Genomic DNA, 57,671 nt, shown 5'->3' on the forward strand with positions numbered 1-57,671 from the left:
AAAACAATCTTTTCTTCTATCATTGAAAAATCGAGATGGCCTTTCATCCGCAAGTATTTTTGGGACGTTAGCGACAATTGAAGCCTACAAAACTTGTGAAGAGTGGGTTGATGAATTGACCGAATATATTCATGATAATTTAAAAACAGTAGAAGATTTTATTAACGAACATCTTCCGAATCTTAAATTTACAGTGCCAGAATCAACATACCTTGCATGGATTGATATTACAGGGCTGCCTTTTTCTAGCGAACAATTGCAACATGCACTTGTTCATCATGCGAAAGTAGCCATCATGCCTGGAGAGACATATGGTGAGGCTGGAAAAGGATTTATCCGCATGAATATCGGCTGTCCAAAGTCTAAGATTATTGAGGGATTAAATCGGCTAAAAAATGCAATAGATTACTTAGAAACTAAGAAATAGTTAATTTAATAAACCTCTAAAAGTAGAAGATCAAAAAACTACTTTTAGAGGTTTATTCATTTGAAGAATATAGTTAAAGATTGCTTATTCAAATTTGTAAACAAGTAGTTATTAATTAGTGAAGTAACATATATTCTATTAAATCGCTTTTTTTAGAATATAAATTGGGGAAGTGTTAGAATGAAGTCCACTAAAGCTGTTAAGCTCTCATCAAACTGGTATGTCTTACTGTCATTTGCTGTACTTGCTGGTATTAGTCAAATGCTTTGGTTAAATTTTGCACCTCTAATTTCATATTTAAAATCACATTACGAAGTTTCTGAGTCAGATATTAATTGGTTATTAATTGTATTTCCATTAATCTATATTTTATTTTCAATTCACTCAGGTAAGGTAATTGACCGAGCTGGATATCGATTTAGTATTTTACTAGGTGGCATTTTCATGTCCGTTTTTTCTACTATTAGAATTTTCGATTCAAGCTTCTCATTTTTGCTAATTGGTCAAATAGGAATTGCGATTGGCCAGCCTTATATTTTAAATGCAATATCAAGTTTAGTAGTTGACTGGTTTCCTAAAAATAAACAAGCAACAGCCACTGGCATTGGCACAGTTGGTATGTTCATCGGTATGGCAGTAGCCTTAGCAGGGACGCCGCTTCTTGTAGATCATTTTGGATTCCAACCAACATTAATCATCATGGCAATTTTAACAATTTTTGCAACACTCCTCTTCTTCTTCATCGGTCACCATAACTCAAAATTAAAACGAAATTCTAGTACTTCAGGAAGTTTTAGCACTACATTTAAATTATTGAAAAACAAGAATCTTTTACTATTAAACATCGTTTCTTTTTTAGGTTTAGGAGTCTTTAATGGATTAACATCCTGGCTTGAACAAATCTTAAAACCGTACGGAATTTCATCAGAACAAGCCGGAATTGTAGGTGGCACTTTAATAATAGGCGGTATTATTGGTTCAATTGTGATCCCGGTGTTTTCAGATAAAGTTGGTAAAAGAAAGCCCTTTTTATTAGTCACGATTATCGGCTCACTTCTATTAATCTATCCTGTTTGTACTTCAGGTAATTTTGCTTTTCTAATTGTAATAGGTAGCGTCCTTGGATTCATATTTTTACCAGCCTTTGCTTTGCTGCTGTCAGCTACGGAAGAGCTAGTTGGTGAAAAAGTTTCCGGTGAAGCAACAGGACTACTTTTGATGGCAGGGAATTTAGGTGCTGTAATTGTCATTGGGGTGATGCAGCTAATTAAAGGCGAGCAGTCAACGTGGATTCATTCAGTTTATTTCGTGCTAATTTTAATGCTGATTGGTTTTTTCCTTATGATTTTATTTAAGGAAAGTGCTTGTATTGTAGTGGATAACAAGAAAAATAATAACGAATATAAGTAAAAAAAGCATTGGAATTTATAAATTCCAATGCTTTTTTTAAAGTTATGATTTAAATTCAATTTCCTCCAAATATAAACCACCAGGATCCGCAAGATTACTCACTTGAGCACGATCCTTTAATTCAATTATTTTCGATATATTTTCAGCGTGTAATCTACCTGCTCCAACTTCAATTAGTGTCCCAACGATTTTCCTAACCATATTGTAAAGGAAACCATTTCCTCTTATTCTTATTTGGATAAATCCGTCTTTCTCTTCGAAATCAATTGAATAAATTTCTCGTACCATTGATTTCTTCTTAGATTTTGCATTTGAGAATGCTGTAAAATCGTGTTCGCCTAAAAAGTACTCGGCTGCAGCCTTCATTTTTTTAAGATCTAGTTTCTCTTCTACATGCATACTGTATTTGCGCATAAATGGGTTCGTATATTCTTCATTCCAAATTTTATAGATGTACGTTTTAGCACTAGTATTATATCTTGAATGGAAACGGTCAGATTCAATTGAAACTTCCTTTATACTAATATCTTTAGGTAAATAACGATTTAAATAACTTTTAATTTCTATTTCAGGCATGTTCTCTTTTATTTTAAAATTAGCAACCTGTTCAAATGCATGTACACCTGCATCCGTTCGACTACTTCCAATAATTTCAATTTCTCTTCCTACCATTTCTGATATTACATTCTCGATTTTACCTTGAATTGTATTTTCACCATTACCAAGCCTTTGCCAGCCTTTATATCGGCCCCCATCATATTGAATGACTAATTTATAATTGTTCATCTCTTGCTCCTTATCTAACACTATGTATGTACTATATTTCCTCTTACGTTAAGATTTTAAAGTACTGATCTTTTTGTAATTCCTGCTCTTAACACTTTACCACTTTTTTATTACATATCCTATTTTTAGCCCATTCTAGATAAGTTCATAACTTTTTTCCTTTTTCACAAACTACTTTTAGTAGAAATGAGGCATTTTACATTATACTAATAGTAACAATTGTGATAGGAGTTTGCCATGGTACTTGATGAGTTGGCATTAAAGATCATTAATGAAGTTAGAAAGTTAATACAAGAGGATATCATTATTATTAATACAGATGGCATCATTATAGCAAGTACAGACCCAGCACGAACTGGTACATTTCATGAAGGCTCATTAATTGCAATTAATGAAAGAAAAACGCTTACGATCACATCAGACGATGAAAATCGTTTAAATGGTGTAAAGGCTGGAATTAATCTTCCTATTTATTTTCAAAATGAAATAGTTGGAGTAATTGGAATCACAGGAAATCCCGAGCAAATTTCCCCTTTTGGAGAAATGCTTCGTAGGATGACAGAATTATTAATTAGAGAAAACTATTATACTGATCAAATTGATTTGCAACAAAGAACTTTAGAAGCATTTGTATTTGATTGGATTCAAGATATTGAGTGGGATGATTATTTTTATGAACGTTCTACTATGCTAACTATTGATTTAAATTATATTAGGCAGGTTATTATTTTTGAATGGGAAAATACCAATATGGTCCCAATCGATACAAGGCAACTAATAAATGATTTAGCGAATCGAAATAAAGATGACGTATTTGTTCGTTGGGGCAATAATCGAATTGTATTTTTGATGAAAATTGATGATATGAATAAAGATATTCATCAACTACAAAGAATACATGATCTATATGAGATTATAAAAAGTCGATTAAACTCACCCATTGCTGCAGGCGTTGGGCAACAAATCACTCCAAAACAATTACATAAATCATATCATCAAGCGGCTCGCGCATTAAAAGTAGCATTAAAAACAAGTTCAATTATTTTTGATGAAGATTTAACAATTGATCTAATTCTGCAGGAACTTTCGCAAGAGATTAAGAAAACATTTATAGAACGGACTATTGCACCTATATTAAGTGAAGAGGATTTATTTATTACAATTAAAGAATATATAAATCAAAATCAATCCCTTAAAAATACCGCACAATCCTTACATATTCATATCAACACACTTCTATATCGCCTAGGTAAAATTACTGAATTAACGAAATTGAATCCGAAAGATATCCAAGATTTAGTTAAATTGTATATCGGAACATACCTACTAGATGATTCTACAAAAAAACACCGTTAATTGGTGTTTTTTCTGTATGTTCCTCTATAGTAAATTCATCTATTAACTCTTTATACTTGAATTAAGATAATGGGGGGAATTTATTTATGATTACAAATGACATTGCACAAAGTTTTATAGCAATTGTTGGAAAAGAAAATTATGATGATTCAAAAGTAGAGAGACTCGTATATTCTTATGACGCTACACCGAATTTGCAAGCTCTTCCGGATGCAGTCATTAGTCCTCGTTCGACTAAAGAAGTATCCGAAATCGTGAAAATCTGTAACGAAAATCACATTCCGATTGTCCCTAGAGGCTCTGGAACGAATTTATGCGGTGGTACTTGTCCAACAGATGGTGGTATCGTTATCTTATTTAAACACTTAAATAATATTCTTGAGATAGATGAAGAAAACTTAACTATTACAGTTCAGCCTGGTGTAGTCACTCTTGATATGATTAATACAATTGAAGAAAAAGGCTTATTTTATCCGCCAGATCCAAGCTCAATGAAAATTTCTACAATAGGTGGAAATATTAATGAAAATTCAGGTGGCTTACGTGGATTAAAATATGGTGTAACACGTGATTACGTCATTGCTCTTGAAATCGTATTAGCAAACGGAGACATTATTCGAACTGGTGGAAAGCTAGCAAAAGATGTTGCAGGATATGATTTTACACGTTTATTTGTTGGTTCTGAAGGAACTTTAGGTATTATTACCGAGGCTACATTAAAGCTTATTCCAATGCCAGAAACGAAAAAAACAATGCTTGCATTATATGATAGCTTGGAAGATGCAGCCAAAACGGTTTCTAAAATTATCGCTAATAAAATTATCCCTACTTCCCTTGAATTTATGGATCAACCTACTCTAGAAGTAGTTGAAAACTTTGCACAGATTGGGCTACCGACCGATGTAAAAGCCGTTTTATTAATTGAGCAAGATGGTCCTAAGGAAGTTGTAGACAGAGATATCGAATTAATAAAATCAATATGTCAGCAAGAAAAATGTATTTCAGTTAGTGTAGCTAAGTCTGAAGAAGAAGCAGTAGCATTACGAACGGCTAGACGCTCTGCTCTTTCAGCTCTTGCACAATTAAGACCAACAACAATTTTAGAGGATGCAACTGTCCCTCGTTCTAAAATTGCTGAAATGGTTTCTGCAATTAATGTGATTGCTGAAAAACATAATGTAAAAATTTGTACATTCGGTCATGCGGGCGATGGAAATCTACACCCTACTTGTCCTACCGATGCTCGTGATCACGAAGAAATGGAACGAGTAGAAATGGCATTTGCAGAGATATTTGAAAAAGCAATTGAACTAGGTGGCACGATTACAGGTGAACATGGTGTTGGAATTGTAAAAGCTCCTTACCTAGAATTAAAGCTTGGTAAAGAAGGCATTAACGCAATGCTCGCTGTCAAATCCGCTTTAGATCCGAATCATATTATGAACCCTGGAAAAGTCTTTGCAAAAGACAGTCGTAAAAGAATGGTGGTGTCAAAATGACAACACTTCAAGAACAACAAGCGATCGGTCAACAATTTAAAGAACGTATGAACGAAGACGAGCTTTTAAACTGTATGCGATGCGGTTTTTGTTTACCTAGCTGTCCAACTTATATTGAATCTGGTCAAAAAGAATCACACTCACCACGTGGGCGCATCGCTTTAATGAAAGCAGTAACGGACGGATTAATTGAACCAGATGAAGATGTGGAACGTACACTTGAGCTATGTCTTGGATGTCGTGCATGTGAGCCTGTTTGCCCTTCTGGTGTGAAATACGGTCATTTACTAGAAGAAGCTAGAGATATTATTGCTCAACACAAAAAACATTCACTTCCTGCACGAGCTGTTCGTAAAGTTGTATTTAAAGAACTTTTTCCTCATCAAAAACGTATGAGACTTGCAGTTGGTCTATTAGGTTTATATCAACGAACAGGCCTTCAAGTCGTTGCAAGAAAAGCTGGAATTATGAAGCTAATCCCAAACAATTTATCTGCAATGGAAAAGGTTTTACCAAAGGTCCCGACTATGAAACAAATGAAGTCACGCCCTGACTATTTGCCACCATTAAAAGAAAAAGTAAAGAAGGTTGCATTTTTCTCTGGATGCTTAATGGATACAATGTTCTTAGAAACAAACAATGCAACGATGAAGCTTTTACAATTGGCTGGTTGTGAAATTGTCATTCCAAAAGACCAGGCGTGCTGTGGTGCATTACATGGTCATAGTGGTGAAAAGTCGATTGCGAAAGATATGGCAAAGAAAAACATCGAAGCCTTCGAAAATCTCGGAGTAGATTATATTATTACAAATGCAGGTGGCTGTGGTGGTTTCCTAATTGACTATGACCACCTTCTTAAAGACGATCCAATTTGGAAAGATCGAGCTCTTTCGTTTAAAAATAAACTTAAAGATATATCAGAAATTCTAGTAGAGGTTGAGTTTCATAATAAAGTAAAATTAAGTTTACCAGAACAAATTATTACGTATCAGGATTCATGCCATTTAAGAAATGTTATGAAAACCGCTTCCGCTCCAAGAACATTATTGAAGTCAATACAAAATGTATACTATCACGAAATGAAAGATGCAGATCGTTGCTGCGGCTCAGCTGGTATTTATAATATCGTCGAATCCGAAATGTCGATGCAAATACTAGATTACAAGATGAAGCAAGCAACAAAAACACAAGCTACTACAATTGCAACAGCTAACCCTGGATGCTTATTACAAATGAAGCTAGGTGTAGATCGAGAGAATCAATCAGAACAAGTGGAAGTTGTACACATTGTTGATTTACTTTTAAAAGCTGCTGAATATAAAGCAAATTAATTCTAAAAAAACACAAGGAACCTAATCCTTGTGTTTTTTACTGCCCTACTATGCGTCATATAATTTACACAATAAAAAGGCCAAGGAATAAATCCTTGGCTCTCATGGAAATATTAATGTTTTACAACAGTATATGTTGCAGCAGCACTAGTATTTCCTGCTTTATCTTTTGCAGTTACAGAAATGACTGTTCCTTTTTTCTGTGCTTTGATACTAACTGAATAAACTCCACTAGTGTTAGTTGTTGCAGATCCTAATACCGTAGAACCTTTCTTAACCGTCACAATTGAACCTTTTTCAGCTTTTCCAGTTACTTTTAAATCATTGTCGTCTACTTTATTAATTGTTGGTTTTCCTGGAGGAATTACATCAACGACAGTTACAGTAGTTGCCACACTTGTATTTCCTGCAGCATCTTTAGCTGTTACTGTTAATTTAGTGCCAGCTACTTGAACAGCGATTTTCGCTGTATATGTTCCAGAAGTTGTAGCCTTTACAGTCACAAGTGTTGTTGTCCCTCTTTTAATCGCAACAGTAGAACCAGCTTCCGCTTTACCTGTTACAACTACATCGTTATTATCAACTCTGTTAACAATTGGCTTTGCAGGCGCAATAACATCAACAACTTTTGTTGTCCCAGCAACACTCGTATTCCCAGCTGCATCTTTAGCATAAACACTTAGAGTTACTCCAGCTTTTTGAACAGGAATCTTAACCGAATAAGTTCCAGTTGATGTTGCTTTTGTAGGAGTTCCTAATACCGTACTACCGTTTTTAACTGTTACAGTAGAATTGGCTTCAGCCTTTCCAGTAACGACTAGATCATTATTATCAACTTTATTTACTGAAGGTTTAATTGGTGCTACATTGTCCTCAAATCCAGTCGCGATCACATATTGGTCATCTTCTGTATTATTGTCAATGTCTTGTTCTTGATCATTATCGTAAACTTCTACATAATATGTACCAGCTTTTGCCTGATATACTTGGTATTCAATCCCGTCTTCTTCCCAATTATCTAAATATTGTAATCTATTACTTTCAACATAACCTTTTTCCCAAGCTAAAAATGATAGATCAATATTAGTAGAATCAGTATAACCAGCTACATATAATAGTCCATCATTTGGTACGACTACTTTATGTAAATCATAATCATAATACTCATCTGTTGAAAGTAACTGGCCAATTAACGGTTTTTTGAAGGAAGTATTATCTGCAGTTGCAAACTCTTCATTTGGCTCTGTCTCAAAAATAAAATCATCGTCTGAACTTGTGGAATTACTAAGAATACCCATTTTATTAATATTTTTTACTGAAAAAGACCTTGAGTATTTAATTTCGTTTCCAAGATGTTCAATCATATTCTTTGATAGATTGTCCCCGTTTCCTTCTGCATGAGCAGTTGTGAAAGATAATGGTGAAGCTAATAAACCTAAAGTTGCTAAAGATAAAATACCCTTTTTCATCATAATGTTCTTTCCCCTCTTTTTCCGTTCGTTATAGTGAATCCTTTATTAGTATCCTTCAATAATTAGCTATGTGCAATAAAAATTTTGCACTATACTATTAAAACTTTATGACCACTAAACAGTGCCCTGGCCAAAGTGATTGGACAACACCAATCACAATAGCATTTTCGTTATTTCTGCCTTCCCAAGCAGCTTTCTAATCCTCCTTTGTATTTTTGATGTTAACCATATTCTACCAACTTACCCTTTCATTTTTTTGAGCACCTAACTGCCCATCATAATAACTCTCTTTAAAATAAAAAGCACAAGAAATATTGATTTCCTTGTGCTTCTTATTAAATTGCCTATTCTCTGTTTTTTCCGTAAACCTACATTATTTACTTTTTTAAAGAAGAAATAGCCGTTCTTGTTTGATCGATATACTGAATTGTTTGATCGTACTCTTGTGTTGCGACAGCCATAAATAAAATATCGATGACATGTAGTTGAGCCATCCTTGATGACGTTGCTCCACTTCGAAATGTTGCTTCACGATGTGGAGAATTGAATAATTTAATGTCCGCTAAGTTTGATACAGAGTTCGAACCAAAGCCCGTGATACTAATAGTGTTAACACCGTTTTCCTTGGCAATTTGAACAGCTTTTTGAACCTCTAGTGTTTCTCCAGAAAATGAAATTCCTACTAAGACATCATTCTCCTCATGGTTCGCTATTTGAACAGCTAACAAATGCAAATCAGTAAATGCAGATGTATATTTTTTTATACGCAAGAACTTTTGTTGTGCATCTAAGGCAACTACCATTGAGCCACCTACTCCAAAGAAATATATATTTCTAGCTTTTGTTAAAGCTTGTACTGCTTCCTCTAAATCACTCACATTAATAATATCGCTAGTATCTTTAATTGCCTGAATATTGTTGTTCGTCATCTTTTTAATGATGGAAGCAGTTGATTCTCCTAAATTGATATCTCTTGACCCTACCTCTGTTGTCGTGATGATATCACCTGCAATTCGTAGCTTAAGTTCTTGAAAGCCTTTAAGGCCTAATGAGCGACATAATCTAATAATTGCAGAGTTACTTGTTTGACTTTTTTCTGCAAGTTCAAAAACTGTATATTGAATTGATTTTTCCGGGTTTTCAATTATATATTTAGCCGCCCTTCTCTCAGAAGGTGGAAGTTTATATAGCATTTCCTTTAACATGATTAAACCGCCATTTAGTGCATTCATTTAATCTACTCAACTCTCTCTTTATTAGTATAAAATGATGAATGATAAAAATCTTCAACCGGCATTTTTTTCTCTTTTAATCGTTTTCGCAATATGATTACAACCAAATTATAAAGTATAAAATAGAAAAGCAAAATCATATTTTAATATGAAATAGAAAAGCGACATCTAGTATCAAATGACTAGTTGTCGCCCTTTAATTAATTTTTTACTACTTTGGTAATAAAACCACTAGCTTTATTCAAACTGATTATTGCTTCATCATAATTCATTCCCGTTAATATCATAACAATTGCTATTTTTGTTTGATTATTTGCTTTTTGTAAGTAATTACTCGCTGTTTCATATTCACAGCCAGTCGCTTCAACAATTATCCTTTTCGCTCGATCAACTAGTTTACTATTCGTTAATTGCAGGTCTACCATGAGATTTTTATATACTTTTCCAATTCCAATCATTGAAGCCGTCGAAATCATATTACAAATTAACTTTTGAGATGTTCCAGCTTTTAATCTGGTAGAGCCTGTTAACACTTCTGGACCATTATCGACTTCAATTTTTTGGAAGGCAACCTCTCCAATTTTTGAACCTTTATTACATGCTACCGCTACAGTTTTTGCTCCAATCTCGTTTGCATACTTTAAAGCACCTATTACATAAGGCGTTCTACCCGATGCTGCAATACCGATCACGATATCATTTCTTGTAAGGGATATTCGTAATAAGTCTTCCTTACCTAGCTCTTCACTATCTTCGGCACCTTCAACAGCTTTAATAAAAGCTCTTTCACCGCCTGCAATTAATCCAATGACTTCACTAGGATTCGTTCCAAATGTAGGTGGGCATTCAACCGCATCCAGCAGACCAATTCTTCCGCTTGTACCAGCCCCTACATAAATTAAACGTCCTCCGTTTTGAAATGCTTCAACAACTAGTTGAACTACATTTGAAATCATCGGAATTTGTTCTCTAACTGCAAGAGCCACCTTTTGGTCCTCTTCATTCATTATATTTAAAAACTCATCGACGCTTAGTTGATCTAAGTTACTCGTACGTTTGTTTCTAATTTCGGTTGTTAAGTTCTCTAACATAATTTCACCTCGATCATTAGGCAGGATTTTTATTCTTTTGTTCTTCCTGCACTTCCTGTTTTTATCGCATTTAATTATTCCTTACGTGAATTTACTTCTTTCATAGCTAATAGATATCCTCCGAAGGTCGAAGAGATTTCGTCCGTATAAAATGTTACTTTTGGATAGTGCTCATGTATTGTTTGAATAAACGTTTTCTGAACGACTGGTATTCGACTTAGAATACTTCCTTTTGTTGCAACACGTGGCTCTTCTCGAAGATTTAACTTTTTTATGGCTTGGATCGTCGTTTTTCCAAGAAGTTGGCCAGCCCTATCTAGAACTGATAAGGCCATTAAATCACCCATATTGGCCATTTCAACTATAAATGGAACATGTGAAGCAATCTCGGCTTTTGTATTGTGATAAATGTATTTTTTAAGTTCTTCAGCTTCCTTTAAATGCAATTTTTCTAGCATTTTTAAAGATAAATAACTTAATGGAATACCTTCATCAGATTCCTGTGTAATCTTTTTAAAGATTTCCATGCAAATCCAATATCCGCTTCCTTCATCCCCTAGAAGATGACCCCATCCACCTGCCGTAACAGTCCGTTCTTTATGCATTCCGATACAAATTGAACCCGTACCAGCGATTGTTAAAACACCACTTTGTCCATTTAGTAATGCTGCATGTGCAATTTGTGCATCATTAACAATTTTAAAAGGGATACGAAAAGCACCATTTAGTGCCTTTTCTAAAGGACCTCGATCTTTCACTCCACCAATTCCAGCAATTCCTAAAAATAAGAACAGGCAATTTTCTTTTGATAAAGGGCTCAAGCAATTTTCAATTGCTTCTATAATATGATTAATTCCATCTTCTTCATTGATTAGTAAATTACTAAAACCAGAATATCCTTGACTAATAATTTCACCATCTAAATTATAAGCGATCGCCTCTGACTTAGTTCCTCCACCATCAAGACCTATAACATATTTCACTAAAACTGCCCCCTACCATCTTTCATCTATTCTATTACGATATGAACCGTATTATTTCTCGGCTAATTTTTTATGTAAACGAATGATATGCTCTATTAGCTTTTGTTCACTCATTGCAGTCATTAAATGATCTTGAGCATGGATCATTAATAGAGACTTTTCACATGGCTGACCATTTAATTCAGCTTGTATTAAAGTCGTTTGAGTTTTATGTGCATGACCAATTTCTTGGTGTGATTCTTCAATTAAGCGATCTGCTGTTTCAAAATCATTTTTTTCTGCAGCCTCTAATGCCTCGTAAGCTAGTGATCTTGCATTCCCACCATGTGATATAATTTCAAAAATTTCTTGCTCGTTAGTCATCATCATATTCATACTCCTTAAGTTTTGTTTTTCTATTTATCCTTATTGAATTACCAATTCTTCTTTATAAAATAATGGTAAGTATTCTTTATGAGCGTCTAAAAGTGCATCTAGTACATCCTTTGCAACTTCATCGCTTGGAACTAATGGATTAATTGTTAGTGCTAATAATGCCTTCTCATAAGATCCAGTAACAGCCGCCTCAGCTCCAACTCGTTCAAATGATTTAATCTGCTGAACTAATCCATTTATTTGAGGTGGTAATTCACCTACTGATATCGGAATTGGTCCTTGTTTTGTAACGATACAATTTACCTCTACAGCTGATTCATTCGGAATCCCTTGTATTGAACCATTATTTTGAACGTTTAATACTTGGATATCTTTTTTATCGTTATATATAGATGTAATTAAACTACAAGCAGCATCACTGTAATAAGCTCCACCTCGTTTTTCAAGTTGAGGTGGTTTAATAGCTAAATTCTCGTCTTTATATAATTCAAATAACTCATCTTCCAACTTCTTAACGACCTCTGCACGAGTAGTGCCCGTTTTAAAAGATTCTAATTCTTCATCTAATATATGTTTCGTTTTGTAATAGTAACGATGGTATGGACAAGGAAGTACACCTAATGACATAAGAAATTCTTTTTGCCATGGTAATGGTGCGATATTTTTCATAGTCATTTGTATTTCAGGATTCGCTAATAACTCTAATACATGTTCAGTCACTTCTTTTCCATCTACATAAACATGAAGTCCATATACCATATGGTTTAATCCTGCAAAATCAATATGTACACGACTTAGATCTACTTCTAACAATTTAGCAATCGTCATTGTCATATTAATTGGTACATTACAAACTCCAATCACCTTTTTATGTTTACTATATCGAAGCAATGCTTCTGTAACCATTCCAGCAGGATTTGTGAAGTTAATCAGCCATGCATCGGGGCATAGTTGCTGCATTTCTTCAGCAATTTCAAGTAATACGGGTATTGTTCTTAGACCTTTAAATAGCCCACCTGCACCGTTCGTTTCCTGACCAATCATCCCAAATTGCAAAGGGATACGTTCATCTTTAATTCGCGCCTCTAGTAATCCTACTCGCATTTGAGTCGTTACAAAATCAGCATCCTTTAGCGCTAACTTTCGGTCTAACGTTAAATGAATATCCATTGGTACTCCCGCTTCTTTAACCATTCGTTTAGCTAAGTTCCCAACGATTTCTAACTTTTCTTTGCCTGCTTCTATATCTACCAACCATAACTCACTCACTGGTAGCTCATTATATCTTTTAATAAAGCCTTCTACTAATTCAGGCGTATAACTAGATCCGCCGCCTATTGTTACGATTTTAATTCCTTCTTTACTCATGATTGTCTCACCTCATAATAGTATAAGTACCAAAAATAGTAGTGCATTTTTATAGTGGGAATAACAGAAAATAACTCATTAATGTGCAAACAGCGGTAGAAATTAAAATAAACTTTAGTGCTTGTCTTCTATTCTTGTATTTCCCTTCTAGCTTTAAGACGACAAAAGGTAAACCTATACTACAAGCAATACTATTCGCAATAAATAATGATGTTTGGTAGGCTAAGCCTATTTGTTGAATCAGAGGACAAAGTAATAAATTGATGATTATTACGAAGGAGAAAAAGATAATTGCGCTCTTATAATTAAACTTTATAAACCAACTAGATTCTTTCAATCTGATCACCCTTTAAATAAGTAATAAAGAAAGGTCGAACTGTTCTATAAAACAGTCAAACCTTTTCACTTTTATAAAGTAAGACTATTTTTTTCTGTTACAGTCGTTACATTTTCTTCTTGTGCAAGTTTATTGTCATAAACCTTAAAGAATGGTAAATACACAAAGAATGAAATTGCGATGTTAATAAACACCAGTACAATTGCTCTCCAGTCTCCACCAGTAGATAAATAAGCTCCAATTGGTGCAGGTAAAGTCCAAGGAACCATGATATAAGTAGGTCTTACAAAACCTGCAACTGTAGCAAAATATGATAATGTTGCTGTAATAAATGGTGTTAATACAAATGGAATAATTAAAATTGGATTTAATACGATTGGTGCACCGAAAATTACTGGTTCATTAATATTAAAGATACCAGGAATAATTGCTGATCTACCAACAGCTTTTGTATATTGTGACTTTGAGAAAAATAACATTGCTAATACTAGTCCAATTGTTGCTCCAGAGCCGCCAATCCAAATAAACCATTGAAAGAAAGTTTCAGGTGCTACGTGAGGAATAGTTTGTCCAGCTGCAACAGCTTCAGCATTTTTTGCTAAATATACTTCCCAAAGTGGTCTTGCCACTGTACCAACAATTGAGTCACCATGAATACCAAAAATCCAGAAAAATGTAATAAAGAATACCGGTACTAATACACCTCCAAGACTGTCTCCAGCACTAACTAAAGGAGAAATGGCTTTATCAACTAAACTATGTAAATCAATTTTAAACACAACAGTTACTAAAGTTAATACGAATACAACAAAAGCAACAGGAATTAATGATTCAAATGAACGTGCCACTGATGGTGGAACCGAATCTGGCATTCTAATTGTAATTTTCTTCTCTTTAAAGAATCTTAAAGATTCTACAGAAAAAATAGATGTACACATTGCTACGAATAATCCATGGCCACCCATATTGCCCATCGGTAATACCATTCCAACTTTATCAACTAGTTGAGGTGTTAAAGTTAAAAGGAATGCAGCAGCCGATAATTGAGCACCTGATAAAGGATCCATCTTGTAGTTTTTCGACAAGTTATATCCAATACCATAGGCTATATAGAGCGACATAATATACATAGTTAAACGATATGGAATTAAAATTTCAAAAACATGTTTTTTTGCCCAAAGTGAGATTGCCCACTTTTCTGGTAATGGAGGAAAAGCAATTATTAAGAATAGAGAACCAATAATAATAAAAGGTAGTGCAGAAATAACGCCATCACGAATTGAACGTAAATGTTTTTGTTCAGAAATCTTTGCCATTGGGCCAGAAAGCCTGTTTTCCATAAAATTAATAAAACTGTTCATAATTCTCCCCCTTTTTCATTTTAGATAACTATTAAAATTATTTTTTTGCAATCTCTTGTACTATTGTTAATAGTTTTGGTCCACCAAGTGGTGTATAAGCCATAGGAGGTATTACTTCACATGGAACATTTGCTACATCTGCTTCAGCTTTAAAGCTATCAAAACGATGACGAACTTGCGGTGCAACCATCGCTACGTCCCAACCGTTTTTAACTTCTTCACCAAACTCTTGAGTTCCCACTGCTTGTACTTCCATTTGGATACCGTTTTTTTCCGCTTCTTTTCTTAATGCATTCACAACAATCGCACTTGACATACCGCCTGCACATACAAATAATACCTTCATACTCTTATCCTCCTAATTTAAATTCGATAATATAAAAGATTCAAAAAACTGAAAACGTTTTCTATGAAGCTATTATATTCCCAATAAAATTAAATTTCAATTATTTGTTTAAAAAAATGAAATAAAATTTTAAAAAGATGTAAAAAAAAATTTCACATTTTTTTAAATAATCATCATTTAGTTTTCCTTAAACTGAAATTTACTCCAAGGATGTAAGAAATCTAGTAGGAAGATTTCTTCCTCTGCAATCCGTCCAACTACATTCGTTTTCCCTGAATTCTCCATATCCTGCAGTGCTATTTGCAATTCACCTTTATACTGTCCATACAATTCATTTTCTATTAAAAGATCTCCTCTACGAATATGTGGAGTATAAGTAGGTTCAAACTCTTCATCTCTATATTTAACGCGAGACTGAGTTGAACGTATTAAGTAATCCGATACATCCCCGCGGTAAAAATGAAACTCTTCTAAAACAATCTTTTTCTCTAAATCTGTAATTGAATCATGTAAATCAATATTTAGAGTAAATAAGTCTTTTCCGTTCTGATTTAGCTCTGCAAGTTGTTTGAACTCTTCTTCAGATGCATATGCATTTGCGATAATGACATCATCAATTAAGTCCGAATAAAATAAATGTTTCGCTTGGGTTACGACTGATAAATTACGGTGCATCTCTAAAGTACAAAGACCTTCTGATACAGGCCATGGTCCGTATGTTGCAGCTTGTGAATTAATAAATGCTGCTGTACGAATACCATGCTTTTTAAAAGCTTCACTACATTTTACAAAATGTGAATAGCTCAAACCTGCATAACGATGAGGATAAAAATTATGAGATCCGATTAAATTAGATTGATTTGGCTTATAGGCTAATATATTTTCTAGATATTTCGTAGCATTACTCATGTTAATTTCAATTTTTAAACCATATGGATTATAAGTCATAATGGACTCTTCATTCCCAGTAAATCCCATATCAAGTCTAATCCCATAAGCTCCTAAGTCAGCAAAAAATGATAAATCATTATATGAAATATTTAATGTGCCAAATACTCGAGGAGCAATATCAACAATTACTTCCATCTCTAAACTATTTGCATAATCAATTATTTCTTTAAACTCTTTTAATATCTGTTCCTTGTCACCATTAACCGATAATAAACAAGTAAAGATTCGTTTAAAACCATATTGATGAGCTAATTTAATATAAGCCTTATCTTTTTCAACAGTTGAATGCTCTGGATAAATTGAAATTCCTAATTTTTTCACGATTAATCCTCCTAGTATGGTATTGGTGTAATATTTCCTAAAACAACTAAACGATTTGCCTTTGTTGCTCCAGGTACATTACTTGGTAAACCGTTTAAAGTTTCATTTGCTAAAATCGCAAAGGCAATTGCTTCTTTTGCGTCCGAAGAAAAACCAATATCTTCTTGAACTGATACTTTTGAATCCACACCTAATAATTCTTGAAGCATGCGTAGTAGCGTCTTATTATGGCTACCTCCGCCACCTACAATTACTTCATCGATTGGATGGTCTGGTAAAATAAACTTTTTATAATTTTCAGCGATCGATTTTGCAGTAAACATCGTCATTGTAGTTACTAAATCAACCGGTGAAATATCACAAAACTCTTCCAAAATTTCATCAACAAACTGTGTACCAAATAACTCTCTTCCTGTTGTTTTAGGTATAGGTGCTAAAATATAAGGAATACTCATGCATCTTTCTAGTAATCTCTCATTTACATTACCTTTCGCAGCCAAATCTCCATTAACATCATATGGACTATTAAAATAACGCTTACAAATTTCATCAATAATCATATTACCTGGACCTGTATCAAAGGCTACCAAATCATCGATTGTAGAATTCCTTGGAATGATCGTAACATTACCGATCCCACCAATGTTTTGTAGTAAACGAGTTTTAGTCTTACTTTTATAAAGTAATAACTCTGAATGTGGAACTAAAGGCGCCCCATACCCGCCAGCTGCCATATCCATCACTCGAAAATTAGAAACAACTTTCGTGTTTGTTTCATATGCAATAACCGCTGGCTCCCCTAACTGCAATGTAGATTGAATGAAATTCCCAAGAGCTTCAGGCTGGTGATAAATCGTTTGACCATGCGACCCAATAAACTCAAGTTGATCTAATGAAAATTCGTTTTTACTACAAATTTCCTTTACTGCATCTGCAAAAGCATAGCCAAGCTTAAAGTTTAAACTACATAAATGCTGAGCGTTTGAAGAAACAAGTGTAATCGCATCTTGAATTTCTTTTAATAAACCTTCCTCAAGAGGAACTGTCATAAAATCAATCAATCTTACTTCTGTATCAGTTCCACATCCAGTGATTTCTACTAAAGCTGCATCGATTCCATCTAAAGATGTACCTGACATTAATCCAACTGCATATCCCAATTCATTCACTCCTTCATATTTTTATTACTAATACCTTAAAACAGAATTTCAATTTTGTAAAAGAAAACAATGAAAGTTTATTTAGAATTTTTCAAAAAGCAATCTTTGATGTTTTTAAGAAATCTGTGAATAGAAAGGGATTTTTATAGACTTATTTAAACACCACACATCCCCCCATGATTCATTTCTTATCTAGAATAACAAATTGCTCCAATATGAATTATTACTCATTTAATCCTCTCCCGTAAAAATTATACTTAATAAAAAATCCATACAATATAATTTCTAAAAACCCATTCATCGCGTTGATAAATTAGGCATAATTATCTGAGACAAATTAGTAACTAGTAAAAAAGTATTGAATGATCAACAGAATAATTATACAATTCTTTACATAATCAAACAAAAATTCTATATAACAATAAGGAGAATCTAAGATGAAGCATTTAGAGACACAAATAGATGAATTAGCAGATCAATATTTTACTAGATTAATAGAGATACGTAGACATTTACATATGTATCCTGAATTAAGTAATCAAGAATTTCAAACAACGAATTTTATCAATCAAGAATTAGAAAAAGCTAATATCAAAAAAATACAGTTGAATAGTCAAACAGGAACTGCAGCCGAGATAAGTGGCAATGCAGGGCAGATTGTTGCTCTCCGCGCTGATATTGATGCACTTCCAATTCAAGAAGAATCTGATTTACCATTTCGTTCAGTTGTTGATGGAATCGCTCATATGTGTGGACATGATGTTCATACTACTATTACCTTAGGAGTTGGATTTGTTTTACAGGAATTAAAACCCCTGATTCCTGGTACAGTTCGATTGATCTTTCAACCTGCTGAGGAATCTGAAGGTGGCGCTGAGGAAATGATCGCTGAAGGCTTACTTAACGATGTAAATGCAATTATCGGACTTCACAATATGCCGGATCTTCCAGTAGGTACGATTGGAATTAAAGAAGGCTTCCTAATGGCAAGTGTTGATGATTTTGCAATTACGATTAAAGGGAAAGGCGGACATGCAGCACTTCCTGAAAAAGCAATTGATCCGATTGTAATTGGCAGCGCAGTTGTCAACCTAATACAAACTCTAGTTAGCAGAACAATTTCTCCAAAAGAATCTGCTGTCATTACTGTTGGATCGTTTCAGTCTGGGAATACAAATAATGTGATCCCGGAATTTGCAGTTTTAAAAGGCACAGTTCGAACTTCAAATGAAACAATTCGAAAGCAAATTCAAGAAACCTTTCAAACACTAGTTCAAAACCTTGTACATTCACTTGGTGGAGAAGTAGAAATAGATTATCAAGTATTACTGCCAACAGTATTTAACCATTCGAAGGTTACTTCAGTAGTACGTGAAGCAGCAATCTCAACAGTCGGAGTAGAAAATGTTGTGACTGCAGAATCGACAATGGGCGGAGAAGATTTTTCATTCTATCAACAAAAAGTCCCTGGCTCTTATATATGGTTAGGCTCTGGAAATAAAGAAAAAGATATAACGTATGGATGGCATCACCCAAAATTTATGGTCGATGAAGACGCAATAAAAATTGGTGTAAAACTAATGGCCCGATCAGTATTAAAACTATTAACGGATACAACTCTTGATAATTAATAGACAAAAAGTGAACTCATTGATTAAACAATGTTTTCACTTTTTTTATTTTTAATATATTAGCTAAATTGATTAAAAAAGCTTTGAGGTAGGACCCAATTTACCCACTACCTTTTCCAACACTTCCTGCTAATATTTTAGGACACTTCTTAATATAATTACCTTGTATAGTTTATAGGGGGGATTTTATGCCGGATTTTGTACAAACTGCCAATTTTGAGCATTCATTTTGGTTGCATGTGTTAAGAGATCATTCTCAATTTATATTAGATGCTTTACCGTCTAAACAAGAGGAAGAAATTAAGATTGCAAAACAATTTTACGTAATTTTTAATAATTTATTTACTAGTGTAAATAACAATGAAAATATGAACGAAATTACAATTCAAGCTGAAAAAAGTGCTTTAGCACTACGCGATTTTAAACTTTCACTGCTAACGAAACATATTACAGACGCTAATTTTATGATTCACTTAACACCTACATTTTTAAACCATATGGTTAATGAATTGGAAGAATATTTATTAGTACTAACCTACTTAAAACAAAATCAAACCCCACCGATCTTCAATGAACTTCATCATCATTTATTATGGGTGCTAGATGCGGCAGGTCACGCAGATGCCATTTATACTAATCTCGATGGTACAGAAAACATGCTAAGAAAGAAAAGTCACGAATTTACAAAGCATTTTGAACACTTCTATCTGAAATCAGTAGAACTTACCGGATATTTACGTACTAAACTAAGTACATTTCCTGCATTAAAAAGAATGAATCAAGACGTTAAATTAGAAATCCAGCTATTTCAAATATTTCTAAAAGAAATTGAAGAATTAGATATTTCAAGCCAAATGTTGAGTAACTTTTCCGCTTTAATGGCAGATCATATGTACAGAGAAGAAATGTATTTCTTAAAAAAATTAGAAGAATCTTCATCCATAAATAATTAATTTTATAAAAATTAAAGCACTCTATTTAACACGCAAGAATGTGTGAAATAGAGTGCTCTTTTACTTTAAATTATTGTTTTATTGAAATCCAGTTATTTTTAATTACTTTTATGACTGCATTTAAGCGATCCGGAACGTCTAATTTCATTAAAATATTGGCAACGTGATTTTTGACCGTTTTATTCGAAATAAATAATTCCTTACCAATTTGGATATTCGAAAATCCCTTTACTAAAAGGTGAAGTATTTCGTATTCTCTATTTGTAAGTAACTCTTTTATATATGAATCATTGGGCGGCATAAAATGGATTGAATTATCCTTGAGAAACTTGTATTCTTTTATCAATTCATTTGTAAAGCGATTATCTACCATGAATTGTCCACCTTGTACTAGCTTAACAGTATTCACTAAATATGCCTCGTCAACATCTGTTAAACAAATACCTTTTACTCCTACATTCAATAAACGATCTATTTCATAAAAGTCTAAAGAGTTTTTAATGGTAATTATTTTCGAAGAATCATCATGTAACATAATACTTTTTGCATACTTTACCATTTCTTCTCCTGAAACTTGTGTTATAAGAATTGAATGACTTACTTCCTGGAAAGAAAAACTATCTTCTAAATTAATTTTAATAGCATTTATTTGATTAAATTCTAATATTGTACGAATACCCGCAACGAAAAGCGAATTTTCAACAAAAATAACAGTATTATTATTTCTTGGATGATTTTGAACTAATTTTGCTAACATTACTGCCACCTCCAATTTGCAATTTTTTTATAGCAACATTTGTATTGTACATATTTGAATTGATTAAATAAATTAAATATTTTTGAAATTAAAGTTAAGTACTTCTTAAACAAAAGATTATTATTATTAAAATTTAAACTAAATCGTTAAAATAAAGGTTTCAAAAACTTACGGTCTTATATTATGATATCTATGTACACATATTTTTTTATCACTATAATTTTCTCCAGGAAAAATTTTACTTTGCAACGTTTCAACTTCTTGCTTTTTTAGTAAAAAACGATTATTGAACAAAATACAAGAATTATTTTAATAATATAAATTTAACTATGTACAAGATTTTCCAGTAAAAAAGGTGTATTATTAAACTGTTTTCTTATCTTAACTGTTCCTTCATACCATATCCACAATATAATTTTATTAGCTCCTCTAAAATAATGAAATTACTAAATTTTAACCATCTATGTCCACTATCTTTTAAGTTTTTATGTTCTTAAGTTACTACATGTATTAGAATTTTTTATTATTAGGAGATTACTATGAATTTCGAACAATTAGAGTATATTGTTTATGTAGCAAGCGAAAAATCAATATCTAAAGCTGCCGAAAAGTTATATATCTCTACATCAGCTATAAGCCAGTCTATTTCACAACTAGAAAGAGAATTAAATATAACAATATTTAATCGTTCACGGATAGGCACTACACCTACACCTGAAGGAAATATTGTCATAATGAAAGCAATAAATATATTATCGAATATTAAGCAGTTAAATGAGGAACTTTTTAACTTAAATATAAAAAAAGAAAAACAGTTAAAGATCGTTGCAGCAACAGCATTTTTTGATATTTTTCAAGAAGCAGTGACAAACTTCAATTTAGAAAATCCTCAAATCTCAATTGACGTTGAAGAAATGCTTCAAGAACAGCTACTAAAAAGTTTTAATCCAGATCGTTATGATGTTGGTTTCCTACCAATAGAAAAAGAAGAATTAGATAAATATCCAAAATTGGGTAAAAAGTTAATCAGTAGAGCAAGAGTAGGTATTGTAGTTGGAAAGAATTCTAAATTATTCAATTATGAATATGTAACACCTGCAGATTTAAATAATGAGAAAATAGTAATATTAAAAAATACAAAAAATGGCATAGTAAAAAAGTTTTCAAAATGTATTACTAATCATGTGATCTTAACGACAAATAATCCTAGACTACTATTAAACGTCGTTAAGGAAAGTGCTGGTTTTTCTTTTATTCATGAGTTTACAGTAAAAAACTACCCAACGTTTCGTAATGATGAACTCAAGGTAATACCGATTACTTATACTGACGAAACGAATTACATATATCAAGATATATGGGCTATTTATTCGCAGGAACATGGATTATCAAGTTCATCTAGTGAGATGATTAAACACATATTATTTCAGTTAAATAAATAATGAAAAGGAATAGGAACAATCTCTATAAGGCTTTCTATTCCTTTTTCATATTATTCATAAGTAACAAATGCAATCCGAACAAATATAATTTATAATAAATAAAAAGTTTTTATGATTTCTTTAGGAGGTGATCTATTATGACAAGTACAGTTAGTTTGTCAGATAAATCAGCATCCCATGCAAAGCCTAGATTTAGAAAGGCGATACTTTGCATGGGTAGGTTTTACTAATCGCCCAAGTAAGCAGTTCTGATTCAACGGCTTTGCACCTTATTTACTAAATAAGAATAAGGGGCTGGCAAAGATGGCATATATAAAAGCAACTGCTATTTTACCTGAAAAGTTATTATTGGAAATACAAAAATACGTACAGGGAGAAACACTTTATATTCCAAAATCTGAAAAAGTTCACAAAAAATGGGGCTCACGTTCAGGTACAAGGAAGCTAATTGACAGCCGAAATAAAGCGATCAAAGAAGCATTTAAAAATGGTCAATCAATCGAGCAATTAGCAAAAGAATATTTCCTCTCCATCGAAACGATAAAAAAAATTGTATATACTAAATAAATAAAAAAAACACTGATAATGTAATCAGTGTTTTTTTATGGCAACTTTGTTTCTTACATAAACTCAACATATATAAATCCTCTATTTTGATGTAAATTAAAGATGTTGAGTTATAAATCGAACTTTCCTCTCAAATTAGGAGTGATATAAATGAAACCTTTTATTCGAACAGAACAATATAATTTTATTAAACATCAACTTCATGTCTTAACAAATGGACATTCTACTGTAAATGATAAAGCTGTTTTAAATGCATTACATTCACTAGTTAACGACAAAATACTAAGTTTATTTCCTGACCTTACTGAAGATCAGCATACACTCTTCAGTCCAATTAGCACAATTAAAAATTCCGATCAAGCGGATGTTTTACTGAACCGACTAAAGCCTTATATAATACCTTTTAAAGAAGTATCAGAACAATCCATCAAAAAGCTATTTCCTAAAGCAAAAAAATTAAAGTTGCCTTTATTACAAAATATTGATTTAGTTGAGACAACATATATTGGATGGGATGATTTAGGCTCTAATTCAAAGTTTATTGTCACATATTTAAATGACAAACTAATTGGCTTACAAGGTACTTTTAATCCTATGAAAAAAAGAGGCAACTGCACAATTTGTAATAAATACGGAGACTTAGGGTTATTCATGACAAAAACAAAAGGAAAAATTGAAGGTACTTTTACCCAAAGAGGAAATTACATTTGCAAGGATAGCCAAGTATGCAATCAAAATATTTTGTCGCTAGATAAACTGCATGATTTTATTATGTTAGTTAAACAGTGAACACTAAAAATCGCTTAGATCCTTAAACCTAAGCGATTTTTCTATTATTTTTCATTTATTCTACGTTTGTATCTGTTGATTTCTTTTTAGAGAGAAACCAGCCACCTAAAGCGATTAAAAGCATGACTGACCAGAAAATCGTATTCCAGATTGGTCCTTCAACGAAATGATGTGAAATAATGTGTAGAGAAGGATGTGCCAAAGTATGCATTAATAGTTTAACCCCTACCCAACCTACTAAAAGCATTGCTGCTGTTTCTAGACTTGGACGTGTTGTCAGCAATTTAACAAAAATACCTGCCGCAAAACGAATGACGATTAAACCTGCAATTGCTCCAATTACAATGATGATAAATTTAGCTCCATCCATGCCACCTATATTACCTATTTTTGAATTAGGCAGATCGATTACTAGCGCTACTGCTGCTAAAATAGAATCAATCGCAAATGCTATATCTGCTAATGATATTTGAGCAACTGTCATACCAAAGCTTTTTCCCTTTTTTCCTTTATCACCATCATGCTTTTTAAATAAATGCTTTAATGCTATGAAGATTAAATACGCCGCTCCGATTGCTTGAACCTGCCATACATTAAAAAGAAATGAAATAATAAAAATAGCACCGATTCGAAAAATAAAAGCTAAAAGTAAACCAATATTTATTGCTTTCTTTTGTTGTTCCTCTGGTAAATGTTTTGCCATAACAGCAAGCACTAGTGCATTATCGGCCGATAATAAACCCTCTAATAAAATTAGAATAATTAGTACCCACCCGTACTCTAGTAATAAAGATAGCTCCATATTTTCCCCCTATTTAATTTACTTTTAACCTTTTTTTAACCACTTTTTAATTATATTCTCTTTTTTATAAATTTCTTATCCAAATTTTTGAATATTCTAGTACAATTTTCACCATTTGTACTTTTATCACACTCAAGTTAGTTGACTTAGTCAACTATCTTAGTTTATATTATTAGTAATCTAAAATTTCAGAATATTGAAGGTGATAAAAATATGAATTATGTTGAAAAAATACGCAAATTTAACAGACATTATGCTAATGTATTGGGAAAAATTGATCAAGAAATCTATAATCACCCTTTTCCATTAACCGAAGCCAGAATCATTACAGAAATCAATGAAAACCACAGATGTACTGCCACAGATATTATTGAAAAACTCGGCATTGATCGTGGTTATTTAAGTCGCATTATTCAACGATTCGAAGACGACAACATCATTACAAAAATCAAATCTCCTGAAGATAAACGTCAATATACTCTTCATTTAACGGTAAAAGGAAACGAAATTTACAATAGATTGGTTAAAGATGCGAATATCGGAGTAGAAAGTATGATTCAAAGCCTTTCTACTACTGAAGTAAAAGAACTAGTAAAATCAATGGAAACAATTGAATCAATTTTCTCATTAAATCAGACACCTATTCCTGAAATTTCAATTCGACCATTTAAACCTGGCGATGTAGGTTATGTCGCTTATATTCATGGAAAGATTTATAGTACGACCTACCAATTTGGACATGTATTTGAATATTATGTAATGAAAGGGTTAAGTGAATTTTTAATGAATTCTAACGGAGGAGAACTTTGGGTCGCAGAAGTAAATGGAGAAATCGTCGGATCAATTGCTATAACGAAGGCAAATGAGTCAGTAGCACAGCTTAGATGGTTTGTATTAGATGAAAAATACCAAGGATTAGGTATCGGTAAAAAGCTAATCGAAACAGCGCTCAACTTTTGTAAAGAAAATGAATTCGAACATGTATTTTTATGGACTGTAAGCACATTAGAGACCGCACGTTATCTTTACAAAAAATATAACTTTACTTTAACTGAAGAGAAACCTAACTTCGAATGGACTGGATCTGAGTTAATTGAGGAAAGATGGGATTTAGTCCTATTATAAAAAATAGGTCCTTTTCTAGATTATGGGATAGCCCTTACTGGTATATGTAATAATTAATTTTATTTGCAGTCCTCTCTTCTTTTCTTACAATTCTTCCTATAAAACGAGGGTTCCCATATTGTAATATGTTTAGGAAACCCTCTACTAATTTTAACCATTTACTTTAATTTACTTAATTCATCAATAAATGCTGGTTTTTTAGCGTATTTTTGTTTAAAGTCACTAATCATATTCTGAGAGTACTCGCTACCAAAAATTTTATTAAATTCTACGATTGTTTTACAAACTTTTTTATACATTTTCCGTTCGGTTGCCTGTCCTGCTTCTACTTCAATTAGTTTTGCATAGATTTCCCTTGTTTCTTCCAAATATTCTTCTACTAAATGCGGATAAAGGTTTTTAATTGAAGAAATATGAGATTTACAATATTGAAGCAATTTATTACTCATTCTTTCCTCAACAAGTATTTCTACATATATATTTGGAATATAGCGTTGCTTTTCTAATTCAGCTAAAATCCCTTCTAAAACACTAATCCATTCACTAGGTTGATAAAGCTTTTTCAACTTTGAATAATACTCAAAATGGTTATCATGAATAAATTCTAAAAGCAACTCAGATTGTTTATTTTTATCTTCAAGCTTTTCGTAGGCAACTAATTGATATTGTTTCCATTTCTTAACCTGTCCACGATATTTTTGATCTTCAATAATTCCATCCTCGCAAAGTCTCAATACCTCTAAATAATCGTTCGATTGCAATAAGTTATCAATAGCTTTTTCTCTAAATTCACCTAACTTTACATTTTTATAAACGAACTGTATTGCATCATCTATTCCATCAAATTGTTCAATAATTTGATATTGAAGTAACTTTATATTTTCTTTTTTGTAACCTGCACTCCAAGAATTCTCCTTTATTTCACTTAATAATTTTTCAAGCAAATTTTCAAGTTTATTTCTTAACTTTTCAATACTACAAAAATGTATACAGCTCTCTAATAAGCCAAGTCTCCATTCATCCCAATCATCGTAACATGAATGCTCAGCCTCTTTTAAGATCTTCATAAAAAACGACTCTTGTTGTTTTTCATCTAAATAGCTTACAAGGTATGATGCATCATTAATAATGTCCAAACTATTAGAAACAACGGGACTTATGAAGCCTCCAGAGTCATCACTATAATTCATCATTTTTAATACTTCTGGAAGAATAATTAAACATAATGAAATTGCTGTATTAGGATCTTCCTCTAAAAGCTTTTGTCTCGCTTTATCTAACGTCATATAAACACCTTGTAATGCATCGCCTAATTTATTCCAAGGAATAAACCCTTGATATTTAGATTGTTTGATATATTCCTTAATTAATTTTTTGCTATTCGATATTACGTCTTCATTTGATGAATACTGAAATAATAAGCCTTTTTGGATTTCTTCGTTTTCCTCAGCTAAGTCTAGAACAATTGTAATTAATTCCTCTTTTTTAAGAGCAGAAAGTATTTGTTTTAAATTCTTTTCTTTATTTCCTGTAGATTGCTTGCTCATGGTTAGTTTTTCTCCTCTTTTTAATGACATTCTCTTACTATTAAAAGTTTAAAAATACATTTTATCTTTAATTATTACAAAATAAATAATAAAGAGGCAACGCAAAAAACATACGTTGCCCCACATACTTTCTATCTACACAAAACCTAAATAGCTTTTAGTAATATAAGGATAAATGATTTTGCCATTTACACCATACTTATAAAATAAATTTGTAAGTGCAGTTCTATATGGCTCAAATTCTTTTTCCTCACGTAATGGAGAAAAAGAAGAAGATAAGTTTCTACCTAAAAATCCTTCTAAATCCATTTCCAAATCATTTCTATAAACCATCATTTCATAAATCCCATTTTTAAAAAATTGGTTATAAACATTTGGCGTATCTTCTATTCCACCGCTAAACCCTTTAAACTTGGGACAAGTTTCTTTGCAAATCTCCTGCAGTTCAATCATTAATGGACTTAATACATCTTTACTATTCCAAACTAGAGATACTTTTGAATTCTCTTTTAAGATCCGTTTGCATTCTAACTGGAATTTTTCTTTATCAAACCAATGAAATGCTTGCGCTACTGTTATTAAATCAACACTATTAATTTTTAGAGAAGTATTTTCAGCTGTTGCATTAATTGACTTATATTGATCATATATCTTCAAAGTCTTCTCAGCGATCCCTCGCATATCATTATTTGGCTCAATTGCTAAAACATTTAACTTTTTTTCAAGTAAAAGTTTCGTTAAAATACCCGTACCCGAGCCAATGTCTGCAATAACACTCCCCTCACTTAAATGATTTTCTGAGAGTAAATAATTGATATATTCATTCGGATAACTGGGGCGAAACATCGAATATAGATCTGCTTTACCAGTAAAATTTTCAATCAATACAAAACACCTTCTTATTAAAAATGTTTTTTGTGTTAAATTTGATGAGCATGAAGTCTAGCAAAAATCCCATCTTCCTGTGATAGCAATTCTGTATGAGTACCATCTTCAGCAATTCCTTCTTCAGTGATTACTAAAATTCGATCTGCTTTTTTAATTGTGCCTAATCGATGGGCAATAACTAATGTTGTTCGATCTTTTGATAAATCATTTAATGCCTCTTGAATAATTGCTTCTGTCTCTGTATCTAATGCTGAGGTAGCTTCATCTAATATTAGGATTGGTGGATTTTTCAAAAACATTCTAGCAATTGCTAATCGTTGTTTTTGTCCCCCAGAAAGCTTTAATCCTCTTTCTCCAATTTGAGTTTCATAACCATCAGGTAATGAAGCAATTAAGTCAGTTAAGTGGGCTTTTTTAGCTGCTTCTTCTATTTCTTCATCTGTTGCATTTAACTTACCGTAAGCTATATTTTCTTTTAATGTACCTGTAAATAAAAAGACATCCTGTTGTACGATTCCGATATTTGATCGCAATGATTCTTTCGTCATGTTTCGAATATCGATTCCATCAATTGTGATCGCACCGTTTAAAACATCATAAAATCTTGGAATTAATGAGCAAATTGTAGTTTTCCCAGCTCCTGAAGGACCTACAAAGGCAATTGTTTTACCAGCCTCAATAGAGAAGGAAAGATCATTTAAGATTCTACGTTTGTTTTCATAACCAAATGATACATTTTTGAACTTAATATCCCCTATTAAATTAACTACTTCAATTGCATCAGGAGTATCTACAATGTCTGGCTCATTATCAATTAATTCAGTAAAACGTTTAAAGCCCGCCATACCCTTAGGATATAGTTCTAATAAAGCACTAATCTTATCAATTGGTTTAAATAAAATGTTTAAATATAAAATAAACGCTACTAATTCTCCATACGATAAAATTTTCGTAAAACTTAACCAAGCTCCAAAAACTAGAATAACAAGTGTCATTAATCGAGTAGATACATAGATTCCTAATAAATTCATGCTCATAACTTTATAAGCTTTTAGTTTTGTTTTACGGAAGTATTGGTTATTTTTATTAAATCGTTTCATTTCATATTGTTCGTTAGTAAAAGATTGAACTACCCTTACACCTGAAACACTATCTTCAACTTGTGCATTTACATTCGCAATATTTCCATACATTTTACTCCATGATTTATTCATTTTCATGTTTGAGTATGAAATCAACCAAACTAAAAATGGAACAATTATAATTGCTACTAATGCAAGCTTCACATTAATTGCTAGCATAATCCAAAATGCACCGATGAAGGTCATAATTGCAATAAATAAATCCTCTGGACCATGGTGCGCTAATTCACCAATATCCATTAAATCATTTGTTATACGGCTCATTATATGACCAGTCTTCGTATTATCAAAGAAACGAAAAGATTGACGTTGAACATGATTAAATAACTCACGACGCATATCAGTCTCAATATTAATACCAAGTTTATGGCCCCAATAATTCACAACAAATTGCATACCAGAACTTACTAAATAAAGTACTAAAAGTCCGATACTGATCGAGATAATTTTACTCCAGTTCCCTTCCGGCAGCAGTTTATCAATAAACCAAGACACTGCTAAAGGAAATCCAAGCTCCATTAACCCTACTAATATTGCACAGAAAAAGTCTATATAAAATAACTTTTTGTGCGGGCTATAATAACTAAAAAAACGTTTAATCAAAATACGGCACCTCTATTCTATTGATTAATCTAGTTCGTTAGATGTTAATACCTTACCACATGTGTTTTAAGTGTGCTATCATTTCAGAATTTTCCAACAAGTGTTTAGTAGGAGATCCAAAACAAGAATTACATTTTTGATGAACTTAATTATGCTATTTTTATTTATAAGAAAAAGTAGACATAAAAAACTACTCATTTAAGAGTAGTCATTACTTGTCCACATTCAAGATCTACTTAATGTATAACACTTTGAAGTAGTAATCATATTTCATCAATTAAAACCAACTTTTATGATGAATATATCATATCAGTTAAAATTGTAATTTACGAAAAGAGGCTATTCTACAAGATAGAGGTTGCGTAGAAATTGAGAAATCCTTATCGAGTTAATGATTGGATATTCTAAAAAAGAAGAAATATCAGAAGAAGAGAAAACAATGATCAGCACTATTTAAAAACTGAAAAAAAGCTAAATAAAATATTTCGTTCTATTAAGGCTAAACTTATTCAGTTCAACTTGTCTTTTTTTATTAAAAATTTAATTTATTCTCCGTTGATATTAATTTCAAGTTTTCAAGTTCCAAAGGACTTTCTAGATTATGAAGTAACTTCTTAAGAAATTGATTGGATATTTTTATATAGTGATAAGCAGTAGTGATATCATTTTTCTCTTCATAATATGCTATTATCATATCGAAATATTTTATCCCATTATTTAACACTACATTCTGTTCTACCCTTGGAGGCACATGCTTTATTAAATATTTAACAAGCTTCTTTTTATTCCTAGTGGCTTCTAGATACAATATTTTAAGCTTAATATAATTTGAAGATTTATCGTCTTGAAAGTAATCCAATTCTGGTTTTAATAGTTCTAACGCCTTTTCATGTTGGTTATATTGGATAAGCATGTCTGCAATCGTTGAGATAGTCAAATAATAGGAATGTGTATATTTCTGCTTAAAATTAAGAGATTGAGAGAAAAAATCAAGTGCTGTTTCAACATTCCCCTGTCTTTGATGCAAATAGCCTAAATTATGCAGAGCCATTGCTTTCATGGTTATATCCTGTAGTAAATCAGCATCGCTTAAGATTAAATCAAGCATTTGTTCCGCTCTATTAAATTCACCAATGTAAATTAAATTAACAGCCATTATGATTTTGATATGCATAATACGTAAGATGTTGTTCTTATCTTGAAAAACTGCTAATGCTTTATTTGCATAATCAATGGATAAAGAATACTGAAACATATGACCATGTGTTGTCGATCTATAGTAATAATAATCAGTAATTCTTTCACTATATTGTTCTGCTTGTTCTTCCAACTTGTTTAGAATATTGAGCGCTTGTGCGTATTTTTGTGTTCGGCCGTAATAAATGGCTTTGAGAAACCTCCATACAAATAGCTCATATGAAGAATACTTTGGTACATCCTTTTTCATTTTCAACGACTCTTCTTCAAATTCCGAATATCGATCCAAGTATAATAAATAACGAAGCATGTATAATTCATACAAATAGATGATCTCTATACATTGGACAAATTCTTTATGCTCCATTAGCTCGTCATATAATGTTGCTGCTTTTTCTTTATGAAGACGTTCCATTGCATCATAAAACAAATCAAGTTTTTGCTTTAAAAGTTGCGTTTTTTTAGTTTCTTCCTCCATTGAGATTTCCAATCTCTCGCATAGCTTTTGCAACGTTTTTATATTCGCTTCTTTGGAATTGTTTTCGATTTTACTCAAGTGAGTAGCAGAACAAATTCCATGGCAGAGTTGTTCCTGAGTCATATGTTGCTTCTTGCGATGATAATAAATGATTTTCCCGATAGACATAAAGCAACTCCCCCTTTTTAATCCAAATACAATCTAATAACATTATATATGTCATAATCTATATAAACATATATGATGTTTTATTTTTCAACCAAGGCATTTTATTTGAATTCAATATGCTATTTGTTTAATGCTTATAGAACGATTAAAGAAAAAAAGAAAAACTCTAACCAAACTCTAACCATTTTTTAGTGGTTAGAGTTTTATTTTTAATTTTTTTTTAATAAAAAAAGTATGATAATCTTCCTTTTTTCAAAAAATTTCCCAAGTTAGAAAACATACAATTTTTAATTATTAATGCTAGTTTATTTTGAGATAAAAACGTATAAAGTACGAAAATTCTACTCTAATTTACAATATCTTTCCCAATTAACAGAATTTTCTGCCTTGTATATAATGAAATAACTCCGGAGAACATCGATTAGCTAGTGGAACATAATAATTTTAGAATGATTACCTATTACCGTCTTCGTTTAGATAAACCAAAAAGCAATAATTTCATTTGGGCATTCTGCACAAAGAAATGAGTTCAACTTGATTAAAGCAAATGAAAAACTCGATAAATTACCAGTATTAAGATAGGGGGGACATAAAAAATGCTTGAAGGGAAAATTATAAAATTTTACAGAGAAAATAAAGGTATGACTCAGAGTGAATTAGGAAGTGGCATCTGTTCTAACACTCATTTAAGCAAAATTGAACGGGGCTTAACAGAAGTTTCGAAAGATTTAATAGAATTATTGTCTAAGCGCTTAGGGATTGATTTAAAAGCAGAAATAGAATCATATGCTCAATCGGAGCTACTACTAAAATCATGGCATGAAGCAATTATTTTACGATTTGATTCAAAAGCAAAGCTTCTAAAAGAACAATTGGAGGAGATTCCTCTTTTACATATTCCAAAACTTTATCATCACTACTTACTTATTCTTACTAGATACTATTTATCTTTTGGTGAAGCAGATAAAGCCATTCCTATTATTGCAGAAATAGAAAATCAACTTGATGATTCCCCATATAATACAAATATGTTACTTCATATTAAAGGAATCTTAGAATTACATAAAGGGAACTACAATAATGCCATTGCTATTTTAAAAAGGTTTGACTTATCCCACTATTATAATCCAGAATTTTATTATCATTTGGCTGTTGCATATCATTCCATCAATTCTAAAACACTGGCTTATTATTACGCGAATAAGGCACTACAATTTTTTACCGAGGCTCGCAGCTTTTCTAGAATAATTGATTCAGAGATGCTAATGCTTATTCAAGTAGAACAAGATGACTTTTATAATCCTGAAAGTATCTTAAGCTATAAAAGATTAATCGAAATGGCTGAAAATTACGGTTTAGAGCGACAAAGGTCGATGATCATTCATAATTATGCATACTATCTACTTCGACATGGATATTTTATCGATGCTAGTGAATTATTTAAGAAGGCATTAGAGGGTCGAAATCCTCTCTCAGAAAATTATATCGGGTCATTGGAAGGATATTTAAATGCACTAAGCCAGCAAGGAGAATCACCCCAAGAAACACTCTATGAACTTGCTAAAAATGGTCTAAAACTTGCAAAAAAGAAGAAAGATACGATTTTCATTCACTTCTTCCGCATGCATTTGTATAAACTTCAACATCGTAAAGAAAAATATTTCTACTACTTAGAGGCAAAAGTATATCCTTATTTAACCGAAACCGGATTGTCTTTATTGACAGAGCATTATCAAGTACAACTTTTTGATCATTACATGGAAAAAGGGGATATTGAAAAGGCAAATAAATTTGCTACTCCACTGGTTGACAAGCATCGGAGAGTGAATATGTTCGTTTAATTAATAATAAGGTCAGGAGGATGATCCTCCTGACCTGCTTCTTTTTATCTGGCTCCAAGTTCCAAAAATATTTATAGGATCGAAATGAGTCTTCATGATTGTACCGAGTTCTCTTTGTCTACTTGATCATTTTCTTTAGGATCCACTTTTTTATCATTCATTGATTTAGGTGAAATGTTTGTCTTATCCTGAGGACTTTCACTGTTATTTTCCATTCCCGAGAGCTTGTTTTGATCAAGAGGGACACTTATCATTTCATCAATATAATGATTTAAACCTAATAGATGATAATGATGTTCCTTCTCCTCACAGGAAACTTTTTGTTTCATCGTTTTATTAAAGGTTTCCCCTGGATGCAATAATAGGGATTGATCTACTAGTTTAATAGGAATCTTTATGTCTGAAATATTTTTAATAGAGATTTTTTGGGAAATCTCACATTTGCTTTGATAGATCACATCACTAGTGGAAATAGAAAGTAAATCTTTAGTTGTAGCGTTGGTTATTTCTCCACTTGCTCGAACCTCGTCCGTAAACCAAGCATATGTATTCAATTTACCAACAAATAGAAATAGGCAATAGATTAAAATAATGGAGTAAAAAACTAGCATGCGCTCACTTTTTCGCATATAACCTACTCCTATCAGAAAAGCAGTCGATTAACCGACTGCCCAACAACATTATTCACCTTCATACTTAGAACCTTCATCTACTTGCTTCGCTTGAACTTTTAAATCAGCTGAATATTTTACTCCTTGATAGTCATTATTTGCGGTTTCATCTAATTTAATGGCAAACATCATATCAATATACTCATCCGATTTCAATTTCCAAAATCCTTGGTTCGCACCATTTCCAAGCTGCCAATTTTTATTGGATACAGCTGTATAACCTGCTACACCTTCTTCTCCTACTAAACCTGTAACCGCACTTACGCCTGGTGCAATTTCGGATTCGTTACTAAATGTTTGAGATTGTACTACATTAGTCGTTCCATCAAATAATTTATCAAGCTTGATTTTCGCAGCTTTTTGAACATCACCTGTTGGCTTTTGCTTATATTTTATCGCAATATACCCAACTTTATATTTTTTTATATTAACGTCCTTATCCAATTTCTGATTTAGAGTAGCTTTAATATTTGTTGCTAGCGTTCCTGTATTATCGACCGTCATCCACTCCCCATACTTTAATTGGGATGGAGCAAAATCAACACCATCAATAACTTTTTCTGTAATATTTTGTCCATTATTTAGTTGTAATGTACCGTTAACAATCTGACCAGCAGCATTTGTCTCTGAAGTAAACCAGGAGTATGTTCCAAATCCCACAGAAACAACTAACGCTCCTACTAATGTCGTGCCTAATAATGCTCTTTTCATTTTTTTCATAAGTTTCTTCTCCCATGTAAGTCACATTTTTTTGTAAAGGTCACTAATCTTGATTGTGTACGGAGGACTGATTTGCCTTTACATACAAAAACATTATGTAAAGACAAATCCCCCCCGCCTTTTCCTAGATTAAAAATCCATCTAGCTTTCTATTTTTTATTAGGCTCAAGACCTAAGGTGCGTAAAATATCTTCTAACCCTTTTTTACCAAGCTTTTCTTGCGGCTTTGCATTTTTCTTCGCATTTTCTCCTATTTTCAAGAAGTTCTTTTCAATAAAACGAACATCTTTTTCATCTACTATGCCGTCCTGGTTGATGTCTTCTTTGTCATGTTTTTTACCGTATTGTGCTGCAACTTGAATTAGATCATTAATATCAATCACTTCATCCCCGGTTACATCGCCAGCAGGAAACTGATCTGTGTACGTTCGAAGGCTTACTCCCACTAGTTCTCCATCGACTTCTTTACTTAACTTAGCAGTTGTCTTACTAGTTAAATGCCCCGGAACTTCTACATAAATATCATAATCTTTCGTTGAAACTGGAATTCCATGAATCTCATATTGTCCTGATTTATCAATCGTTCCTACATATTCTTGGCCATTTCCTGCTTTTGCATAAACTTTGGCATGGATTTGGGTTTTGTTATTTGAAGCTAATGCTTCCGGCTTAACGAATCCACGTACATTGGAATGTTTTGGGATGATTGAGAACTGCTCATTTGTGTATCCCGGTATTGTTGTTTCCTTCGTTTCTCCGACTTTCGTATACATAAATTTGTTTACATTCATGCCTGCAAGACCATCATAGCTTTCATCGTTAATGACTTTAAATGTCACATCAAGGAATGGAGTATCACCATCAAAGCCTTTAAAATCTTTTTGATCAAAGGATGCACCAACATTTACTGTTTTCGTCCATAAATCATCATTAATTGTCGGTTTATCTAGAGAAACATTTAGTTTGTGGTCATTTGCATATTTTTCAAAAGCTTTGTTTAGCACCACATCTCTAAATTCGTATAAACTTTTCGTATATTCAACTCCATATTTTCCGGAAACGAGCTTTTTCACATTATTGATACTTAATGTCATCGTAATTGTATCGCCTAGTTTTACTTTTTTCTTGTTGTAGCTTGGTAATACATACTCTGTTCCTTCTTTGACAAATGTATAATTATAGCCTAAAAGATTCCCAGCTGTTGCTAGATCAAATGGGTATAGTTTTAGATTTACAGGTGTTTCAACTTCTTCCGGTAATAATCCAAATTTGAAATCCCCGTTAGGTTGAATAGGCAGGATGCCTGTTGGCCATGACGAATTTTGATAATAAAAGAGCCAATTTGCAGTTTGATCATAGTTAAGACCTTTTGACTTTAATAGATCAATCGTAGAGTCATATACATTACCATGTGCCCATAAAGCGTGGTAGCCGTCTTCATCCGTGTACATTGACTGATCCACTTCGTAGAAACCTGGCTTATAGTCCTTGAAAGTTAATTCCGGTGGCTTATTATCTACAATAATCACTTGATCATTCACATAAGTTTTTCCATCATTATCTTTAGCGATCATTTCAAATGTATAATCACCATCAGGCAAACTAATACGTTTATTAGCTATAGGATTCGCTGGGTCATTGGTAAATGGATAAACAGATCCTGTAAAAGCCCATAAAATATATTTTTCTGAATCTGGTTCAATGTTATCGACATTTATTAGTGAACCAAGAAAGCCAACAGGCTGACCCGTTTTTCCGTCCTTGATGATAATATCGATTGTTTTCATCGGGCTCTTCAATTTAAACATTGCATTTACGAATGGAGTTAAGTATGGATGAAATTTCGTTGTATCCGTTGCAACAGCCGGTCTATCTAATTCAGCATAGTCGATCCCTTTATCTGTGTAGCGAATCGAAAATGGTATTTGATAGTTTTCGGTTCCATCCTTTTCATTTACAAAATGAATATATCCTTCATATCTTCCTGGTTCAGCGTTCGTCGGAACATGGATGGATGGTTGAATTTCTTTTGATTGGCCAGCGGTTACCGTAATAGATGATGGTGTTGTCACTTTCACACCATTTTTCACTGCATCCTTCACATTTCCTTTTACTGGTGAATATTCCACTTCCACTTTAAATTCTTTCGCTTCTTTCGCATCTCTGTTTTGAATCACTACTTTTCTGCTTTCATCTATATCCTTATCTTTTTGATAATGGCTGCCTAACGCCATTGAGCCTGTCTCTTCATCAATTTCAACAGTTTGGTTTCCATCCATATTTTCTGTTTTATCAATTACTTTAATGGATGTATTAGCATGAACCGCCTCGTACGTATCTATACGACCTGCCCCTACTTCATTTACTGAATACTTTTCTTTTAACTCATCTGCTGTATTCATCAAGGCTTCTTTCACTTCAAATGGTGTATATTCTGGATGCTCTTGTAAAATTAAAGCTGCTGACCCTGCAACATGAGGGGTCGCCATTGAAGTTCCTGACATACGTGTGTAGGCGATATCGTAATTTTCACCATCTCCAGGGTCATTCATATATTCTGGATAGGTTGAAAATACCGCCACTCCAGGTGCAACAATGTCTGGCTTAATATCATAGTTCTTCTCAACTGGTCCACGAGAGCTAAAGTCTGCTAAATGATCTCCTTCTGTATGCACACTGCTCATTTCTTCAAATGTAAAGGAGCCACTTTCCAGAGATTTTAAACGTTCCCCTTCTGCTTTTGTAAGTTGGAAGGTTGGAACATAACTAGCGCTTTCTCCCAAATAAGCTGGAATCTCTCCATCTACATTGTTGTATACAATGATCGCCTTAGCTCCCGCGTTCTTGGCATTACGAATCTTTTCATCAAACGCGATTTCTCCGCGTTGGATTAAAGCTAATTTTCCGTTTAAATCTTTTCCTGTAAAATCACTACTTTTTCCTAACCCCACATAGATAACTGGGAGAGATTTTCCTTTTAATTCATCTAACTTATCCGTAAAGTTCTTTCCTAGTAACTTCATTTCATTAAACTTCTCATTTCCCGCACGCGCGGAATACGTCGTAATGGTTTGTGAATAATCACTCGCTCCAACTGTTATGGCAAATGAAGATGTACCTGGCGAGCCAACTGTTTTTTCACCCGGCCCCGAATTTCCAGCTGCAACTACAGAAACTACTCCAGCAAGCATTGCATTATTAATAGCTACGGATGTTGGGGAAAGGGCATCATTAATACCTTCACCAAGAGATAAATTGATTACATCCATTCCATCTTTTACCGCTTTATCAATTCCGGCAAGAACTGCATCTGTATAACCTCCACCATAAGGTCCTAGCACGCGATATACATAAAGGTCAGCTTCTGGTGCGACTCCTTCTACTGCATGGTCAACATTATTTTTCTTTTCCGCAGCAATTGTTCCCGAAACGTGCGTCCCATGCGAAGTATAATAAGGTGCGCCAGAATAAGGGTCTATTTCGGGATAATTTGTTTTTTTCCAATCTTCATAGGTAGCTTCCATTGGATCATTGTCGTTGTCAACAAAATCATATCCACCTTTATATGCATCTTTTAAGTCGGGATGATGATAGTCGATTCCTGTATCAATTACCCCTACTTTGATGCCTTTCCCTGTGATTTTTTCTTTATGAAGCTTGTCCACGCCAATTTGGCTATTGCTATCTTCGGATCCTGACATTGCGGTTGACTTTAAATCTTGCGTTTCTTTCGGAAGATCCAATTTTAGCTCCTTATTATTCCATACGCGTTTAACAATACCTGATTGAACCAAGGATTCAATCATATTACCCGGCATAGTTACCGCTACTCCGTTAAAGGCATTTTTATATTCTCTAGTAATCTTTGATTCATTTAAATTTTGACTGAATGTAGTTTTTGAACCTTTAAGTTTATTAAACTCTTTTTTAAATTGTTGATGAGATTCCTCTACTTTATTCTGTGCAGAGGATAGTACCATTCTTTTTCCTGAAGCCATTTGTTTCATCATTTCCACTTGTGCTGGTTCTTGCTTGAATTCTACAATGACATTTACCATTTCAGGACTGTTAACTTTAATATCTGGCGCGATAACAAACCCTGATCCTACTTCAATCTCCTTAAGTGCCTTTCTTTGTTCAACGCTTAAGTTGTTCAGTATTTCCTCGGCATTCGTAACTTTTGCCTTTTCCTGAGCCCTAGCCAACACATTAAAAGGTACACCCGAAGCTGCTACTAAACTAACTGTTAACGCAGAACCCAACAAAACACGGCCAAATTTCCCTTTCTTCATTCCCTTTCTCTTCCTCCTTTATTTCCCTTTTTATTAGTGAACTAAGAAGCAATAATTTTTCTAGATGTCTTTATTCGATTAATTAGATTTGTTTTCTAAATTTGACGAATATTCACTCTACTCACATTGTAAATAGGCCATTATTTTTCGTAAATCGTGGTTTATTGGATCATCATAAAGCGGGCCCATTTTCCTGAAAATTCATAGGAAATATTTCTCATTTTTGTTTTCTTTTGATGCGATTCATGGAAAAAACGACTTTATACCTATAGTCTTTTTTCCTATTTAAAAATAACAAAAAGTGAAAAAACGATAACAATTACCCCAAAAAAGGGGTAATATCGTTAATTTTTGAAAGTATGATAACGGTGTGGCAATATTCTTCAGTTTTAAAAAAAATAGCAAGAGCTTATAATAAGTGAAATAAGAGGGGTTATAAGAATATTCTGATATCAAATGAAGGTTGGGGAACTCATGATTAAAACTGTATCTAAAAGCATTTCTATTATTTTTCTCATCATTATTTTATTCGTCATAGTATTTTTGCTATACTTCACATTTCAATCAAAAAAACATCCAGAGAAAATGCCCTCCATTTTTGGAGTCAGCCCATTAACCGTTTTAACTAACAGTATGCATCCGTATATTAAAGCGGGTGACTTAGTCATTATTAAAAAGACAAAGCCATCGGATGTAAAAGTAAATGATGTGATTACTTTTAGAGATTCACCTACAAAGTTTTTTACCCATCGTGTCGTCTCCATTAAACAAAATCAAGGAAAGATTGGATTTGTAACAAAAGGGGACAATAACAATACAGCAGATTCCAGTGTTGTCACCTCTAATAATCTCGTCGGTAAACTAATATTGAAGGTTCCGAAAGCTGGATATGTAGCAAAATTTGTTAGTGGACCAATTGGATTTATTCTACTAATACTAATACCTGCTACCGGATACATTTGTTTAGAGGTTTTCGAAAGACTTTCTAGGGAAAAAACACAATCGTCTGGTATTCTCAAGGGGTAATTGGGTTTTATAAAACTTTATTTAAATCCACTGGAATCGATTGTCTAAAATAGTAATGATAAAAGCTGCCATTTTATAGTGGCAGCTTTTTAATTTAACAGCTAGTAGCTCTGCTTGATCATTCCGTTCAACCCCTGTCAATGATCGCTCTCTTTCGCTAGTCATTCAACTATAATCTCTCGAATTCTTTATCAGATTCATTAGCTGGCTGGACTAGTTAAGAACAACAACGGAATTAATAAAACTGTTTTTTTAAATCGTCTATCTTAACCATTAAACAAGTATAAAAGACAAATTGTCTCATATTTTAGTAAAGTATGTATTAATTCATTTACCACTTAAACTGTTCAAATGTCGAATTGTGCTCTTAAATATTTTGTAAATTCTAAATTAAATGTATTTTAATTTTAAGATTAGTGTGTTACGATTCAACTTGTGTGTTACTGGATATATTTACCATAAAGGGGGATAACTTGAATGTCATGGTTTACAAAATGGGCCTTTAATAATAAAGCCGCCATTACCTTTTTATCAGTTCTCATTTTATTAATTGGAGTATTAAGCTATAAAAAGCTTCCAATGGAATTTCTACCTGCTGCAGACCAACCAATTGTTTCTGTCATTGTTATGGGCCAAGGTACTGATTCGAAAACAATGGAGGATCAAGTAACTACTCCGATTGAAAATGCTGTCTCTGGTGTGAAAGGTAAAAGTCATATTTATTCAAGCACAAGCAATGGTTTTTCAAAAATTGATGTCTATTATGATTCAGGAACAAACATGAAGGACGCTAAACAAGAAGTCCAAGAATCTTTAAATAAAGTCACCCTACCTCAAAATGTTAGTAAACCTACAATTGTTCAATTAAACACTTCCATGATCCCTATCGCAGATGTTGCAATCACTTTTGAGGATGGATTAAGTCCGAATAATATTGATTTTGCAAACAAAAAAGTTATTCCATATTTCAAAGACATAAAAGGCGTAGCAGATGTTCAAACATACGGTACAGAAAAATCTTTTGTTTCTGTAAAAATCGATAATGCGAAGCTTGCCCAGAATAAAGTTTCACTAGAAACTGTCATGGGAATTATTCGAGGCCAAAATTCCGCAGTTTCAGTTGGCGAAGGTATTATAAATGATAAAACTAGTAATATAAAAGTTGTTGGGAATTTAGATAATATAGACAAAGTTAAGAGTCTTATGGTCGCTGATCATGTTAAATTAGCTGATATTGCAACTGTTGAAGTGAAAAAGCCAGCAAACAATCTAACAAGAATCAACGGAAAAGACGGATTATTATTAATCATCACAAAGGATAGTAATTCTAATGCTGTTAGTATTACAAAGGATGTAAGAGAAGCTACTAAACACTTAAATAAAAAATATAAAAATATGAATTCAGATGTGATGGTCGCAACATCAGATATGGTAAAAACTTCTGTACATGCAATGATTAAGGAAGTTTTACTTGGTGCATTATTTGCTACGATTGTCATCATGTTATTCTTAAGAAATGTACGTTCAACACTAATTACCATTGTTTCGATTCCTCTATCTTTATGTTTAACATTATTTTTACTTGCGGAGTCTGGCATTACACTGAATGTTTTAACACTTGGTGGAGTAGCTGTAGCAGTTGGACGATTAGTTGATGATAGTATTGTAGTTATTGAGAATATATTTAGAAAAACTCAATCAGAGAAATTTTCGGTTCAAATGATTATTGACGCTACAAAAGAAGTCGGGAGTGCAATCACAGCCTCTACTTTAACGACTGTTGCAGTATTTTTACCAATAGGAATTATTAGCACGGGGCTTAAAGATTTCATGCTTCCATTTGCTTTAACTATTACTTACTCTTTATTAGCTTCATTATTTGTTGCATTGACGGTCGTTCCATTATTAAGTGCATTCTTCCTTAAAAAGGCTAAATTAAAAGCTCATAAGCCTTCAGTACGATATAAAAAAGTTCTCACTTGGTCATTAAATCATAAATGGGTCATTTTAGTCGTTTCATTTTTATTATTTGTCGGCTCAATAGGTACTTATTTCGCTATGCCAAAAGGTGCGACAGATAATTCATCTTCAGACTTTGTTCAAACAACATTAACGTATCCAAGTGATACACCAGTTGAAAAAGTAAAGGAAAACACGCTTAAACTAGAAAAGTATATTCTTGAGCAAAAAGGAATAAAAGGAGTTTACACTCAATTAGGTAGTACAGCTGATGCTGCAAAATATGGGGATGTCCGCTCTTCTACCCAAGCAATCTATTTAATTACACTAGACAATAAAAAACTTACTGATCAAGTCGTAAAAAAAATCAATACGCAAAAATCTAACTATGCGGATGCAGAATTAAGTACAATGGCATCTAGTTTATTTGGAGGATCTAAAACTCAAATTACAATTGATGTGGTCGGAAATAATTTAAATGATTTAGAGAATACCGCAAGTGAAATTAAAAATAAAATAAAAAATATTGATGGAGTTAAAAAGGTAACAACAAATGAGGAAGACAAAAAAACGGTTTACTCGTTAGAGGTTGACCCTTCCAAAGGTAATGCTGAACAACTATCGCAACAGTTATTTGTTATGTGGAATCGAACTCCACTTGGAACAGTTACAATTGATCAACAACCGACTGATGTATATCTTGAACCAATATTAGAACCTAAAACTCCTGACGATATTAAATCAGTACCGATTATGACTAAAACTGGAATGATTCCGGTATCGTCAGTAGCTACACTAAAAGTAGAGGAAAAGTCTACGAATCTATATCATAAAGACGGCGATCCATATTTAAGTATATCCGCTGAAGTAAAGCCAGATAAACTTTCAAAAATTAATGCAGATTTAAATAAAGTTATTTTTGGAGATAAAAAATCAAAAGGTATGAAAATTGCCGATGGTGTAAATGTATACATTGGTGGTGCTCTTGCACAACAATCACAAGATTTCTCAGATTTATATATGATCATGCTTGTCTCAATCGGCTTAGTATTTCTAATCATGATTATTACATTTAAAACATTCCGTGCACCAATTGCTATCCTATGTTCTTTACCTTTAGCAGCGATTGGAGCTGTGCTTGGCTTGATTATAAGTCGCATCTCAGTTGAACCAACAGCACTATTAGGAGCACTGATGCTCATCGGAATTGTCGTGACAAATGCAATCGTATTACTAGACCGAGTAAAACAAAAAGAAAAACAAATGATTCTACGTGAAGCAATTATCGATGCTGCGGTAACTCGAATTCGACCAATTCTCATGACGGCTGTTGCTACAATTTGTGCAATGCTACCACTACTATTCAAAAAGGCCGAAACCGGTAGCCTTGTATCACAAAGCCTTGCAGTTGTAGTAATTGGCGGATTAACTGTTTCAACATTATTAACACTAATTGTCATCCCTGTCATTTATGAGTTACTTTATTTTAGAAAATCTAGAAAACAACGTAGAAAGCAAGATACTAGTAAGCCAGTAAGTTTGTAAATAAATGCGGGATGTCTCAGTAGTATTGAGACATCCCATTTTTTTGGATAGAGATCAATCACGAACACTTTGAGGAATCGGCTTAATTCAAATAAAAAAAAACACAAGGAAAATGAATTAACCTTGTGTTTCTTCTTTATATCCCCATCAACTTCCTGGAGGTTTTGGATCGTCTTGCTTCTTATTGGATGCATAAATTTCATTGTTTGAAGAGTGATGACTTTGAATAGTATTTATTCCTACATTCACCAGCACAGTGATGGTTAAGGAGAGAACGATAATTTTAATCTTTTTTTTCATCTGATAACCCCTTTATTATGTGTCTTCTTCATTTGATGTAAACTGATTTGTAAATACTTGTTAGCTAAAAGTGGGTTTCCTTGATCTTGGTAATACTCGGCGATTCGTTCACTATATTCATAAACCTTCATTCGATTACCATGTTTCTCCATGATTGGCAAGCCGTCTTCCATTAAATATTGGATTAATGCTTTCTCTTCATTTTTTGCTTCAAAATATAATACGCGTAATTTCACATATTCTAATTTTGTTTTTTCTTCAAATAACTCTAGTTCATGTTCTAGCATATTCACAACTTGTTCATTTTTTTGTAGCTTTAGCAAATGAGAAGCAATATTCCCTAATGTAAGATAATAACTCTCGGTATTTTTCTCAATTAACGCTAGTGATTTATAATAACACTCCAGCGCTTTTTCTGAGAGGTTTTTAGCGCCATACAAGTAACCCAAATTATGCCATGCCATTTCAACAATTGTTGTGTTTTGAATTAATTCTGCATCATCTAGTATTTCTTTTAATAAATTTTCTGCTCTTTCGTATTCGCCAGTTTCAGTTAAATGAATTGATAAAATTGTTTTTACATCTAACGTTCGAATAATGTTATTCCTTTGTTTAAAAACCTCTAATGCTTTATTACCAAAATAAATTGCTAATGCTGATTGTCCTAATCTACAATGCATTAATGATTTTAAATAATAATATTCTGTTATTTCATCTCGATACTGTTTCCTTAAATCCTTTACTTCATCTAAAAAATTCAAAGATTTAATAAAATTATTCCTTTTATGATTAAAAATTGCATTTAATACATTCCAAACAAATAATTCAAATTCAGAAAACATCCTTACATTTTGACTCATTTTTTCAATCATTTGCTCTGCTAATTCGAGTTGATTTAAAAACAAAATATACCTTAACATGTACAATTCATATACATAAAGTAGTTCCGTATATAGAACAAACTCCCTATATTTCCTTAGATCTAAATAGAGCGCATCTGCTTTTTTATGATGAAGTCGTTCAATTGAGTCATAGAACTCATGTAATTTTATTTTAATATGATTAACTTTATTTTTTTCATCCTCAACTGATATACCTAACTTCATACACAATAAGTTTAAAGTTTCGATATTAACCTCTTTTGAGTTGTTCTCAATCTTACTTAAATGAGAAATTGAACAAATTCCATCACAGAGTTGCTCTTGTGTCATCTGTTGTTTTTTTCGATGGTAATTAATAATTTTTCCAATTTTCATAGGTATTTTCCTTAAATATTATTTTAATATTGTTAATATTCATTATAGTGTAAAACTACTCCTATTTCATCTTACATTTTTTCCCATGATTATAAAACTCTAATTATATATTTATACAAAAAAAGCATAGAGTCCCATTCCGACTCTATGCTAATAAATCAAATTAGCCTATAATAATTCAATCCCTTTTGGTAGTTTAACAGCAGATAAAATTAGCGTCTCCTTTACTCGATCTTTAGCATAAGAAGAATTGTTTAGTATCTCATGATCAAGATAACCAGGATGACACATGACTTCAACAGATTGACCGTCCTGAACCCGCGTTAAAATCTTATCAAAATAGTCATCCGTTACGCCTTCTCCATAGAAATCATGAAGAAAAACATCTGTAAAAGGAGCAATCCCTTGTAAAGCATTTTCAGAAATGCGTCTAGCACATAAATTATATTTTTGAGCTAACTTCTGTACGACTGGTAAAAATTCAGGAACAGTATGAACATGGTGGTGGCTATCAAAATGAGTTGGTTTCAGTCCCGATTCTAAGAATTTTTCTATTTGTGCAGTCCATTCTCTTTCCAATTCATCTAGTAATATATTTTTATCTTCAAAGAATTCATGTCTACTTTTAAAGTTACCCTTTTCATTAACAAGTGTTGGAACATTATTTAAAAGTGGCTTTCCACAAGTTAAAACAAGATGTATTCCAACTTGAAGGCTTGGATTTTCTTTTGCTAGCTCTACCGCATGACTTACGCCGGGCATATTCATCATCATCGTAGCTGAGTTAACAACTCCATTTTTATGTGCATCAATTATTCCGTAATTAATTCCCCTTGAATAGCCAAAATCGTCTGCATTAACAATTAATTTGATCATTTAATTTTCACCTCTTTAAAAAATTGAGGTAAATATTTTTTATGTGCCTCTAGCATTTCATCAACAATTTGTTTAGCAACTTGATCAGATGCAACTAACGGGTTAATCGTTAACGCTAGAATTGCCAGTTCATAATCACCTGTTACCGCTGCTTCACAAGCTACTCTTTCAAATGATTTGATTTGTTGAACGAGCCCTCTTACAGAAACCGGTAGATCCCCCATTACGATTGGTTTTGGCCCATCCTTTGTAATGACACAACTAACCTCAACTGCTGAGTCGTTTGGAATACTAGCAATCGAACCATTATTCATCGTATTAACTGGTTGAATATCACCTTTATCATTATAAATAGAAGAAATTAAACGAACGGCTGCATCACTATAATAAGCTCCCCCTCGTTTTTCGAGCTGAGGTGGTTTGATTGATAGATTTGGATCTTTATAAAGTTCAAAAAGATCATCTTCTAATTTTTTAACAACTTCAGCACGAGTCCCTACAGTTTCGGCATTTTTAATATCTTTATCAACCATTTCACGAGTTTTATAATAATAGTTATGATATGGACATGGTAGTGCGTTTAAAGCACGGAGAAACTCGGGTTCCCATCCATATCCTTGAATATTTTTAACAAAACTAGAGTTTTCCGGATTCGTTAATAATTCAATTACTTGATCTTTTACACTTTCGCCGTCAACAAATACATCTAACCCATAAACCATATGATTTAATCCAGCAAAATCAATCCGTACGCGTGAATGCTCAACCTTTAATAATTTGGCAATTCCCATTTCCATTCCAATTGGGACATTACATAAGCCAACTACTTTTCGGTGATCGGTGTAACGAAGTACCGCCTCGGTAACCATACCAGCAGGATTCGTAAAATTAACTAACCACGCATTTGGACAAAGATCTCTCATATCTTTTACAATATCTAAAATTACTGGAATTGTTCGCAAACCTTTAAATAATCCTCCTGGTCCATTTGTTTCTTGACCAAGTACCCCGTATTTTAAAGGAATTCTTTCATCTTTTGCCCTCGCATCTAACAAACCAACACGAAATTGGGTTGTAACAAAATCGGCATCTTTAAGCGCCTCTTTTCGATCAAGAGTCAAATGAACTTCTACCGGAAGACCTGCCTTTTCAAACATTCGTCTTGCTAATTGACCAACAATCTCTAATTTCTCCTTGCCCTCTTCAACATCTACTAGCCAGAGCTCTCGTAAAGGAAGCTCATTGTACCGCTTAATAAAACCTTCTACTAACTCTGGGGTATAACTTGATCCCCCACCAATTGTCGCAATTTTGATAGATTTTCCCATCCTATGTAACCGTTGCCAAAAAATTATAAAAATCCAAGTATCTACTATTTTTATAGATTTTGTTTACTTCCCTGTTCTACGTGTCCGATTTTGCCGAAGCTACTCTCGTTTGGTATAACACTCCAAGGGCGTAAATTCGGATACAACGAATCCTACATATCAGTAATGACGTCTAAGTGTCAGATTACTAATTTATATCGTGACAAGTTGATCGCTGCGTTTAGATCTCGATCTATTCCATGACCGCATTCACATTTAAAATATCGGTCTGATAGTTTTAAATCATTTTTCTTATTTCCACAACTTGAACACGTTTTAGAAGATGGGTACCATTTATCAGCTTCAACAAATTCAATCCCATATTTTTCACATTTATATTGAATTTGGCGTTTGAATTTACATAAACACTGCTTCGCGATTGCTTTTGACAGGTGCTTATTCTTCATCATTCCTTTGATATTTAAAGTTTCCATTACGATGCGAAATGGTTTGGTTTTCACGATTTCGCTCGTGGATTGATGAAGATGGTCTATTCTGATATTTGACAACCTTCTATATAATAGTTGTATCTTCTTTTCGATTTTTATAATGTTGCTTGTTTTGACGTAACGGTCTCCCTCCTTATTCATTTTATATTTACGAGAAACTTGACGATGCAACCTACGCAGGCGTTTCTCTAACCTTCTAACAGTGCTTGTTTTGTTAATATTTTTCTTTTTGATGCCATCTGAACAAACTGCTAATTCTTTTATCCCTACGTCAATACCAAGTGAGACTTCAGTCATTTCAACTACTGGTTTTAATTCTTCCATTCCTATAGATATATACCAGTATTTCCCGTCATTACTAATTCTAGGATTATAGTATTTTTCATCTGATATAATTTCAGAAGTTACAACCCAACCGACTTTTTCAATCAACACTTTCTTTCCTTTTACTTTTAACTTCACATTATCATTATAAAAAGATGGTTTTGATTTTCTTCTACTTTTGAATTTTGGTTTATCAGCTAACCCTTTAAAGAACTTTTTATACGCATTACAAAGATCTTTTATCGCTTGCTTTGTAATATTATTCGATACTTTATACAACCAAGAAAATTCTTCAGTTTGTTTTAATCTAGTTAATTCTTTTCTTAACATACTATCAGAAATAAATTTCCCACCAGTTTTAAAATTTTCTTTCTGCTTAGCCAATGCCCTATTATATGCCCATCGTGCTGTACCAACTGATTTCCATAATTGTATTTCTTGTTCTTTAGTTGGCTTTAATCTCACTTTCTTCGCAAGTATCATTGTTTTGAACCATTTTCTATGAGTTTGTTCAGTCTCCTTATCTTTTGGGCAAATCCACCTTTCAAATATAATTTCAAATTAATCACCTCATGTAAATTTAAACACAATAGGTGAATTTGATTTAGAACAAATTGTGATATTTTTATAAACTTTTATCAATTTAAATTACCTGTTGTAACCTCCCTTTATTGATTGCTTACTTCTTGCCGCAGTTCAATTATCTCCCTTGCTAAATCTTTAAGCGTCATTGCTGTCATTAAATGATCTTGTGCATGAATTAATAGAATTGGTGTATCAAAATCTTCTCCACCAGCCTCTGCTTGAATCAATTGAGTTTGAAAGCGATGTGCTTGACTAAACTCGCGATCTGCCTCTGAAAGCTTCTCAAAAGCTAGTTCAAAATTCTTTTCTTTTGCTGCATAGATTCCCTCCATTGAAAGACTTCTAGCATTTCCACTATGCAAGATTAACTGAAAGGAAAGGTTGTACAATTCTTCTTTTGTCACTAGAATCACACCCTTTACAAGAATTTAAGAAAACAATACCAAGAGCCTGCCTATAGGCAAGCTTCCAGTGTGTTTACGCAGAATTAAGACTCTGAGTACCCAGACTATTTGAAAGCGAGCGCTTTGCAGATAGTCTGGGCAAGCCCCTTTATAAATTTCTTATTTTGGTGCGCCTTGTTCAGTTTGTAAGTTTTGTTTATCCCACATTCTAAAGAATGGGAAGTAAATTAAAAATGCTATAACAAGATTAATCAATTGCATTGCAGAACCTCTCCAGTTACCTCCAGTTGCTAGCCAACCGCCGATAATTGGTGGAGTCGTCCAAGGAATTGCAATACCATGTGTTTTTGGAGCAAATCCCGTTTTCATTCCTATATATGTGGTTACAACAAGAACTAATGGAGTTAGAATAAATGGAACTAAAAGCAGTGGATTCATTACAACAGGCGCACCGAACGTAATTGGTTCATTAATATTAAAGATACCAGGTCCAATCGATAGCCTTCCTAGTTGTTTTGCATGCTGACTCTTTGCAAATAATAGCATCATAAGAGCAAAACAAATTGTTGCACCAGAACCACCCATGTAGACGAAGATATCAAAGAATTGTTGTGTAACGACATTTGGCATTGCATGATGAGATTGCAGGGCTAAACGGTTTGCATCAGTTGCTGCTAACCATACTGGGCCCATTACACCACCAACAATTGCAGCACCGTGTAAACCAACTGACCATAATAATTGAATTAATAATACAGCAATTAACGCGCCAGCTAATGACCCACCAAGTCTACTAAGTGGATCTTGTAATAGATCCCCAACGACATTGTGTAGAGTTTCATAGTGTGTATTTTCAATTAATAAACGAATAATCCATACTAGGAGAATAACTAAAAATGCAGGGAATAAAGCAACGAATGATTTACTTACACTAGGTGGTACGCCATCTGGCATCTTAATTACGAAGTTCCTTTGAATTACCCATCTATAAACTTCAGTTGAGAATAATGCAATAATAATAGCAACAAACAGACCTTTACTACCTAAAAATGCCATAGGAAGTACTCCGCCTACTTTAATAGCAGCAGTTGCTCCATCTGGAGTAAACATTGTGAAATATGGTGTTGATAAAATAAATGAGGCAATCGAGATCGCACCAGCATTCAATGCATCTACTTTGTAATGTTCAGCGAGTCGATATGCAATACCAAATCCTGCAATGAGCGCCATTATATCAAATGAAGCACTTACAGGATAAAGAAGCTTTGTTTGCCAAGCTGCACCGAATGTTTTTGCCATAAAATCTGGATATCCGTCAAACGGTAAGAACCCTAAAATTAAGAAAATAGAACCGACAATGATAAGAGGCAGTGTTAAAATAATTCCATCACGTAATGCTTGCAAGTGTCTTTGACCTGCAATTTTACCAGCAACAGGCATTACTTTCTCTTCTAACATTTGAGTAAAGTTGGCCATCACAAATCACCCCTATATGAAATTATGAACCTATTAAATCGATTGCAAATTTCAGGACCTCTGCTCCTTTACACATCCCGTAATGAACCGGATTGATGGCATCAACTGGTATTCCTTTTTGTAAACCTTCTTTTTTTAATTGTGGGAGTAGGTATCTTACTTGGGGACCTACAAGTAATACATCTGCTTGGTCAAGATGATTTTTAACATCATTAGCACCCACTGCCCAAATCCTTGCATCGATTCCTTCAGATTTTGCAGCAGCTTCCATTTTTGTAACTAATAAACTTGTAGACATACCGGCAGCACAACATAATAATATGTTCATTTAATCCCCCTTTCTCTCTAAAGGAAACGCTTACAAGACAATTAAACTTCTACTAACAAGCAGAATCTACCCCTTACCTCTCTCCCTCTAGAATTTTAATCTCAAGAAATATATATTCGCCATTTTGGACATTAGGACAAATATAAAAAATATTTTTTTGCTACTTGAATTCTATAAATTCCTACTCCTAAAGTCGCTTAAAATAAAGCTTTGTACAAGCCTAAAGTATGATATCTTGTCAGACTTAACGGACAGGATTATGCATTTAGAATATCTGAAAAAAGTCTCGTATTTGTAATAAATATTGCATGTATTTTGAACTGAAATGCTAGTTTGGTATTCCTACTATTATTAAATCTAGTAAAAATGAAAAAGGAAATGGTTATAACTCAAACCATTCCCTCAAGCTGTTTAAAAGCAAACTTATAAATTAATTATCAAATTTTCGTAAAAGGAGTAGAGTGATGTTGATTTCCACTACAGGATGCTCGCTTTCCATGGGGCGAGACCTGAGCCTCCTCGTCACGTTCGTTCCTGTGGGGTCTCAGCCTTCCCGCATTTCCCATAGGAGTCGAGCACCCCTCCGTTCCAATCAACTTATTCACCAAAAAAAGTTTACGATAAAAATATAATCTAATATCCTTTACTTTGAAATAACCTTTTATTTATCAGTTTGTTGGACAATTAAGAACGAATATTAACTTATATTTTAACCTTTGAACCTTTTTTTCAAAAATTAGCTTTTTATATTTTCAACTTCTAAAAATAAAAAAATTACTAGAGATTATTGGTAAATTAAAATTTCAAACATTTTAACATTTATAATCATTAATAGATGATCATAAAATGAAAATTTCATCTTCAATCTTCATTTATATTGGAGAATCTTTACAATAAAATAGAGGACTTAAGTTTTATGCTTAAGTCCTCATCGTTAAAAAGTGTAAGCTTCAGTCGTAGTTTTCGATTAAGACATTCAATTTCTTAATCTGTTCTTCTACACCAGTATCCGCATTCACGAAAATTTGATATGTGTCGTTTCCTCGTGTTCCTACAAATTCATAGCAAAGTACTTCTTGATTCAATTTATTTAAAATGATTGCTTGACGCTCTTCCATTATTTTTAAGTTTGAATTAATATTATTTCTCGCTTCTTCAACCGATATTTTCGGCTTTGGAATCGTTCTTTTTGTATATGCTGCTAAGTAATTTTTTGATGAAAAACCTACAATACTTCCGTCATCAAGAGCAATCTTCATCGTAACAGATTCAGGATAAATTCTTACACCATCCTGCTTTGCTACGTATGTAAATACGCCAATCGTATCATATTGCGAGCTTTCTGTTAGTTCCATATTGAAGAATTTATTACGCTCTAAAAATTTCAGACCGTTAATTGAAGCCTGATTTAAATCGATTTTTTGCCCTTTAATATCACGACGATCAATAACCCAAACTGGATATCCTCCCTTTTCAGTAATATCCATATAAATTTCGCTATTTGTTTTTGGTTCCCGAATTTCTAAGCTATAGTACCGATCTGCTAATTTTTCACCTGTAAGATCAACTTTTATTTGTGCAGTACTATTTAATTCAAGAAACTTTTTTGCAATGTCCTTTGCTTGCTCGGTCGTTATTTTTTCACCTTTTACATTCGAAAGGTTTGTACGATTTACTTTATAATTTGTCAGTGATGGATCTGCATTTGCATCGGAATATGTCATTACATTCCTTTCCACTGTCTTAAATCCATCAATAATTACGTTATTTTTCGGATTTTGATCTTTTGCATAAGCAAGCTCTACATCCATCCAACGTAATTTATTCTCAAATACCATATGCTGAACTTTTCTAATCTCTCCTTGAATATCAGCAGAGTTATCGTATAACTTTTGCAGTGTTGCGTATTCATTTTCAGTCAATGGTTCTTTATCCAAATCTCTTACTGCAGTTCGATAACTAAAATCACCAATATTTGTTAGAAATTCTTCCGTTTTATTAACTGGTAATAGTCTCAAAGGAAGTTGCCCTACGTTAGATCTAGCTTGAGAAGTTAGTCCCCATACTTCAACTAGTGCTGGAGAAAGGGATGACTTTGATTTCATTGCTAAAGTATCGCCAATTTTATCATGTAATAAATCTATTTCATAAGTTAGTTCATGAAATGCCCGTTGATAGTTGTTTTCTGCCTGGATATTGATTTCGTTTTTAGCCTTATGCTCTGTATAACCCCAATATGATGTTCCGATAATTCCAATTGCTAACACGCCTATTGCAGCTTCCTTAATCACTTAAAACACTCCTTTCTTATCGGCAAAATATATGTCTACCAATTTGTTTTATTTGTGGTCTGCTCCAAATCCAAGCACTTGTTGCTGTGTCAGGATTAAAATAATAAAGTGCACTTTCGCTCGGATCCCAACCATTTACAGCATCTAAAACAGCTTTTTTGGCTGTCTCATTTGGTGTTAAATAAATTTGTCCGTCAGACACGGCAGTAAATGCACCCGGCTCAAAAATAACACCAGACACTGTGTTTGGAAATGATGAATTGCTAACGCGATTTAGAATTACTGCAGCAACTGCTACTTGTCCAATATACGGTTCACCACGTGATTCACCATAAACTGCATTAGCCATTAACTGAATATCATTTTGCGAATAGCCATTCGGAACATTCGATCCAGCACCTGCATTTTCACCTTTTTCATATTTTGTAGCTTTTACTAGCATCGCTTTTGTCTTAGCTCCAACAATCCCATCGACAGGCATTCCGAAATTATTTTGGAAATTCCTAACTGCCCAATATGTGTTGTATCCAAATACCCCATCCACTTTGCTTGTGTAATAGCCGTTGTATTTTAACCGAGACTGTAATTCAATAACATCTTCTCCTGTAGCACCCATTTGAAGTACTTGGCTTGTAAAAGCATTTACATTATTATGTTGAACATTACAAAAGAAACTAACAAATACTATCAGTAAGATCAAAGGACCTTTTAAGAAAACTAGTTTCCTCATTTCAAACCTCCTAAAGTATACTTATCCCTTTTTGTATTTTTTTCAAGAACTCCCAATTTATGTAAACACTTTTAAAATGCAATCAGATTTCTTTCCGAAGTATTAAAATAAGTCAGTTTTTCCCAATAAAAAAGGGCCCTTTTGGCCCGTTTTTATTTTCTATTAAAGGTTATTCCTTCACCATATACTCGATCATAGATTACCCAATCCCAAATATCATTTGAATGTTTTTGAAGTACCCAGTCATACCATGAATGTTCAATCTGACCGTTTGTTAGAACTTTCATTAAAAGTGGTGCAATTTCGTATGATTCTAATTTAAGATTTCCTTTCTCTAAAAATGGCTTCGAATAGTTTCGGATCTTGTCCATTGTATTTTTGTCGTTACTCCAAATCCACATCGGAGTTTCATTATACCAATCTTCTTCTTCACTCTTCTCCACTGGTGCTCCCCACTGCTCGTATGTTGCCTTTTTATCGCCAAATGTTGGACGATGGTCACCATAAAAAAGGACGATTGTAGGATTCTTACGTTTTTTTATTTCTTGCCATACTGAAACGAGAGAATTGCCGCTTTTATAAATCCCACTTGCATAACTCTCCACTTTTCCTTTTAAATCCTCATCCATCGGTACTCCATTAACTTTCATGTTTTCTTCAGGAAAATGGCCTTTACGCCAATCAAAATGATTTTGCATTGTCACAAAAAATACAAATTGGCTCCCTTTTTTACTAATTAATGATAATGCTTTTTTCGAACTACACTCATCTGATAAATATGAACCAAACTTTTCACAAGAAGATAAATCTGCTTCTGACAAGAACTGGTTAAATCCTATGTTAGGATAAACTTCTTTTCGTTTGAAAAATGATGTTTTAAATGGATGAAGGGCTATTGTATCCATACCAAAGTTTCTAACATCTTGAATGAAACTAGGTGATGGCCTATTACCCATTTTTCCTTCTTGGTATGGTGTCCGCTCTTCGAATTTACGTTTTAATTTTAGACTAGTTAATACTTCAAACTCCTCGTTAGCCGTCCGTCCTCCAAATGTATTACTTATTAAAGTTCCATGAATCCCTTCATTTATAGAGCGAAGAGGTGCATTGGGATCAGAGTCCCATTTTAATTTCATGTCATCAAGAATGCTGTAGGCCTCACTTTGAATCACTAAAATATCTGGTAATTGTTTAGGTTTGGAAAGTGGTTTTAAAGAATTGATCTCTTTAATGACCTCATTTTTCACTTCATTAGATACTTGAGGTTCTCCACGCTTGCTATTTACATAAGTTACTAAAAATGCTGGATACATACCATATCTTTCAACACTAGTTTCGTAATTCCAAGGTATATATTCTACATTTGAGTTTTTTACAAAATAAGCATAGCCTTCTTTTGAACCAAATGTAAAAAAGACCCCAAGAAATACAATTAGTAAAAAGCGTAGACTATTTTTCCTTGCAGAAGCATTTCTCCATTTTTTATAGGCAAAAAAAGTCCCTAAAAAAAGAAATGTTATGATTCCAATTAATGCTCCCCATTTGAGAAGAAATGGAAGCTTTGAAAATTGTAAAAAAACGATTGGGTCACGCAGGAAAAATAAGTCGCTTGGATGAAAAGGCTCTCCAGTATATTTTATTTTTTCTGATAGCGCATATGAAAAAATCCCAATTGAACCTACAATCGTAATTAAAATCCACCAAACATTATAGCCTAGAACAAGAAGCCCAATGATTAATACTGATACAACAACTGACACAATCATAAAGTTCCACTTAAAAAAATCCGTGATAATCCAATTCTGATAAAGATTCACATTGTTCTTCCACAAATAATTATGAGACCAAATTACAAGTAAATAGCTACAGACCAATCCGATTAGAATTGGTCCGAGCAAATTAAAACCCTTTTTAATCATGAAGAATCTACCCTTTACAAAATTATAATAAGTAACTTTGTTTTTTTCGTTATTACATTAATTTCTCATTCGGTAATGCTTCATCAAGCTGCTTGTATTGTTGAATTAACTTCTCCGTAACTAAAGATTCAAACACTTTAGTAGCACCTTCAATATCGCCAATCTCTGATTTGTATTTCGTTTCAAATCTACTTAGAATACTGCCTTCTTCAAAAATTCCCCATATATTATTCCCACTACCTTTGTAGTCGCTCAATTTAGAAGGTAAGTATGGATTAATATTTTTATAATCCTTCGTAAACGCATCGTTAACAATTAGACAATCGAATTTTGTTGTAAAATTTAAAAACTCTAAAAAGTTAACATATGGATTTACTTTGATATGTTTTTCAATTACTTCTCCCGAAAGTTCATTTGCAAGTGATTTTGGATCAGAAGTAAAAATATGAAGTTTAATTTTATCTCTTAATTCAGGTTTAGTTAAACTAAGCCCTTCAATTATTTCATTTAACTTCCTCGTTTGATAAAACGTACCAAAGTACCCTAAGTTCACTTTGTCTTCATCAATTCTATATTTACTTGCTTTAACGTGATAATATTGCTTCGGTAATGTCGGTTGATTACAAATTTTTGCTTTACTTAAAATGACTTCTTTCATTTCCTGCATTGGGAACATTTCTGACATGTATTTCAACTGATTTTCATTTGTAAAAACAATTTCATCTGCAAATGCATAGGCAATGTATTCACACCAAAAAAACATATTGTTATTTAACGCTAGTGGGAAGTTTTTTTTCTTTAAAAGTGCATTTACTTTTTTATAAAACCCTAAATCAATAATTGCTGACTTCCGTTCATTCCCATGAATATCTAATAGGATCGGATCAGAGAATTCTGCAACCCATTTTACCTTTGGATTTTTTAATTTGTATTCAAATGCTAAAAAATGTGAAGCAGGCCACAGTGCTCGGCTATAGATTTTATGGTATGTTCCATTTTTTCTTTCTTTAAATTTAATTTCCTTAAGAGATTTTTTAATAAAATCTTTCATTGATTTCCATTGTTTAAAACTACTAGCAGAAGATATTTCCATGCGATTATTAATAAAACCGTCTACCATTGCATTTTGTCGATAATCAACTTCCCTTACCTTCGACATATTATTATAAATTACATCCACCACTTCATTATTTTCGATAATACGCTTAGCCATTACAGTTCCACTTGTATCAACGTACGGTGGAAAACAATAAGAAATAATTAAAGAACGCGTCTCTCCATTGTATAACTTAAAATAAGGGAAATAGACGAAACAATGTTTATTTACTTCTTCAATTACTTGTTCTCTCAATTCATTGCTATTGTTTATATATCGATCTATAAATCCGTATTGAGCGTGTATTTTACCTTTAATGAA

General features: G+C 33.0%; 47 protein-coding genes (2 of these 47 cut by a window edge). 14 read left to right on the forward strand and 33 right to left on the reverse strand.

Translation table 11 applies throughout. From position 1 onward, the window contains the following. Positions 1-427, forward strand: the 3' portion of a protein-coding gene (locus ACFWM3_RS07225; protein ID WP_390310874.1) for a MalY/PatB family protein. It extends 764 nt beyond the left edge of the window; 427 of the gene's 1,191 nt are visible here — the last part of the coding sequence; its start codon lies off the left edge, out of view; it ends in the stop codon at positions 425-427. Between the two features lie 180 nt (positions 428-607). After that, entirely contained in the window at positions 608-1,837 is a 1,230-nt protein-coding gene (locus ACFWM3_RS07230) for an MFS transporter (protein ID WP_390310875.1), read from the forward strand. A gap of 42 nt (positions 1,838-1,879) precedes the next feature. Here ACFWM3_RS07230 and truA read toward each other — a convergent pair whose 3' ends face one another. Continuing rightward, positions 1,880-2,623, reverse strand: a complete 744-nt coding sequence (truA, locus tag ACFWM3_RS07235; protein ID WP_390310876.1) for a tRNA pseudouridine(38-40) synthase TruA — start codon at positions 2,621-2,623, stop codon at positions 1,880-1,882. A 237-nt stretch (positions 2,624-2,860) separates the two neighbouring features. Here truA and ACFWM3_RS07240 point away from each other — a divergent pair, with 237 nt between their 5' ends. The 3 genes from ACFWM3_RS07240 (at position 2,861) to ACFWM3_RS07250 (ending at position 6,809) form a co-directional block, all read left to right on the forward strand. Then, the gene (locus ACFWM3_RS07240; protein ID WP_390310877.1) at positions 2,861-3,979 is read left to right on the forward strand and encodes a CdaR family transcriptional regulator; all 1,119 of its coding nucleotides are present in this window, start codon (positions 2,861-2,863) and stop codon (positions 3,977-3,979) included. 86 nt (positions 3,980-4,065) lie between these two features. Beyond that, positions 4,066-5,478 (forward strand): glycolate oxidase subunit GlcD, encoded by a 1,413-nt coding sequence (gene glcD / locus ACFWM3_RS07245; RefSeq protein WP_390310878.1) that lies wholly within the window; start codon positions 4,066-4,068, stop codon positions 5,476-5,478. Beyond that, positions 5,475-6,809, forward strand: coding sequence for a (Fe-S)-binding protein (locus ACFWM3_RS07250; RefSeq protein ID WP_390310879.1), 1,335 nt, complete (start codon positions 5,475-5,477; stop codon positions 6,807-6,809). The genes glcD and ACFWM3_RS07250 overlap by 4 nt, the downstream gene beginning before the upstream one ends. A gap of 113 nt (positions 6,810-6,922) precedes the next feature. Here the strand turns inward: ACFWM3_RS07250 and ACFWM3_RS07255 are convergent, their stop codons facing one another. The 10 genes from ACFWM3_RS07255 to anmK all read right to left on the reverse strand — a co-directional run bounded on the left by ACFWM3_RS07255 (position 6,923) and on the right by anmK (position 17,806). Continuing rightward, the gene (locus ACFWM3_RS07255) at positions 6,923-8,281 is read right to left on the reverse strand and encodes an Ig-like domain-containing protein (protein ID WP_390310880.1); all 1,359 of its coding nucleotides are present in this window, start codon (positions 8,279-8,281) and stop codon (positions 6,923-6,925) included. A gap of 377 nt (positions 8,282-8,658) precedes the next feature. After that, positions 8,659-9,513: a MurR/RpiR family transcriptional regulator gene (locus tag ACFWM3_RS07260; RefSeq protein ID WP_056468199.1), complete on the reverse strand. Its 855-nt coding sequence runs from the start codon at positions 9,511-9,513 to the stop codon at positions 8,659-8,661. Positions 9,514-9,713: 200 nt separating this feature from the next. Then, positions 9,714-10,604 (reverse strand): N-acetylmuramic acid 6-phosphate etherase, encoded by an 891-nt coding sequence (murQ, locus tag ACFWM3_RS07265; protein ID WP_390310881.1) that lies wholly within the window; start codon positions 10,602-10,604, stop codon positions 9,714-9,716. 74 nt (positions 10,605-10,678) lie between these two features. Next, entirely contained in the window at positions 10,679-11,587 is a 909-nt protein-coding gene (locus ACFWM3_RS07270) for an N-acetylglucosamine kinase (protein ID WP_390310882.1), read from the reverse strand. Positions 11,588-11,638: 51 nt separating this feature from the next. Beyond that, positions 11,639-11,956 carry a PTS lactose/cellobiose transporter subunit IIA gene (locus ACFWM3_RS07275; RefSeq protein ID WP_056468190.1) on the reverse strand — a complete coding sequence of 106 codons (318 nt, stop codon included), beginning with the start codon at positions 11,954-11,956 and terminating at the stop codon, positions 11,639-11,641. Between the two features lie 36 nt (positions 11,957-11,992). Continuing rightward, positions 11,993-13,330 carry a 6-phospho-beta-glucosidase gene (locus ACFWM3_RS07280; protein WP_390310883.1) on the reverse strand — a complete coding sequence of 446 codons (1,338 nt, stop codon included), beginning with the start codon at positions 13,328-13,330 and terminating at the stop codon, positions 11,993-11,995. 408 nt (positions 13,331-13,738) lie between these two features. Continuing rightward, a complete protein-coding gene (locus tag ACFWM3_RS07285; RefSeq protein ID WP_056468184.1) occupies positions 13,739-15,028 on the reverse strand; it encodes a PTS sugar transporter subunit IIC in 1,290 nt (429 codons plus the stop codon). A 37-nt stretch (positions 15,029-15,065) separates the two neighbouring features. Then, positions 15,066-15,374: a PTS sugar transporter subunit IIB gene (locus ACFWM3_RS07290; RefSeq protein WP_056468181.1), complete on the reverse strand. Its 309-nt coding sequence runs from the start codon at positions 15,372-15,374 to the stop codon at positions 15,066-15,068. Between the two features lie 177 nt (positions 15,375-15,551). Further along, positions 15,552-16,646 carry a DUF871 domain-containing protein gene (locus ACFWM3_RS07295; protein ID WP_390310884.1) on the reverse strand — a complete coding sequence of 365 codons (1,095 nt, stop codon included), beginning with the start codon at positions 16,644-16,646 and terminating at the stop codon, positions 15,552-15,554. Between the two features lie 11 nt (positions 16,647-16,657). Next, entirely contained in the window at positions 16,658-17,806 is a 1,149-nt protein-coding gene (anmK, locus tag ACFWM3_RS07300; protein WP_390310885.1) for an anhydro-N-acetylmuramic acid kinase AnmK, read from the reverse strand. A 437-nt stretch (positions 17,807-18,243) separates the two neighbouring features. Here anmK and ACFWM3_RS07305 point away from each other — a divergent pair, with 437 nt between their 5' ends. Both ACFWM3_RS07305 and ACFWM3_RS07310 read left to right on the forward strand, forming a co-directional pair. Beyond that, positions 18,244-19,437 carry a M20 metallopeptidase family protein gene (locus ACFWM3_RS07305; protein ID WP_390310886.1) on the forward strand — a complete coding sequence of 398 codons (1,194 nt, stop codon included), beginning with the start codon at positions 18,244-18,246 and terminating at the stop codon, positions 19,435-19,437. Between the two features lie 188 nt (positions 19,438-19,625). Next, positions 19,626-20,390 (forward strand): DUF2935 domain-containing protein, encoded by a 765-nt coding sequence (locus tag ACFWM3_RS07310; protein WP_390310887.1) that lies wholly within the window; start codon positions 19,626-19,628, stop codon positions 20,388-20,390. Positions 20,391-20,460: 70 nt separating this feature from the next. Here the strand turns inward: ACFWM3_RS07310 and ACFWM3_RS07315 are convergent, their stop codons facing one another. Then, the gene (locus ACFWM3_RS07315; protein WP_056468168.1) at positions 20,461-21,147 is read right to left on the reverse strand and encodes a response regulator transcription factor; all 687 of its coding nucleotides are present in this window, start codon (positions 21,145-21,147) and stop codon (positions 20,461-20,463) included. 539 nt (positions 21,148-21,686) lie between these two features. Between ACFWM3_RS07315 and ACFWM3_RS07320 the strand changes: the two genes are divergently transcribed. The 3 genes from ACFWM3_RS07320 to ACFWM3_RS07330 all read left to right on the forward strand — a co-directional run bounded on the left by ACFWM3_RS07320 (position 21,687) and on the right by ACFWM3_RS07330 (position 23,945). Further along, entirely contained in the window at positions 21,687-22,589 is a 903-nt protein-coding gene (locus ACFWM3_RS07320) for a LysR family transcriptional regulator (RefSeq protein WP_390310888.1), read from the forward strand. Positions 22,590-22,892: 303 nt separating this feature from the next. Continuing rightward, complete coding sequence (locus ACFWM3_RS07325; protein ID WP_056468164.1) at positions 22,893-23,156, forward strand: CD3324 family protein; 264 nt, start codon at positions 22,893-22,895, stop codon at positions 23,154-23,156. A 150-nt stretch (positions 23,157-23,306) separates the two neighbouring features. Further along, entirely contained in the window at positions 23,307-23,945 is a 639-nt protein-coding gene (locus ACFWM3_RS07330; protein ID WP_390310889.1) for a FusB/FusC family EF-G-binding protein, read from the forward strand. Between the two features lie 55 nt (positions 23,946-24,000). Here ACFWM3_RS07330 and ACFWM3_RS07335 read toward each other — a convergent pair whose 3' ends face one another. Beyond that, positions 24,001-24,747 (reverse strand): TerC family protein, encoded by a 747-nt coding sequence (locus ACFWM3_RS07335; RefSeq protein ID WP_390310890.1) that lies wholly within the window; start codon positions 24,745-24,747, stop codon positions 24,001-24,003. Between the two features lie 213 nt (positions 24,748-24,960). Between ACFWM3_RS07335 and ACFWM3_RS07340 the strand changes: the two genes are divergently transcribed. Then, the gene (locus ACFWM3_RS07340) at positions 24,961-25,872 is read left to right on the forward strand and encodes a bifunctional helix-turn-helix transcriptional regulator/GNAT family N-acetyltransferase (RefSeq protein ID WP_390310891.1); all 912 of its coding nucleotides are present in this window, start codon (positions 24,961-24,963) and stop codon (positions 25,870-25,872) included. A 158-nt stretch (positions 25,873-26,030) separates the two neighbouring features. Here the strand turns inward: ACFWM3_RS07340 and ACFWM3_RS07345 are convergent, their stop codons facing one another. The 4 genes from ACFWM3_RS07345 to ACFWM3_RS07360 form a co-directional block, all read right to left on the reverse strand. Continuing rightward, on the reverse strand, positions 26,031-27,419 hold the full coding sequence (locus ACFWM3_RS07345) for a hypothetical protein (protein WP_390310892.1): 1,389 nt from the start codon (positions 27,417-27,419) through the stop codon (positions 26,031-26,033). 135 nt (positions 27,420-27,554) lie between these two features. Next, positions 27,555-28,265, reverse strand: coding sequence for a class I SAM-dependent methyltransferase (locus ACFWM3_RS07350; protein ID WP_390310963.1), 711 nt, complete (start codon positions 28,263-28,265; stop codon positions 27,555-27,557). Positions 28,266-28,339: 74 nt separating this feature from the next. Then, complete coding sequence (locus ACFWM3_RS07355) at positions 28,340-30,052, reverse strand: ABC transporter ATP-binding protein (protein WP_390310893.1); 1,713 nt, start codon at positions 30,050-30,052, stop codon at positions 28,340-28,342. Positions 30,053-30,584: 532 nt separating this feature from the next. Continuing rightward, complete coding sequence (locus tag ACFWM3_RS07360; protein ID WP_390310894.1) at positions 30,585-31,895, reverse strand: helix-turn-helix domain-containing protein; 1,311 nt, start codon at positions 31,893-31,895, stop codon at positions 30,585-30,587. A 596-nt stretch (positions 31,896-32,491) separates the two neighbouring features. Between ACFWM3_RS07360 and ACFWM3_RS07365 the strand changes: the two genes are divergently transcribed. Further along, the gene (locus tag ACFWM3_RS07365; RefSeq protein WP_390310895.1) at positions 32,492-33,736 is read left to right on the forward strand and encodes a helix-turn-helix domain-containing protein; all 1,245 of its coding nucleotides are present in this window, start codon (positions 32,492-32,494) and stop codon (positions 33,734-33,736) included. Positions 33,737-33,828: 92 nt separating this feature from the next. On the opposite strand, the gene ACFWM3_RS07370 is transcribed toward ACFWM3_RS07365, so the two are convergent. From ACFWM3_RS07370 to ACFWM3_RS07380, 3 genes are all read right to left on the reverse strand, one after another. Further along, positions 33,829-34,365 carry a hypothetical protein gene (locus tag ACFWM3_RS07370; RefSeq protein WP_390310896.1) on the reverse strand — a complete coding sequence of 179 codons (537 nt, stop codon included), beginning with the start codon at positions 34,363-34,365 and terminating at the stop codon, positions 33,829-33,831. A gap of 51 nt (positions 34,366-34,416) precedes the next feature. Further along, on the reverse strand, positions 34,417-35,127 hold the full coding sequence (locus tag ACFWM3_RS07375; RefSeq protein ID WP_390310897.1) for a hypothetical protein: 711 nt from the start codon (positions 35,125-35,127) through the stop codon (positions 34,417-34,419). 149 nt (positions 35,128-35,276) lie between these two features. Continuing rightward, positions 35,277-39,419 carry a S8 family serine peptidase gene (locus tag ACFWM3_RS07380; protein WP_390310898.1) on the reverse strand — a complete coding sequence of 1,381 codons (4,143 nt, stop codon included), beginning with the start codon at positions 39,417-39,419 and terminating at the stop codon, positions 35,277-35,279. A gap of 474 nt (positions 39,420-39,893) precedes the next feature. Here ACFWM3_RS07380 and ACFWM3_RS07385 point away from each other — a divergent pair, with 474 nt between their 5' ends. Continuing rightward, on the forward strand, positions 39,894-40,445 hold the full coding sequence (locus ACFWM3_RS07385) for a signal peptidase I (RefSeq protein WP_390310899.1): 552 nt from the start codon (positions 39,894-39,896) through the stop codon (positions 40,443-40,445). Between the two features lie 21 nt (positions 40,446-40,466). Here ACFWM3_RS07385 and ACFWM3_RS07390 read toward each other — a convergent pair whose 3' ends face one another. Beyond that, complete coding sequence (locus ACFWM3_RS07390) at positions 40,467-40,610, reverse strand: hypothetical protein (protein WP_390310900.1); 144 nt, start codon at positions 40,608-40,610, stop codon at positions 40,467-40,469. A 312-nt stretch (positions 40,611-40,922) separates the two neighbouring features. On the opposite strand from ACFWM3_RS07390, the gene ACFWM3_RS07395 reads away from it, so the two are divergent. Further along, the gene (locus tag ACFWM3_RS07395; protein ID WP_390310901.1) at positions 40,923-43,949 is read left to right on the forward strand and encodes an efflux RND transporter permease subunit; all 3,027 of its coding nucleotides are present in this window, start codon (positions 40,923-40,925) and stop codon (positions 43,947-43,949) included. Between the two features lie 147 nt (positions 43,950-44,096). Here ACFWM3_RS07395 and ACFWM3_RS07400 read toward each other — a convergent pair whose 3' ends face one another. From ACFWM3_RS07400 to ACFWM3_RS07455, 12 genes are all read right to left on the reverse strand, one after another. Next, complete coding sequence (locus ACFWM3_RS07400) at positions 44,097-44,249, reverse strand: hypothetical protein (protein ID WP_390310902.1); 153 nt, start codon at positions 44,247-44,249, stop codon at positions 44,097-44,099. Next, on the reverse strand, positions 44,246-45,505 hold the full coding sequence (locus ACFWM3_RS07405; protein WP_390310903.1) for a helix-turn-helix domain-containing protein: 1,260 nt from the start codon (positions 45,503-45,505) through the stop codon (positions 44,246-44,248). The genes ACFWM3_RS07400 and ACFWM3_RS07405 overlap by 4 nt, the downstream gene beginning before the upstream one ends. Before the next feature lie 168 nt (positions 45,506-45,673). Continuing rightward, entirely contained in the window at positions 45,674-46,381 is a 708-nt protein-coding gene (chbG, locus tag ACFWM3_RS07410) for a chitin disaccharide deacetylase (protein ID WP_390310904.1), read from the reverse strand. Further along, complete coding sequence (locus tag ACFWM3_RS07415) at positions 46,378-47,709, reverse strand: 6-phospho-beta-glucosidase (RefSeq protein ID WP_390310905.1); 1,332 nt, start codon at positions 47,707-47,709, stop codon at positions 46,378-46,380. The genes chbG and ACFWM3_RS07415 overlap by 4 nt, the downstream gene beginning before the upstream one ends. Before the next feature lie 179 nt (positions 47,710-47,888). Next, on the reverse strand, positions 47,889-49,004 hold the full coding sequence (locus tag ACFWM3_RS07420) for an RNA-guided endonuclease InsQ/TnpB family protein (protein WP_390310906.1): 1,116 nt from the start codon (positions 49,002-49,004) through the stop codon (positions 47,889-47,891). Positions 49,005-49,189: 185 nt separating this feature from the next. Further along, a complete protein-coding gene (locus ACFWM3_RS07425) occupies positions 49,190-49,510 on the reverse strand; it encodes a PTS sugar transporter subunit IIA (RefSeq protein ID WP_056468118.1) in 321 nt (106 codons plus the stop codon). Positions 49,511-49,669: 159 nt separating this feature from the next. Continuing rightward, on the reverse strand, positions 49,670-50,986 hold the full coding sequence (gene celB / locus ACFWM3_RS07430; protein WP_056468115.1) for a PTS cellobiose transporter subunit IIC: 1,317 nt from the start codon (positions 50,984-50,986) through the stop codon (positions 49,670-49,672). A gap of 22 nt (positions 50,987-51,008) precedes the next feature. Further along, a complete protein-coding gene (locus ACFWM3_RS07435; RefSeq protein WP_025671987.1) occupies positions 51,009-51,314 on the reverse strand; it encodes a PTS sugar transporter subunit IIB in 306 nt (101 codons plus the stop codon). Between the two features lie 950 nt (positions 51,315-52,264). Beyond that, positions 52,265-53,605, reverse strand: coding sequence for a germination protein YpeB (gene ypeB, locus ACFWM3_RS07440; RefSeq protein ID WP_390310907.1), 1,341 nt, complete (start codon positions 53,603-53,605; stop codon positions 52,265-52,267). A gap of 16 nt (positions 53,606-53,621) precedes the next feature. After that, on the reverse strand, positions 53,622-54,335 hold the full coding sequence (sleB, locus tag ACFWM3_RS07445) for a spore cortex-lytic enzyme (protein ID WP_056468108.1): 714 nt from the start codon (positions 54,333-54,335) through the stop codon (positions 53,622-53,624). A 152-nt stretch (positions 54,336-54,487) separates the two neighbouring features. Continuing rightward, positions 54,488-56,254: an LTA synthase family protein gene (locus tag ACFWM3_RS07450; RefSeq protein WP_390310908.1), complete on the reverse strand. Its 1,767-nt coding sequence runs from the start codon at positions 56,252-56,254 to the stop codon at positions 54,488-54,490. A gap of 52 nt (positions 56,255-56,306) precedes the next feature. After that, positions 56,307-57,671, reverse strand: the 3' portion of a protein-coding gene (locus ACFWM3_RS07455; protein ID WP_056468104.1) for a glycosyltransferase. Its footprint extends 888 nt past the window's final position; 1,365 of the gene's 2,253 nt are visible here — the last part of the coding sequence; the start codon falls outside the window, past its right edge — the gene reads right to left on this strand; its stop codon occupies positions 56,307-56,309.

It is taken from the genome of Gottfriedia sp. NPDC058432 (assembly GCF_042721555.1).
GTDB lineage: Bacteria > Bacillota > Bacilli > Bacillales > Bacillaceae_G > Gottfriedia.

Coding starts and splice junctions, on each gene's coding strand:
- ACFWM3_RS07415 (WP_390310905.1), bottom strand. CDS start 47,709: ATGGGAAAATCTATCAAAATTGCGACAATTGGTGGGGGATCAAGTTAT.
- ACFWM3_RS07275 (WP_056468190.1), bottom strand. CDS start 11,956: ATGATGATGACTAACGAGCAAGAAATTTTTGAAATTATATCACATGGT.
- ACFWM3_RS07285 (WP_056468184.1), bottom strand. CDS start 15,028: ATGAACAGTTTTATTAATTTTATGGAAAACAGGCTTTCTGGCCCAATG.
- ACFWM3_RS07280 (WP_390310883.1), bottom strand. CDS start 13,330: ATGAGTAAAGAAGGAATTAAAATCGTAACAATAGGCGGCGGATCTAGT.
- ACFWM3_RS07370 (WP_390310896.1), bottom strand. CDS start 34,365: ATGCGAAAAAGTGAGCGCATGCTAGTTTTTTACTCCATTATTTTAATC.
- sleB (WP_056468108.1), bottom strand. CDS start 54,335: ATGAGGAAACTAGTTTTCTTAAAAGGTCCTTTGATCTTACTGATAGTA.
- ACFWM3_RS07360 (WP_390310894.1), bottom strand. CDS start 31,895: ATGTCTATCGGGAAAATCATTTATTATCATCGCAAGAAGCAACATATG.
- ACFWM3_RS07435 (WP_025671987.1), bottom strand. CDS start 51,314: ATGAACATATTATTATGTTGTGCTGCCGGTATGTCTACAAGTTTATTA.
- ACFWM3_RS07345 (WP_390310892.1), bottom strand. CDS start 27,419: ATGAGCAAGCAATCTACAGGAAATAAAGAAAAGAATTTAAAACAAATA.
- ACFWM3_RS07375 (WP_390310897.1), bottom strand. CDS start 35,127: ATGAAAAAAATGAAAAGAGCATTATTAGGCACGACATTAGTAGGAGCG.
- ACFWM3_RS07405 (WP_390310903.1), bottom strand. CDS start 45,505: ATGAAAATTGGAAAAATTATTAATTACCATCGAAAAAAACAACAGATG.
- celB (WP_056468115.1), bottom strand. CDS start 50,986: ATGGCCAACTTTACTCAAATGTTAGAAGAGAAAGTAATGCCTGTTGCT.
- ACFWM3_RS07350 (WP_390310963.1), bottom strand. CDS start 28,265: ATGTTTCGCCCCAGTTATCCGAATGAATATATCAATTATTTACTCTCA.
- ACFWM3_RS07325 (WP_056468164.1), top strand. CDS start 22,893: ATGGCATATATAAAAGCAACTGCTATTTTACCTGAAAAGTTATTATTG.
- glcD (WP_390310878.1), top strand. CDS start 4,066: ATGATTACAAATGACATTGCACAAAGTTTTATAGCAATTGTTGGAAAA.
- ACFWM3_RS07250 (WP_390310879.1), top strand. CDS start 5,475: ATGACAACACTTCAAGAACAACAAGCGATCGGTCAACAATTTAAAGAA.
- ACFWM3_RS07240 (WP_390310877.1), top strand. CDS start 2,861: ATGGTACTTGATGAGTTGGCATTAAAGATCATTAATGAAGTTAGAAAG.
- ACFWM3_RS07260 (WP_056468199.1), bottom strand. CDS start 9,513: ATGAATGCACTAAATGGCGGTTTAATCATGTTAAAGGAAATGCTATAT.
- ACFWM3_RS07380 (WP_390310898.1), bottom strand. CDS start 39,419: ATGAAGAAAGGGAAATTTGGCCGTGTTTTGTTGGGTTCTGCGTTAACA.
- ACFWM3_RS07395 (WP_390310901.1), top strand. CDS start 40,923: ATGTCATGGTTTACAAAATGGGCCTTTAATAATAAAGCCGCCATTACC.
- ACFWM3_RS07450 (WP_390310908.1), bottom strand. CDS start 56,254: ATGATTAAAAAGGGTTTTAATTTGCTCGGACCAATTCTAATCGGATTG.
- ACFWM3_RS07310 (WP_390310887.1), top strand. CDS start 19,626: ATGCCGGATTTTGTACAAACTGCCAATTTTGAGCATTCATTTTGGTTG.
- ACFWM3_RS07255 (WP_390310880.1), bottom strand. CDS start 8,281: ATGATGAAAAAGGGTATTTTATCTTTAGCAACTTTAGGTTTATTAGCT.
- murQ (WP_390310881.1), bottom strand. CDS start 10,604: ATGTTAGAGAACTTAACAACCGAAATTAGAAACAAACGTACGAGTAAC.
- ACFWM3_RS07320 (WP_390310888.1), top strand. CDS start 21,687: ATGAATTTCGAACAATTAGAGTATATTGTTTATGTAGCAAGCGAAAAA.
- ACFWM3_RS07365 (WP_390310895.1), top strand. CDS start 32,492: ATGCTTGAAGGGAAAATTATAAAATTTTACAGAGAAAATAAAGGTATG.
- ACFWM3_RS07330 (WP_390310889.1), top strand. CDS start 23,307: ATGAAACCTTTTATTCGAACAGAACAATATAATTTTATTAAACATCAA.
- truA (WP_390310876.1), bottom strand. CDS start 2,623: ATGAACAATTATAAATTAGTCATTCAATATGATGGGGGCCGATATAAA.
- ACFWM3_RS07305 (WP_390310886.1), top strand. CDS start 18,244: ATGAAGCATTTAGAGACACAAATAGATGAATTAGCAGATCAATATTTT.
- ACFWM3_RS07400 (WP_390310902.1), bottom strand. CDS start 44,249: ATGAAAAAAAAGATTAAAATTATCGTTCTCTCCTTAACCATCACTGTG.
- ACFWM3_RS07290 (WP_056468181.1), bottom strand. CDS start 15,374: ATGAAGGTATTATTTGTATGTGCAGGCGGTATGTCAAGTGCGATTGTT.
- ACFWM3_RS07315 (WP_056468168.1), bottom strand. CDS start 21,147: ATGTTAGCAAAATTAGTTCAAAATCATCCAAGAAATAATAATACTGTT.
- ACFWM3_RS07335 (WP_390310890.1), bottom strand. CDS start 24,747: ATGGAGCTATCTTTATTACTAGAGTACGGGTGGGTACTAATTATTCTA.
- ACFWM3_RS07420 (WP_390310906.1), bottom strand. CDS start 49,004: ATGATACTTGCGAAGAAAGTGAGATTAAAGCCAACTAAAGAACAAGAA.
- ACFWM3_RS07385 (WP_390310899.1), top strand. CDS start 39,894: ATGATTAAAACTGTATCTAAAAGCATTTCTATTATTTTTCTCATCATT.
- chbG (WP_390310904.1), bottom strand. CDS start 46,381: ATGATCAAATTAATTGTTAATGCAGACGATTTTGGCTATTCAAGGGGA.
- ACFWM3_RS07340 (WP_390310891.1), top strand. CDS start 24,961: ATGAATTATGTTGAAAAAATACGCAAATTTAACAGACATTATGCTAAT.
- ACFWM3_RS07390 (WP_390310900.1), bottom strand. CDS start 40,610: ATGACTAGCGAAAGAGAGCGATCATTGACAGGGGTTGAACGGAATGAT.
- ACFWM3_RS07230 (WP_390310875.1), top strand. CDS start 608: ATGAAGTCCACTAAAGCTGTTAAGCTCTCATCAAACTGGTATGTCTTA.